The organism is Providencia sp. SP181 (assembly GCF_050446505.1).
Classification (GTDB): Bacteria; Pseudomonadota; Gammaproteobacteria; order Enterobacterales; family Enterobacteriaceae; genus Providencia; species Providencia vermicola.
The window spans coordinates 227,403-285,073 of the sequence record NZ_JBBPXM010000004.1 but is presented as its reverse complement, the minus strand read 5'-3'; the positions used below and the strand labels follow the sequence as shown (position 1 = coordinate 285,073).

Sequence of the window (57,671 nt, the reverse complement as noted above, 5' to 3'; positions counted from 1 at the left end):
GGTAAATCCAGTCTTCTTGATGCGCTCGATTTGCTTCTCTCACCAGAACATCAAGATTACCAATTTAATCTGCACGATTTTCATCACCCCACAGGGGACAACGCTTCCCGTTATCGGTCATTGCAAATTGTTTTAAAATTTTGTGAAAGGCATAAAGGCCGCCACCAATCTTATCGTTTTCATAATCTTAGCTCAGTTTGGGTTGATAATGGTGATGATCTAAAACATATTTTTTATCGAGTGAGTGCTGAGCTGCGAGATGACAATACGATTGCGGTGGATAAAAGCTTTTTAAATTCAGGGGGAAATAAGCTTTCTCTGGACAATGTGGGTAAGTATATCAAAGAGATTATTCGATTATACCCTGTTATTCGCCTGCGTGATGCGCGTTTTTTACAAACCCTCAACCCTGAAACCATCGTCGTTGGTGAAAAAGAGTTTCGTGATGCATTTAATATACGTATCAAAGAATTAACCAGTGCTCTAGTGAATAATCCAGAACGTTTAAGTGATGATGAATTAAGTGACGGTGTAGACGCCATGCAGCAGTTATTAAGTCACTATTTTTCAGGGCAAAGTGCCCATATGATCAAGCTTAATGACAATATGGTGAATATTGAGCCGCGCAAGCAAGGCTGGAAAGCGTTGGATAACATCAGCCGTTTGATTGCAAAACCTAATCAACGAAATATTCGTTTGATTATCTTGGGGATGTTTTCTTCTTTATTACAATCCAAAGGCAATATTCATTTAGATAAACACGCCCGCCCGCTCATTATTGTTGAAGACCCCGAAACTCGCCTGCATCCGATTATGCTGTCGATTGCATGGGGATTACTAAGCTTGTTTGCGCTGCAACGGATTACCACGACAAATTCAGGGGAGTTACTTTCTCAAGCTCCTCTTGAAGACTTATGTCGTTTAGTACGTGATACTAATAAAGTTTCTGCTTATCGTTTAACGCCAAATGATCTCAGTACAGAAGAATTGCGAAAAATTTCGTTTCATATTCGTTTTAATCGACCATCATCATTATTTGCACGTTGTTGGTTATTAGTTGAAGGCGAAACAGAGATTTGGCTAATGAGTGAATTTGCTCGCCAATGTCACTACTATTTTGAAACCGAAGGAATTAAAGTTATTGCGTTTGCACAAAGTGGCTTGAAACCACTATTAAAATTTGCCAATAAAATGGGAATTGAATGGCATGTTTTAACCGATGGCGACGAGGCAGGGCGTAAATATGCTGCAACTGCGACCCACTATGCGAATAAGATCAATTCACCCGATAGGGATCGCTTAACCATGCTCACTGCGCCAGATATGGAACATTTCCTATATCGTGAGGGGTTTAAAAGCCTTTATCATGAAATTGCTGACATACCAGAAAATGCACGGGTGTCGACACGCCGTGTGATTATTAAAGCGATTTCCCGAACGTCAAAGCCTGACTTAGCGTTGGCTACGGTGAACCGTTCTGCAGAACTGGGCCCTGATAGCATTCCATTACAGCTAAAAAGTATGTTTTCTCGGGTAGCATGGTTAGCGAGGGGGAAAGCGTATTGATAACGAAAGTGAATATATTGTTGATTGAATATTTATAGATAGCGGGTGTTTATCTATAGTATGTTTAATTAAACGATAACTTAAGTGATATAGCATAGTATTTAGAAGGGGGCGTCGCCCTCTTTTTAATGATAGGAAGTGAAGAGTGATGAAGGTAAAACCGAAAAAAAAGTGGCCGATTTATTTGGTGATCCTGATTGTTGTCGTTGGCGCTGCTGCCTTTCTCTTTAAAGGTGAGAAAGAAGAGGTTTTCCAAACCGTTGACGTGACGCGTGGTGACTTAGATAAACAAGTTCTCGCGACGGGCAAGTTAGATGCTGTACGTAAAGTTGATGTGGGTGCTCAGGTTAGCGGGCAGTTACAAACCTTATATGTTAAAGAGGGTGACTACGTTAAAAAAGGCGATTTACTGGCGGTTATCGACCCGAAAAAAGCACAAAATGATGTCACTGAGTCTGAAGCGACCACACGTGAACTTGAGGCTAATTTATCGTTAGCACAAGCAGAATTGAAACTGGCGCAACTGACTTACCAACGCCACTTGAGCTTAGCCAAATTGCAGGCTGTCGCGCAACAAGAACTGGACAAAGCCAGAACTGATGTGGATGTGAAAAAAGCACAGGTAGCGACTTATCAAGCTCAAATTAAACGCAACCAGGCCACACTAGATACGGCAAAAACTAACTTAAAATACACGCAAATCACCGCGCCGATGGACGGCATTGTCACGTTTATCAAAACGTTACAAGGGCAAACCGTGATTGCAGCGCAAGAAGCACCAACGATTTTAACATTAGCAGATTTAGACACTATGTTGGTTAAAGCGGAAGTGTCTGAAGCGGATGTGATTTATTTAGAACCAGGCCAAGAGGCTTCATTTACGGTACTCGGTGCGCCAGACAAAAAATTCTCAGGTCAATTGAAAGATATCTTGCCAACCCCTGAGAAAATCAATGATGCTATTTTCTATTATGCGCGCTTTGAAGTCCCTAATCCTCAGCATCTCCTAAAATTACAGATGACTGCACAGGTCAAAATCGATCTCGATTCACGTAAAGATGTGCTGATATTACCCCTTTCTGCGTTAGGGGATGAAGTTTCACCGCAGGTTTATGATGTGGAAGTGCTAGAAGGGCAAAAAGCAGAGAAAAAACAGATTGAAATTGGTAGTCGCAATGATGTGTCAGTCGAAGTGGTTAAAGGACTGAATGAAGGTGATAAAGTGATTATTGGGCACAGTGGTTCGGAGAGTTAAGATGGCCACACTCATTGAGCTCCAGGGGATCACTCGCCGTTATGGTGAAGGTGAAAATGAGGTTACTGTCTTAAAAAACGTTTCTTTGCAAATAAATGCAGGTGAAATGGTTGCGATTATCGGTGCTTCAGGTTCAGGTAAATCCACCCTGATGAATATCATTGGTTGCCTCGATAAGCCATCATCTGGAGAGTACCATATTGATGGGCAAAATATGGCGTTGCTAGACAACGACCAACTCGCAGAGCTTCGCCGTGAACACTTTGGTTTTATTTTCCAACGCTACCACTTATTAAACCACCTTAGTGCTGAGCAAAACGTTGAAATACCTGCAGTATATGCAGGTTCTGGAAAAGCGGAGCGGCGCGAACGTGCGACGCAATTACTTCAGCGCCTAGGGCTTGGCGAGCGGGTTAATTACCGGCCGAGCCAATTGTCTGGTGGGCAACAGCAACGAGTCAGTATTGCGCGTGCATTAATGAATGGAGGGCAAGTTATTCTTGCCGATGAGCCTACGGGGGCCTTAGATAGCCATTCAGGTGAAGAGGTGATGAAGATCCTCAAAGACCTTTGTGCTCAAGGCCATACGGTGATTATCGTTACTCACGATCCATCCGTTGCACAACAAGCTGAACGTATTGTCGAAATCAAAGATGGCGAAATTATTCGAGATTCAGGTTCAAAAAACAGTAAATTAGCCAAACCGTTATCAAAAGCCCCTACAAGGAAACTATCCCTTGGGCAGATTTATGGTCGATTTAGCGAAGCATTGTTGATGGCTTGGCGTGCCATGGTGGTCAATAAAATGCGTACCTTGTTGACCATGCTAGGGATTATTATCGGGATTGCTTCAGTGGTTTCTATTATGGTCATCGGCGATGCTGCCCAAGGTATGGTACTTAATGATATCAAGTCGATTGGTACCAATACGATTTCAATTTATCCTGGCACTGATTTTGGAAGTGATGATGCACAAAATCGACAATCTTTAAAAGCCTCGGATATTGATGCTCTTGCTAAGCAGCCTTATGTTCACGCGATTTCAGGCCAGCTAAATGGTTCCGCACGTTTAAGGAAAGGGAATTTAGATGCATCTGCACAGTTAACAGGAATTGGCCGCGATTATTTTAATGTATATGCTTCAAAATTTTCAGAGGGCATGAATTTTACGCAAGACATGGCGAATAGGCGTGCTCAAGTGGTCATTATTGATGAGAACACGAAACGGCGTTTTTTCCCAAAACAAGCTAATGTAGTAGGGGAAACCTTGCTCATCGGTAATATGCCAGCGACAGTAATTGGGGTGTTGGAAGACCAGAAATCAGTATTTGGCTCCAGTAAATCGTTGTCTGTTTGGCTCCCTGATACCACGATGAACAGCAAGATTTTAAATCGACCTTATTATGACAGCATTACGGTGCGCGTTAAGGATGGGTATGACGCCAAAAACGTCGAGCAGCAACTGACGCGTTTATTAACGTTACGCCACGGTAAAAAAGATGTTTTCACCTATAACCTTGATACTTTTGTAAAAACAGCGGAAAAAACCACCCAAACCATGCAACTGTTTTTAACCTTAGTGGCGGTGATTTCGCTGGTGGTCGGGGGGATTGGTGTGATGAATATCATGTTGGTGTCGGTGACAGAAAGAACTCGCGAAATTGGTATTCGTATGGCAGTTGGTGCGAGAACCAGTGATGTAATGCAGCAGTTCCTCATTGAGGCGGTATTGGTGTGTTTAATGGGGGGCTTGATGGGAATTGCACTTTCTTATGGGATCAGCTTACTGGCACAAATGGCGCTACCTGGTTGGACGTTCGCATTTGACCCTGTCGCGCTTATTAGTGCGTTTGTCTGCTCAACCGCGATTGGAGTTATTTTCGGCTTCTTGCCCGCACGCAGCGCCGCACGTTTAAACCCAATTGATGCATTAGCAAGAGAGTGATTTGTTAATATGTATTTTCCTTTGTAGCTCAGTGACTACAAAGGAGAATAAAGTAAGGTTAACGAAGCCGATAAAATATTTTCCCTAAAGAATTTATACAAATTTTTGCTGATGTTAATAAAGGAACTTTATTTATCGAGTTAGTGATTAACGCTATAGTTGAATGAATGTCACACAAGGTCGAATAAATGGTAAAAGTATCCCCCTCCTTTTTTAGTTTCATTGTCAGTTTATTATTACCTTGAGAATACTCATCGAAAGTGAGTTTGGTACTTTTATCTAATTCGATACTTACTTTACTCTCAGTAAGCTGTTTTTTGATTTCAGATTGTAGCTCTGCATTGTTGATTTTCGGTAATTTCATTTTTTTTGAGTGTGTTCGTGTTTTTTGTAGTTTCCGTATATAACCAATAGTTACATCAGTTTTTGTTTTTTGTGTAGAAGCAATAGGAAGTGTAAATTTGAGGCTTATAATTTGTTTTAAAAAATCAATAAATTCTTTTATATTAGATGATTGTATTAACCCACAATTTGGCTCAAAAAAGCTAAAAAGGTATCTTTGTTTTTGTGGGTAATATTTCCCGCAAATTGCCATTGCATGATTATTTGAATTGTAAATTATAGCAATATCTTGTTTTTTAATGCTTTTTTCAGTAATTAGTTTCTCTAATTGTTTAAAGGAGACACTCTCCCAACTAGGTTCTACATTAATAGAGGACAAAGGAGAACAACGATTATCAATTGTCAATCCTGAATTTAAGTTAAATAGTGCTGTCTCACTTGCATAATGTAACATGCAATATGCATATATCTCTTTAATAAAGGACTGCATTTCATTTAGAGTGATATCTTTATCTTTTTTAATCTTATCATATAGGCTTTGTTCTGCTTTATATTTCCTTGGAGTAGGTGTTTCATTACCAAACCTTATTTTGTTATATAGGTCATAGGTGATGTCTTTTTCTATTTTAATATTAGGATTAAAACAGGGTTCTATATTCTTAGAATATATATTTTTGTTATTTTCTTCTAAGCATTGAATGATATATTCAATGTTTGTTATTCCTTTAGGTTTTGGTACTGTGTTAATGGTATAATAATTATTATATAGGTCATTATAGCCGTTATATTGGTATTGATTTATCTGTACATCAAAAATATCAGTACAACGTTCAGCTAACAAATTTGAAATGCATTTTAAGTAAGCTTCTTCTACACATTTGTTGACTTCTTTATAAGCGGATGTTGATGGTATAAAGGGATTTAAGCAATTTTTGAGCTGGTGTAGAGATTCAGCCCCCAGTCCGTCCATCTCATAAGCCGCGAATATGTGTGATAAACCTTGGCAAGCACCATTTTTACATGCATATGTAATATTGGAGATGCTTTTGAGTTGTTGGGCAAGTTTGCTTATTAGGGGGTCATTCTTAAATACATAGTTCAATAGGTCATTCTGACAAAATTTAATAGGGTAGTTTATTTCAGCTGGCATGTTATGTTTCCGATGTTAACTATTTATAGCAGCCTACCAACTCAACTATCCCCATTTCTTTCATAAATCATTTATTCCTACTAAAGCTAAATTTTTTTTCTAATCGTATAACTTCGGACTAGGACACTCCAAATTGGAGTGATTGCTGCTAGCTAGAGGGAAATTACTGCTAAAGAATAGTCCTATTTTATGGAACTGAGTTCCTCACTCCAATTCTGCTAATTAAACACGTAATTTTTAACCTATTCATTTATCGATAAAATTTTTTATTAGTGTGGTATTTCCTCGCTCCGTGAAATATTCCATAATAAAAAAGTTATCTGAAAAGATAAATTCTGCTTGCGATTCGATATCGATCATGGATATTATTTGCATGTAGAATAAATGAAACCTAGTTCCATATAATGGAACAAACAATTAAAGCCAGTAAAAACTAAGCAAAGACAACCACACAGCAGGTGCAAAATGGCGAATAAAGCAGGTGAAGATTATTCTTTGGCTCGAGTACCCCAAAGTGCTCGTAGACCGTTCTATGAAGTGTTAATTCTACGAATTGGCGCACTCGCTTGTGTTTCACAAGTGATGTTAGGTGCAGCCCTCGGTTACGGGTTAACTTTTTGGCAGGCGTTTTGGGCGACCATCCTTGGCTCTGTAATTTTACAGGTAGTCAGTTGGGGGCTTGGAGCAGCTGCATGCCGCGAAGGAATGTCAATCAGTCTACTGTCAAGGTGGTCTGGTTTTGGAAAGTTAGGTTCAGCTCTTATTGGTGGCGCGATTGCCATCTCCTTGATGGGCTGGTTTGGCGTCCAAAATGGTTTCTTTGCGGATGGAATGTATAAAGCGACTAATGTGCTAACACCAGGGACTTGGTCACTTATTACAGGTATTGCGGTGACGATTATTACGGTATATGGGTATCGGTTTTTATCTATTACCGCCAATATTTCAACGCCGCTCTTTTTATTCGCGTTAGGCTGGGCAACGTATAATTTATTATCAGGTCAGGATCTTGGTGCGCTTATCAATGATACTGCCCCTGCTGGGCCTTTAATGACAATGCCTGCGGCAATTACTATGGTTGCAGGTGGTTTTATTATCTCAGCGGTTACCACACCAGATATTAGCCGCTTTATGATAAAACCGAAGGATGTATTTTGGATGACGTTAATCGGTACATTTTTTGGTGAACTTTTAGTTAATATGATAGCGGTGCTGATGGCTCTGGCATTACGTACCAGCCAAGTATTTGACTTGATGATGGCATTAACGGGCTTATTAGGTGCATCGATTGTTATCTTTGCCACTATAAAAATGAATGACATCAACCTGTATTCATCATCACTCGGGTTTTCAACGCTGCTTAACGCTATCTTTAATAAGCGTTTTGACCGTCGCTATTTAACATGGGTAATTGGTGTTTTCGGTACGATTGCCTCCATGTTAGGTATTTTAGACAATTTTATTAGTTTCTTGATTTACTTAGGTATTGCTATCCCACCAGTCGCTGGGATCATGGTTGTTGACTATTACATCTTAAAACGCGATCGCAAAGAGCTTGATATCACCCGCGAACAAGGTGTGCTGCCATCTAGCTGTGAAGCTTATAACCCTGTGACACTCGTTGTGTGGTTGTTAGCTGTTATTGTGGGGTGGGGAACGTCAGAATTAGGTCCATTCCATGCCGATTATGGCATTCCTGCACTTAACTCTTTAATTACAGGTGCGCTGGCTTATTGGATTGGCATGCGCTGGCAAGCGAAAGCAAAAGGTGTCGATACGGTGCATTTTCGCAAAGTGGCTCACTTAGATTAAGGAAAGTGCGATGTCAGGTAGCAAGGTCAAAGTTGCCCTTGCTCAGTTTGATTCTGAACTGGGGAATAAACAGGGTAACTTGCAGCGTATGGCGCTGTTATGTGAACAAGCGGCAGAGTCTGGGGCGAAACTGATTTGTTTTCCAGAGCTTGCCACAACAGGTTATCGCGGTGATTTGCTAAATACGAAGCTGTGGGATCTCAGCGATTCTACTGGAAGCGAAACATATCGTTTATTTAGCGAGCTTGCGACACGCTTGAATATCACTATCGTGAGTGGTTTTGTGGAACGAGGTGACTACCTTGGGGATATCTATAACGCGGTTGGCGTGTGGAACCCAGGGTGTGAAGGTATCAGCGGTGTGTTTCGTAAAGTACATGCTTTTGGTATTGAGAAACAATGGTTTAGTCGTGGTGATAGCTTCCCTGTATTTGATACGCTAATTGGCAAAATTGGCATCATGATTTGCTATGACATGGGGTTTCCTGAGGTTGCGCGTATTTTGACCCTTCATGGCGCAGAGCTGCTAATCGCACCTTCTGCTTGGTGTGTACAAGATAAAGACATGTGGGACATTAATACGGCATCCCGTTCTTTGGAAAATGGTGCACATTTACTGGCCGTTAACCGTTGGGGTCATGAAGGGGATTTACACTTATTTGGTGGTAGCAAAGTGTTAGGCCCTCGTGGGCAAGTGCTTTGTGAAGCCACATGTGATGGTGAAGCGTTGTTAATTGGCGAAATTGATTTTGTTTTACAAGCCCATACACGTTTAACCATTCCATATTTACGTGATAGAAAGCCTCAAGATTATGGCATTCTTACTCAAGGTTTTGATTCATGAGCATTTTAAATAGCGTCGTTGATGTTTATCAATTATTTCTACGCTCAGGTAATGAGCTTACCGTTACGACGTTAGTCAATGAATTAGGCATGCCGAAAAGTTCTGCTTCTCGCTTACTAAAGCAAATGTCAGAACTGGGGCTGTTAGAAAAGAAGAATAATGCTCCCATTTATCGGCCAGGGTTATTAATCATGGAGTTGGCTCACCGTGCGCGTGGGATGAACCCATTGATAGATATGACGTTAGAAGCCCTTGATGAGTTGACGAAAGATACTGGGTTTACCAGCTATGTTTCGGCGCTCGATGATGAAATGGTAAGGGTTGTCCATGCACGCTTTGGTAATAGCATGTTGCAGGTGATCACACAGCCTGGTACACGCTTGCCAATTCTTGGAACTTCAACGGGGCGGGCTCTGTTAGCGCGCTTACCGTTGCAGGAAAGAGCAAACATTATCGGCCGAGAAGATAAAGAATTACAAGTGAAGTTAACAGAACAGATGAATCTGATCAATGAACGTGGTTGGGAATTTTCAATTAACGAGTCTGTTGCAGGTGTTGCCTCGGTTTCGAGTACCGTGTTTGATCCATCGCTGAACACGTTATATGCATTATGTCTAAGTTTGCCAGAAACCCAAATGAATGAACAGGTTATGGCGCAACTTTCAACTAACCTATGTCGTAAGACCTCTTACCTTGGTTGTATGGTTGGAGATCCTTATTGGTTACAAAGAAGTACCAGCAAATAGCGTTATGTCATGTAGTAAAAGTAAGTAGTAAAGGTAAGTAGTAAAGGTAAGTAGTAAAAGTAAGTAGCACACCATAAGTAGTTTATATTATTAGTATTTTATTTTAAGTGCGTGAATACGCCTTCATCAGGAAAAATAAGGCTTTTTTAACAGTTAAGCCTTAACTTGGGTGAAATGAAATTAAGTCATATTTTGTGTGAGTTAATTTCAAAGTAGCCCTACAATCAAATAAAAATTATTAAAATTCAAGGAAGTACAATGAGTCTAAAGCAAACCCTTTGTGCGTATGAGCTAATCGATTGCGCGAACGTTAAGGGGGAAGATGTTGTTGCATTGTTCAAGACTTTCCCAGCAATTGAAGTTTCTTCTAAAACGGTCAAAGACCTGAAAGGTCAAAGTGATTTTGTCCGTATTCTTATTCCAGGCACCCAAGGTAAATCTCAAGGTCATCAAGCACCTACATTAGGCATTATTGGCCGTTTAGGGGGGATTGGTGCAAGGCCGTCACGTATTGGGGTAGTTTCAGATGCCGATGGGGCGATTGCGGCCATTGCAACAGCATTGAAATTAGCAAAAATGCATGAAAAAGGCGATAAATTGGTAGGTGATGTGGTGATTACAACTCATATTTGCCCTAATGCGCCGACTCGCCCTCATACCCCAGTTGATTTTATGGACTCTCCTTTAGAAGATGTCACGATGAACCAACATGAAGCGATCCCTGAAGCGGATGCTATTTTGTCGGTAGATACCACCAAAGGTAATAACCTGTTGAATCATAAAGGTTATGCATTATCACCAACGGTTAAAAATGGGTACATTTTACCTGTTTCTAATGATTTACTCCGCTTAATGGAGTGGAGCAGTGGGCAGCGTGCGGTGACATTTCCTTTATCCATTCAGGATATTACACCGTATGGTAATGGCCTTCATCATATCAATAGTATTATGCAACCCGCGGTATCTACCTCAGCCCCTGTTGTTGGTGTGGCGATCTGTTCTGAAACCGTGGTACCTGGTTGCTCTACGGGAGCAAGTCATGAGATTGATATTGCTGCTGCGGTGAAATTTATGATTGAGGTGGCGAAAGCCTTTACGCAAAAACAGTGTGATTTTTATGATGCAGAACAGTATGCATTATTGATGTCGCTGTATGGTGATATGTCACATTTACAAACTTCGGGCCGTTGAGCTTATAAAATAGTCACAGTTAATTATTAACAGCATCAATAATATAATTGAAATAATTAACTGTGCTCTATATGCGTCAGGGCAAAATTGATTCTGATGTGCCTTCTGTGGTTTCTTCTATTTCAATGGGGATGATAACATCCGCATGATTACCTTTTGGTCCAATTGTCACGCTAAATTGCACTTTTTGACCTGCTTTTAGTGTCCTGTAACCGTCCATTCTGATGCAGGAATAATGAGCAAAAATATCCTCTCCGCCATCAGCCGGGCAAATAAAACCAAAGCCTTTTGCGTTATTGAACCACTTAACGATACCCGTCTCCATATTTTATCCTTTCGGTTTGCTAGTTGTGTTTTGCAGATATGTATAAAATACACACAGAAACTAAGTAAATATACGCTAAAAACTGTTCGTAAAACATACTGTAGTGGATTGCATTCTAAGGTCAAGAGGGGAGTTTCAGGAATTATGGTAAAGTGGTAAAAATTCGATAAGCGCCAAATGTTATTTTCTGTGATATTTGATATAGCTCACAGATTGCTAAAGATAAGCGATGAGGTTAGTGGCATGATACACTGCAAATGAAAGGCTTGTTTAAGAAAAGCCATGAAAGAATGTAATGGTATAGTTTTATAACGCTATCATGTGGATTGATAGAAATCGTTGATAATAAAGACTATGCTTAATTTGAAGTTAAACACTGAGCAAGAAAGTAATGAGCGATTTTCTGGGCACATTTAAAACAGACGTCATATTCAAAGACGAAGTGGAACAAACCCTACAGCCACCGTCGATGTATAAGGTATTATTAAATAATGATGATTACACTCCGATGGATTTTGTTGTCGAAGTGTTACAAAAATACTTTTCTTTTGATGAAGAACGCGCTACACAGATAATGTTAGATGTGCATATTCAGGGAAAGGGAATTTGTGGGGTTTTTACCGCAGAGGTTGCAGAAACAAAAGCGGCGCAGGTCAATACATTTGCCCGTGAACATGAGTATCCTTTGCTTTGTACTATAGAGAAAGTCTGATCTGGTTTAATATCAATTTTGGGAGGTGCTTATGCTCAATCAAGAACTGGAGCTTAGTTTAAACGTAGCTTTTACGAAAGCGAAAGACAGTCGCCACGAATTTATGACTGTTGAGCACCTATTGCTGGCGTTACTGAGTAATATCTCGGCACGCGAAGCTTTAGAAGCTTGTAAGGTTGATCTTGTCGCTTTACGTCAAGAACTGGAACACTTCATCGCGCAAACTACACCCTTGTTACCCGAAAATGATAACAGAGACACCCAACCGACGCTCAGTTTTCAGCGTGTGTTACAAAGGGCGGTATTTCATGTGCAGTCATCGGGTCGTAGCGAAGTTAGCGGGGCAAATGTGCTTGTCGCGATTTTCAGTGAGCAAGAATCTCAAGCTGCGTACTTATTGCGTAAGCACGATGTTAGCCGCTTAGATGTGGTCAACTATATTTCTCATGGTACGGTAAAAGGTGAAGAATCGTCATCGTCAGATAACGATATGTCCAATAACAGTGCACCGAATGAAGAGCCACCGGTCTCAGAAGACCACATGGACAACTTTACGACCAATCTGAACCAACAGGCCAAAAAAGGGAATATCGACCCGCTGGTGGGCCGTCAGGCTGAATTAGAGAGAACGATCCAAGTCTTGTGTCGCCGCCGCAAAAACAACCCGTTGTTAGTGGGGGAGTCTGGTGTTGGGAAAACGGCGATAGCGGAAGGCCTTGCATGGCGTATCGAACAGGACGATGTGCCTGATGTCATGAAAGGTTGCACGATTTACTCCTTAGATATCGGTTCATTGTTAGCGGGAACGAAATACCGTGGGGATTTTGAAAAACGCTTCAAAGCCTTGCTCAAAATGTTGGAAAAAGACCCCAAAAGCATACTGTTTATCGATGAGATCCACACTATTATTGGTGCTGGGGCTGCATCAGGTGGGCAAGTGGATGCTGCTAACTTAATTAAGCCACTACTTTCGGGTGGGCGTATTCGCGTGATTGGTTCAACCACCTATCAAGAATTTGGTAGTGTGTTTGAAAAAGACAGGGCGCTAGCTCGTCGTTTCCAAAAAATTGATATTGTTGAACCGACACCAGAAGAAACCATTCGTATTATTAATGGGTTAAAACCGAAATACGAAGCACATCACGATGTGCGTTACACTGCGAAAGCCATCCAGGCAGCGGTAGATTTATCGATTAAATATATCACCGACAGGCATTTACCAGATAAAGCCATAGACGTGATTGATGAAGCTGGCGCGCGTACACGTTTAGTTGTACCAAGCAAACGCAAAAAAACGATTGGTGTTCCTGAGATCGAAACTGTCGTTGCACGTATTGCGCGAATTCCAGAAAAAACAGTTTCATCGAGCGATAAAGACAAACTCAAAACCCTTGATTCACGCTTGAAGATGTTAGTATTTGGGCAAGATAAAGCGATTGAGGCGTTGTCTGAAGCGATCAAAATGAATCGCGCAGGGTTAGGGTTAGAAAATAAACCTGTCGGCTCCTTCTTGTTTGCAGGGCCTACAGGGGTAGGTAAAACGGAAGTCACGGTTCAATTAGCCAAAGCGCTGGATATTAAATTATTGCGTTTTGATATGTCTGAATACATGGAACGTCATACCGTCAGCCGTTTAATTGGTGCGCCTCCAGGCTATGTAGGCTTTGATCAAGGTGGCTTACTGACTGATGCGGTGATCAAGCATCCACACTCTGTGGTGTTATTGGATGAGATTGAAAAAGCGCATCCAGATGTATTCAACATTTTATTGCAAGTGATGGACCACGGCACACTTACCGATAACAACGGCCGTAAAGCGGATTTCCGTAACGTGATTGTCGTCATGACCACAAACGCAGGGGTTCAAGAAACGCAGCGCCGCTCGATTGGTTTCGCAGAGCAGGATAACAGCACGGATGCGATGTCGGAAATCAAGCGTGCTTTCTCGCCTGAGTTCCGTAACCGTCTTGATGGTATTATCTGGTTCAATTCACTGACGCCAGAAATTATCACCCTGGTTGTTGATAAATTCATTGTTGAGTTACAAGCGCAGTTGGATGAGAAAGGCGTGTCAATTGAGGTGAGTGCGGCAGCACGTCATTGGTTATGTGAAAAAGGCTATGATAAAGCAATGGGTGCCCGACCTATGGCGCGCGCAATTCAGGAGAACCTGAAGAAACCATTAGCAAATGAATTGCTATTTGGTTCACTAACCAACGGCGGCTCTGTGAGTATCGGGCTTGATGAAAAAAGTAACACACTGACATACAGCTTCAGTAGCGTGCACAAGGCCTCTCCGGAGGATGCGGTATTCTGACATAATTAACCACAGGTGTCTCATGCACCTGTGGTAATGTCAGGCCTTGCCTGAAGAGGTAATCAACGGCTACGGAAAATGATTCGGCCTTTGCTCAGGTCATAAGGGGTTAACTCTACAGTTACCTTGTCGCCTGTCAGGATGCGGATATAGTTTTTACGCATTTTACCAGAAATATGAGCAGTCACCACGTGACCGTTTTCCAGTTCAACACGGAACATTGTATTTGGCAGGGTATCTAAAACTGTGCCCTGCATTTCAATATTGTCTTCTTTGGCCATCTAATCCTCTAAGTTTAATAACCGTGATTTTTAACGGGCAAGATAATGCCCAAAAACCCGCACTAAGTAAAGAAGTGTCGCATTTTAATGCGATCTTTATGCTTATGTGAAGGAATAAAATTAATAATAAACCAACGTTCACTAATTGAAAATTGGCGGTAATTCAATCGATTGCGGTATCCAGCAGGCGGGGTCTATCCCTTTGTCACGCCACCGATAAAGAATATGTAAAAAATCCCTACGGGATATTTCTTTTGCGCCAAGTGAGGCGGTGTGGTGGTTAAGTACCTGACAATCAAAAAGCTGCCCATTATAGCGCAAAAAATGAAAATAGAATGTAATAAAAGCAAATTTGGATGCATCATTCATTCTACTGAACATGGATTCCCCACAAAATAGATGGCCCATATTCACACCGTATAGGCCGCCAACCAGTTTGTCGTCATACCAAGCTTCAATAGAATGAGCCATCCCTTCGTGGTGTAACTCAAGGTAACCTGCTTGCACTTCAGGTAAGATCCACGTTCCTTCTTCACGCACAGAACACGCTTCAATAACATCCTTGAAAGCGTGGTTAACCGTAATACGATAAATCTGCTTTTTTAACACTTTTTTCATTGAGCGGCTGATGTGTAAATCGCCCATCAATAATACCGCTCTTGGGTCTGGTGACCACCATAAAGGCATCTCACTTGGATTGAACCATGGGAAGATACCATCATAATACGCTGCTTGCAGCCTTTTTGATGAAAGATCGCCTCCAATAGCTAATAAACCATTGGGTTCCCGCATCGCTTCCGAGACGGGAGGGAACAAATATGAGTCATCATCGAGTTGGTACATATTGCGCCTCAGTGTGTTTTCTGAGCCCAATGGCGCTGGCGGAATTGGTAGTATTGACCTTGCCTATCTAACAACGCTTGATGGGTGCCTTGCTCGACAATTTTACCACTATCCATTACGCAGATGTTATCCATTTCTTCTAAGCCTTGCATGCGGTGGGTGATCACAATCAAGGTTTTGTCAGCACATTTTTCTTTTAGTAACGCTAAGATTTGCTGTTCAGTTTGTGCGTCTAAGCCTTCTGTTGGTTCATCCATCAACACTAGCGGTGTGTTGTGCAACAATGCACGGGCAATGCCTAAGCGGCGCTGTTCACCACCAGATAATTGGCGACCACCTTCCCCCATCCACGCATTGAGTTTCAACTCATTTTCGAGCAAATTGCCTAAGCCGACTTGTTGTAAAACTGCATTCAATTCAGCATCGGTAGCTTGCTCATTCGCTAATAATAAATTATTACGCAGAGTATCACTAAACACATGCACACGTTGCGGTACAACCGACATGATGCTACGGAGTGATTTTTCACTAAATGCATTAATTGGCTGACCATTTAATGTAATTGTACCGCTATCGACATCCCATGCACGGGTTAATAATTGTAAGAGTGTTGATTTACCACAGCCTGTTTTCCCAAGTAGGGCGAGGTGTTGGCCTTTAGCTAAGCGCAATGACACGTTATCGAGGACGGCAAATGGCTGTTCAGGGTAGGTGAACGAGATATTATCGACAGTCAGGCTTTCTAGTGTTGTGATTGAAGGGCTTTCGCTTGGGAACGTCACTTCAGGTTTTGCTGTCATTAATTGGGAAACCCGTGTTGCAGAAGCAATTACTTGCCCCATATGCTGAAAGGCGACGGCGACAGGCCCTAAGGCTTCGAAGGCGGCTAACGCACAGAACACAAATAGCGCAATCAATGCACCAGGTTTAGTATCTCCACCGACGTGCTCAGCGGCCATCCACAGCAGTAAGGTAGCAGTGATCCCCGATGCGAATAAAATAATAGCTTGGGATAACCCTGTTAGTGCAGCTTGTTGCTGCTGGCGAGCTTGCCAGCAGTTTTCAATTGCCCAAAGGTTTTGGCGAAAACGTGTGGTTGCACCAAATAAGGTTAACTCCGCTTGCCCTTGCAGGGCTGAAGTTAAGATAGTGCGATAGTCACCGCGTAGCTCTGTGAGTTCGCGACCAATAGGCTTACCTGCATGGTAAAAAACAAATGGCATTGTGAACAATAAGAACAACATGACGCCACCTAGTGTCCAAGCAAGGCGTGGGTCAAGGTAGCTTAAACCGAAAATCAAGACAAATGTGACAAAAAATGCCGTGATAATCGGCGATAATACACGTAAATAGAGGTGATCAAGGGTTTCGACATCAGCCACTAAGCGGTTTAATAGCTCCCCTTGGCGAAAACGGCTAATGCCCCCCGGAGAAAGGGGTAACACTTTACTAAAGGCAAAAACACGTAAGTGAGCAAGGACTTTGAATGTTGCATCATGGCTGACTAAGCGCTCGCCATAGCGTCCTGCAGTACGGAATATTGCCGCACCACGTACGCCAGCTGCGGGCAGCATATAGTTGAAATAATATAAGCCAGGGAAGCCCGCAATCGCGGTGCCAGCTAAGAACCAACCTGAGAGGGTTAATAGCCCAATACTGGCAAGCAATGTCACGATGGCGAGTATGATCCCAAGCGTTATTAAAAACCAATGGCGGCGGTAGAGGGCTAAGAAAGGATATAAAATTTTCATTATCAGAGCTCCTCACTGCGATGGGCTAATAACTGGGCAAAAGCGCCTTCAGACTGACTAAGTTGAGAGTAATTCCCTTGCTGAATGATTTGGCCGTTTGCCATCACCCAAATTTGGTCGTAATCCAAGGTTTCTTCCAGTAAATGAGTGACAAGCAAAGTGGTTTGCTGCTCAGATAGCTGGTTCAGTGTGTGCATGACACGTTGCTCACTGTGCGAATCAAGGCTTGCTGCAGGTTCATCAAGCAGTAGTAATCGTGAGGGTTTTAATAAAATCCGAGCGACAGCAACACGTTGTGCTTGGCCCACTGAAAGCCGCGCGGCGTAATCACCAAGGCGAGTATTTAAGCCATTGGGTAAGTGAGGTAAAAACTCGGAAACATATGCTTTATCAATAGCGTGTTGAATTTCTGCCTCAGATGCATTTGGTTTACCTAAACAAATATTTTCAATGAGTGTTTGTTCGGGTAAATGTGGGTTTTGCCCAACCCAGCCGAGCAATTCACGCCATTTTTCAGGGCACAACTCACGCAGTTCAATATCATTAACTGTCACTGAACCGTGGTAAGGCAAAAAGCCAAGTAATAAGTTGAGTAATGAGCTTTTACCTGCACCACTTTGCCCAACCAGTGCGATACGCTGTTGTGGCTCGATGGTGAAATTTAACGGGCCAGCAAGGCGTACACCGTCGTGGGATAAAATTTCGAGCTGGCTGGCTTGAATGCGAATAGGGCCATCAGATAACGTTTTTATACCTTGTTGCGGCTTTTCTTCCCCTTCACTATTTAGCAGTGTCTCTAAGGTTTCAGCAGCACCTACTGCTTGAGCTTTAGCATGGTAATAAGTGCCTAAGTCACGCAGTGGTTGGAAAAATTCGGGGGAAAGGATCAGAGCAAGGAAGCCTGCAAACAACGTGACAGGTAAGCCATAGCTACCAAAGTTCATTTCACCCAAATACGAAAAACCGAAGTACACGGCAACCACAGCAATAGAAATTGAGGCGAAAAACTCTAATACGCCAGAAGATAAAAATGCCATACGCAACACTTCCATCGTTCTGGAACGGAAATCTTCAGTGGATTCACGAATTTGCTGAACTTCTGCTTTTTCACGGAAGAACAGGCGAAGGGTATCGAGCCCTCGGAGTCTGTCTAAGAAGCTGCCACTTAAACGGCCAAGTGCGATAAAATTGCGGCGGTTCGCATCAGCGGCGCCTAAGCCAACTAACGCCATAAAAATAGGGATTAAGGGGGCAGTGACAAACAGGATCATCGCGGCTGCCCAATTGAATGGGAAAATGGCGATAAGGATCATGATGGGCACAATCCCTGCTAAATACATTTGAGGAAGATAGCGTGAATAGTAATCTTGCATATCTTCAATTTGCTCAAGGATAATGGTTGCCCAGCTTCCTGCGGGTTTACCTTTAACCCAAACAGGGCCGAGTTCTTGGAGTTTATCTAATACGCGAGTGCGAATTTCTTGGCGCACAACTTGGCCACAACGAAAACCAACCCGTTCTCGAATGTAAGTCACAATGGCACGTAAAACAAATACGCCAATCAGAAGGCAAAATGGGGTCAATAGCTGTTCTCGCGGGGTGCCATCCATAATCAGTGCTTGTAGGATGACGGCTAAGAACCAAGCTTGAGCTATGATCAACAATCCACTGACCATGCCTAACAGCATGGAGATCCGCAACCAGCGCTTAGCAGGTGCACTGTGTTGTTTTAACCAACGTACCAATTCAGTCTGTCTTGATTTATCCATAATGATTTAGTTAGCAGGTGTCGTTTTAATGTCATTGAGTATAGTTAGGTTATGAAAACCTAACAGCGTTTTGTCGTTCACTGTGAGTCAAATAACATCAGGGCGGAAAATAATGATCAAACAACGCATTTAATAAAAATAGTGAGAGCGGTGTTTTTGATCTCGACCTGTAATTCGATTATTTACGCTACATCATAACAGCTTAAGTGGCAGATGTTGCATAATAAAAGTCGGTTATTTAATGTGGAAAGTGCTTTGTTATCAAATTGTTCTGTAAAGGTAAACTGAATATTTCAACTTAAAAAAGCATAAAAGTGATGGAATGCTACTGTATTTTTACGTAATGAGAAGACGGCTTAACACAAAATTGTTAAGCCGTTGGCATTTTTATGGAAATTTAAGGTGTGGGAGTTATATTTAGCCACTCTTTCGGTTTTAAGGTAAATTGTCCGTTAAGCAAATTATCCCAAGCTTTATCTTTTTTCTGCACGGTATTGAATGAATGGCTTTGTGTATCGACAACTTCCCAGCTTTGTTCTATTTCCTGCCAAATATTGCAATCAATAGTTGAGCTAGTCGGGTAGGAATAACACATAACCACATCATCTTTCCCATCTTGATTCACATCTGCCATAAAACCTAAGCATGAATAAGGTTCATGTTTTGATGTGCAATACCACGCACTGCTGAGGTTATCACCCAAATCAAACCAGTTATCTGGCAACGTAGGGCTGTTTTTCGCTTGTATGAGTACCTCTTTGAGTGGTTTTTGTTGCTCTTCAGCATAAGGGCTGGTTTGGAATTGTTTTTGATACTCAGGATTGCTATTTAGTTGTTCAAACGCGAGCTTACCTTCAGCACCTAATTGCTTTAAGTCATAAGCGAGCGAGCTATTCACTTTGATTTTGCCGTTATTCACGCCCGCTACAATGCTATTGATGGTTATGGTTTTGAAATTGGCGATAGGGCTATTGATCACGAAAATAATGGCGATAAGGGAGAGAATACCGACTTTATTAATCGTGCCGAGTGAGGTCATCCACAATGTTTTTTTGCGAATGATTGCAAGGCTATAGGCTAAAACAACCAAAGCTAAAAATAGCGCGACGGTAAAAGCATATAACCGCTCGATGCTCCAACTGTATTGATTCACCCGCACAAGAATGCCGTACAGTGAAAGCCCAGAAAAAGCATTGAGCAAGATAATATTTATTAAAACAAAGGCATTCAGCCCTTTACGGAATTGGTATTGTGTACTGCCATCCCCATAGACAAAATTAATAAAAATGAGATTAAGGATCACAAACCACAGCATTACGGCAGAGCCTAAGCCTGCGGAGTCCAACCCAGAAAAATAGGAAATAACAAAGCCACCTAAGAAAATGACCGCAACGACGTTTAATAATGGCAGGAAGAAACGGGCAATAAAGCTCACGAAGTTACTGAGTTGAATATCAACAGTTGCACGTAAAAATGTTAAGCCAATATTAAAACCAAGGGTAAAACAGACCCAATAAATGACTTCATTATCAAGAATGTCACTTAAAAAGTGCAAATTAACTATGCCAAACAAAAAGCTGGCTAATTTCACAATTAAGGTCAAGAGCCCACCAATTGCCGAGGCTAATACACCTAAGAAGGTATTTTTAATATATAGCCCCATTAAGCAACCGTAATTGATTTTCCATGACTGTGTTGCTTGCAGTAATTGCATCCACGGGAGCATGAAAAATAACAGAACAGTCAGCGTAAGGAATGCAATAAAGGGGTTGGCATCAGAAGGGGTTTCAAAGTCTTGACTATGCCAAAAGTTAACCCAACAAGTTAAAGCAATAGTTAAAGCGATACTAAGATAGAAAACCACAGATTTGGCGTTAGTGATTAAGTAGCTAACCACTGATGGCACGAATATCGCCAGTAACATGGGTAGGAATACCGTAGTTGCATCTAACTGGCTGTCAGAGCGAATAGAGTAATCCGTTGTTGCGGCAATGACGATGCCCTGAATGATGGCGAGTATGATAACAATAAAATACGAATAGCCACGAACGATATCACGCCCTGATGGTTGCTCCATATCAATACCTATAAAGTTAAGATCATGTAAAAACAGTATAGGCAGTGCAGGAGAAGGGCAATATAAACTTGCTCTTAAAAATAGATGTAAAAAACAACCATTAAGATGAGTAGGAGTAATGCATAAAAAAGGCTTCAACCAAGTTAAGGTAGAAGCCTAAACTATAAATAAGTTGCTAATTATTTAGATGCTAAGCCATCGAGGTAACGTTCCGCATCTAATGCTGCCATACAGCCTGTACCTGCCGAGGTAATGGCTTGGCGATATATGTGGTCCATGACATCACCTGCGGCGAATACGCCTTCTACAGAGGTTTGTGTGGCATTACCTTGGGTACCTGATTGTACTTTGATATAGCCATTATCTAAATCGAGCTGACCATCAAAAATAGCGGTATTTGGGCTATGGCCAATCGCGATAAAGGCGCCCATTACTGGGATATCTTCAGTGGTATGCGTTTTCGTACATTCAAGGCGCACACCTGTCACACCCATATCATCACCTAACACTTCATTTAAGGTGCGATCCGTATGCAGTACGATATTGCCGTTTTCGACTTTATCCATTAAACGGTTGATCAGAATTTTTTCTGCGCGAAAGCTATCACGGCGGTGAATTAAATGTACCTCGGAGGCGATATTGGATAAATACAGGGCTTCTTCAACCGCTGTATTACCACCCCCAACGACAGCAACTTTTTGATTGCGATAGAAAAAACCATCACATGTTGCACATGCAGAAACACCGCGACCTTTAAACGCTTCTTCAGAAGGTAAACCAATATAACGTGCAGATGCCCCCGTTGCGATGATTAGCGCATCACAGGTATATTCGTTTTCATCACCAAATAAGCGGAATGGACGTTGTTTTAAATCCACTTTATTGATGTGATCAGAGATAATTTCGGTTTCAAATTTAGCAGCGTGTTCATGCATACGGTCCATGAGGCCTGGACCCGTTAGGCCTTCAGGGTCACCAGGCCAGTTTTCGACTTCCGTTGTGGTCGTCAATTGACCGCCTTTTTCCACCCCAGTAATCAGTGCAGGACTTAAATTTGCGCGAGCTGCATATACAGCTGCTGTATAACCTGCGGGGCCTGAACCTAAAATGATTAACTTGCGATGTGTGGTTGTGCTCATGAATTCCTCTTTTAATCTCAAAAAAAGCATGCTTAGGATTGTAGGAGAAATAGGAAGGTAACAAAAGTGATTTAAGTGCGACTTAGTTTTATGCCACTTATTTCTCTGATAGGCAAGACTCGCCAAATGTAAAAAAATGTGACAAAAAGGTAGGGGAGTCACGCTTCATGATTTTTAGGAATTATCTTGAATTAGCGCTGCGAAACGTTTTACTGGAAAAAAAAGCGAAATCTTGTACTGATTTTTATTCATTTGCTTTGACAATCGGCTGCGCATTTGCGAAAACATCTATGTAAGAGTTAATTATCTAGCAGGTCAATGGAAATGGCGCATTTTTGTTCTTGCTGGAAAATTAGCTTTACACTACTTACAAACTTAAAAAATGAGTCACGATTGTGAATGATCATTACATTCACACGAACTTCAGCACTATAAATAGAATTTGCCCTGAACACGAATTCCTAATAAAAAAGGTAGTTGGCAAGGGGCTCATTTTATAGATGTAGAAAATAACAATTAGAGAAAGAGAGATAAAGAGATGATTGACAATAAAAAGCGTCCTGGCAAAGACCTTGACCGTATCGACAGGAATATATTAAACGAACTACAAAAAGACGGGCGTATTTCTAACGTAGAATTATCCAAGCGTGTTGGTTTATCCCCAACACCTTGTTTAGAGCGTGTACGCCGTCTTGAAAGACAAGGTTTTATTTCAGGCTATACAGCCTTGTTGAACCCGCATTACTTAGATGCATCCCTATTAGTGTTTGTTGAAATTACATTAAACCGTGGTGCGCCAGACGTGTTCGAACAGTTTAATACTGCAGTTCAAAAGCTTGAAGAAATTCAAGAATGTCACTTAGTTTCAGGTGACTTTGACTACTTGTTGAAAACGCGTGTGCCTGATATGTCCGCATATCGTAAGCTACTAGGGGAAACGCTGTTACGTTTACCAGGTGTAAACGACACACGTACCTACGTAGTGATGGAAGAAGTTAAACAAAGCAACCGTTTAGTGATTAAAACTCGCTAATCAAGGCTTTTTTGACCTCACTTCAGCACAGCATTATTGGCTTTGTTGTCGCACTGCAGTTTCAACGCTGAGTTTACTCAGCGTTGTTCCGTTTTAGCACCCTAATAATTTCTTCAATTTTTCTTTTTAAATCGGTAAGTTAACAGCTACTAGTGCCTTTCTTACGTTCTTTTACGAAACTCCCTTGTTTATCGATAAGTTTTATTATCAATTTATTGATTTTAAAGCTATAAATAATTAGGAGTTTTGACGATAAATAGAAATTGAATCCAAATACATTAGATGAAATACTGAGTTACTATATATTAATCGGGCATTTATTTGTCTTAGAGCCAGCAAAACAGGCATTTTAGGGCGATTAATGTTAGAATAATCAGAGTCAGTGAAGAACATCAGTCAGTAAAGAAACAATAATGAGCCAAGAATACACAGAAGATAAATACATCAAATTTAAAAAACTCAGTAGCGGAAGACGGCTATTAGAGGTGATTTTGCTCGCGATTTGCTTAAGTGCCGTTTTTCTTATGGTCGCGTTATTAAGTTTTAGTCCTTCAGACCCGAGTTGGTCACAAACAACGTGGAACGCCCCTGTGAAAAACTTGGGGGGAAGTGTGGGGTCGTGGAGCGCTGATATTTTGTTTTCTGCTTTTGGCATTTTGGCTTTTGCTATTCCACCACTGTTGTTATTGGGTTGTTGGGCTATCTATCATTATGAAAGCCAGCGTCGCTACATAGATTTTTTCTCGCTTTCTTTACGCCTTATCGGTGGTCTTGCATTGATCCTTTCTTCCTGTGGATTAGCCGCCTTGAATTTTGATGATTTACCCAACTTTGCTTCTGGTGGCGTGATTGGTAGTGTATTTAGCAGTGCCATTATGCCTTGGTTTAATTCATTAGGTGCCACATTGGCACTGTTGTTCTTATGGGCGATTAGCTTCACGTTGTTTACAGGTTGGTCATGGTTGACAATTGCAGAAAAAATTGGAGCGGCTGTCCTGCTTCCAATTACGTTATTAACCAACCGTGCGAGAGGCGATGACCTGGATGATTATGAAGTAGAGGAAACTGAAGATGCGCTACAACGAGCGCAAGAGGCTGAGCACTTAGCGAATGATAATGAACAATTACTCGATTCCGATGATGTGCTGTTTTCAGCGCCAACTGTTGCTGAGTTAGTTACTGAAAATACGCCGCAGCCAGAGTCCATTGAGGTGCAAAGTCATATTGAGGCTCAGCCAGAAACCTCTACGGTAGTTGAGTCAGATGCTTTACCCTCTTTCTCAGCGGTAGATGAACCGAATACATACCACTTTGAGGTTCCTGATGATTACCAGCCACAAGCCAGTGGGCGTTTTGATAACTTAGCGGAGCCTGTTATTTCTCAATCAGATCATGTTCCTGCAGCGCCATCTGCATTTAGTTCTGTCAATGATCATGAGTTAAAATATCAAGAAAAACAAATAGTTGATAATGAATTTAACACGTCAGCGATGCCTGTAGAACCCGCATCACAAAATACATTCGCCGCTCAAGTCCCCTCAGAATTATTTACACCTGCGCCAGTTGTTACCGATGTCCCTGTTAGTTCTTCCGTTACTGAGCGGGTTGCTGATGCGAGTGCTTTAGCTGCAGTGGGTATTTCTATTGCTGCGCTTGAGCGCCACGCACAAGTTAAGCAAAATATGGAGCCTGAACTGCCAAGGCCTAATCCTGTTCGTTTGCCGACACGCCGCGAGTTATATGGAATTCGGATCCCATCCCAGCGTGATGCAGAGTTACAACGTCGCCAAGAAGAAGCCTCTAAACGCGAAGAAATTTATCAGCAGTGGTCAACAAATGACGTTGAAGATGCGCAAAATAGTGACGATTCGCAACAAGATGAATTACTACGCGCTCAATTCTTAGAGCAGCAACGTGAGCGCTATGGTGAAGTGGATAGCACGGACTATGAGCCGCCTGTTACGCAAACCGCGCCAACAGAGTTCCCCGACGTACAGCATGTGGAGCAAGCAGAACAATCGCCAGCCAACACATGGACGCAGCCAACCATTGAGCATCGTTGGCCATCTTCATCTGATTTATCCGCCAATACGCATAAATTTGCTGAACCTGAAGTGGCATCTATTATTCCTAGTGATGCTTTTGAAAGCCAATTTGATGATGAGCAAAAAGACGTCGAACCGAAGATTGATTTACGAAGAGAATTCTCGGTATTGGATAGCTTTTCTCCTGTAGATGATTTAGTGGATGACGAGCCTGCTGATCCACTCTTTATGCCAACATTTACCGCTGTTGAATCGCCAATAGTTCCACCAAATAATTCGCATTCAGGGCTTGGCAATAGCCAACCTGCAACACACACTTTTGCACAGCCACAGCAGCCACAGCAGCCACAGCAGCCACAGCAGCCACAGCAGCCACAGCAGCCACAGCAGCCACAACAGCCACAGCAAGATAGCTTATTCCACCCGTTCTTGGTGCGTAATGATCAACCACTACCAAAACCAACAACGCCGATGCCTTCTCTTGATTTATTGGCAAGTCCACCAGAGCAAGAAGAGCCAGTGGATATGTTTAAATTAGAGCAAACGGCAAGGCTGATTGAAGCACGGTTAAATGATTACCGAGTGAAAGCGGAGGTTGTCGGTTTTTCTCCTGGGCCAGTTATCACCCGCTTTGAGCTTGATTTAGCGCCTGGTGTTAAAGCTGCGCGTATTTCGACACTATCCCGTGACCTTGCGCGTTCATTGTCAACGGTTGCTGTACGAGTTGTTGAAGTGATACCAGGGAAACCGTATGTTGGGCTTGAACTACCAAATGAAAAGCGCCAAACCGTTTATTTAAGTGAAGTATTAGATTGCGATGATTTTAGAAAAAATCCATCGCCACTGACGATTGTTCTTGGTAAAGATATTGAGGGTGATCCTGTTGTCGCGGATTTAGCTAAAATGCCACACTTATTAGTGGCGGGTACGACAGGTTCAGGTAAATCGGTTGGGGTCAATGCGATGATCCTCAGTATCTTGTATAAAGCGAAACCTGAAGATGTGCGCTTTATTATGATCGACCCAAAAATGTTGGAACTTTCTATTTATGAAGGTATTCCTCATTTATTGACAGAGGTTGTCACAGACATGAAAGACGCTGCGAATGCACTGCGTTGGTGTGTCAATGAGATGGAACGCCGTTATAAACTGATGTCTGCGCTGGGGGTTCGTAATTTAGCAGGTTACAACGAAAAAATTAAAGCTGCGGCGGATATGCAGCGTCCGATCCCTGATCCATTCTGGAAACCAGGGGACAGCATGGAAACGGAACATCCAATGCTGAAAAAAGAACCTTACATCGTCGTTATGGTGGATGAGTTCGCAGACTTGATGATGACTGCAGGGAAAAAAGTGGAAGAGCTGATCGCAAGGCTGGCTCAAAAAGCCCGTGCCGCAGGTATCCACTTGGTTCTCGCGACTCAGCGTCCTTCAGTTGATATCATTACTGGGTTAATTAAAGCCAACATTCCAACACGTATTGCCTTTACAGTATCGAGCAAAATTGACTCGCGTACCATCCTCGATCAAGGTGGTGCAGAGTCGTTATTGGGGATGGGTGATATGCTTTATTTACCACCTAACTCATCAATCCCAATGCGTGTACACGGTGCTTTTGTTCGTGACCAAGAAGTCCATGCAGTGGTAAATGATTGGAAAGCGCGTGGTAAGCCGCAATATATTGATAGCATCACAACGTGCAGTGATGATAGTGAAGGTGGTGGTTATGATGGTGGTGGTGAAGAACTTGACCCACTATTTGACCAAGCTGTTGAATTTGTTGTTGACAAACAACGTGTCTCCATTTCAGGCGTTCAACGTCAATTCCGTATTGGTTATAACCGTGCCGCGCGAATTGTTGAACAAATGGAGCTCCAAGGCATTGTCAGTGAACAGGGGCATAACGGAAACCGAGAAGTGCTTGCGCCGCCATCAATGGGGCATTAAAAGTGGGTAGCAAATTAATAATTTAAGGTGCTAATTGCGGGTTTAATTTGAGGGGTGTATAACGTCATCACGCCTCTTAAGGTAATCATATTAAGGTCTTTGTTCGATGAAAAAAATGATGTTGTTAGGTGCATTAGCCTTCAGTTTACATATCGGCCAAGTGCTGGCCGATGCGAGTCAAGACCTTCAGGCACGACTGAATAAGGTCAATAGTTTCCAAGCCAGTTTTTCACAAAAGGTCACTAGCCCTGAGGGCGATCTTGTTCAAGAAGGCGTCGGCGATTTATGGTTAGAGCGCCCTAACTTATTTAACTGGAACATGACTTCTCCCGACGAAAGCGTGTTAGTTTCTGATGGCAAGAATTTATGGTTTTATAACCCATTTGTTGAGCAAGTGACTGTGACGAACTTAGCGGATGCAACGCAGGATACCCCATTTTTATTGATCACACGTAATGACCCGAAAGATTGGAAACAATACTCAATCATTCAGCAAGGTAATACTTTTGATCTTAAACCTAAGCAAACCAACGGCACGTTGAAAAAATTCTCAATTACGGTTTCCCCAGAAGGGACTATTGAGAAATTTTCTGCGGTTGAGCAAGATGGGCAAACCAGTGCTTATCAGCTAAAACAGCAAAAAAATGGCCGTGTTGATGCCAGTAAGTTTAAGTTTACAGTGCCGAAAGGCGTAACGTTAGACGATCAACGTTCAAGTGCTAAATAAGCCTTAAACTTGTTATTATCGTTAACCATTAGTATTTTCTGCTGGTGGTTAGCGAGTCAGTTATTTGCTTTTAAGCGGCAATAAAGAGGATATTGTGGGTAACCTGTCTCTCGATTTTTCGCAGAATGAATTTCAACCTTTAGCGGCGCGTATGCGGCCCGAAACCCTTGAGCAATACATTGGTCAACGGCATCTGCTGGCGGAAGGAAAACCATTGCCGCGAGCAATCAAGGCTGGGCATCTGCATTCTATGATTTTATGGGGGCCACCAGGAACAGGCAAAACGACACTGGCAGAAATTATCGGTCACTATGCTCAAGCGGATATTGAACGTATATCTGCGGTGACTTCAGGTATTAAAGAAATCCGTGAGTCCATCGAAAAAGCGCGCCAAAACCGCAGTGCTGGGCGTAGAACGATTCTGTTTGTGGATGAAGTTCATCGTTTTAATAAAAGTCAACAAGATGCCTTTTTACCGCATATTGAAGATGGCACGATCACCTTTATTGGTGCGACGACTGAAAACCCTTCATTTGAATTAAATTCAGCATTGTTATCCCGTGCAAGAGTCTATTTGCTCAAGTCCTTAGAAGAGGACGATATTGAGCAAGTGTTATTACAAGCGCTAGCAGATACATCCCGTGGGCTTGGTGGGCAAAATATTGTGTTACCCGATAGTACACGCAAGATGATAGCTCAGCTCGTTAATGGGGATGCAAGGCGCTCGCTAAATTTACTTGAAATGATGGCGGATATGGCTGAAGCCGATAGCCAAGGCCAGCGAATTTTAACGGCAGAGTTACTCAAAGAAGTGAGTGGTGAACGTACCGCGCGGTTTGATAACAAAGGTGACCGTTTTTATGATCTGATCTCTGCATTGCATAAGTCAGTTCGTGGATCAGCACCAGATGCGGCATTGTATTGGTATGCAAGGATCATTACGGCAGGGGGCGACCCGCTGTATGTGGCTCGTCGTTTGTTAGCGATTGCTTCCGAAGATGTCGGGAATGCAGATCCCCGCGCGATGCAAGTGGCAGTTTCTGCTTGGGACTGCTTTACACGAGTCGGGCCAGCAGAAGGTGAACGTGCTATTGCTCAAGCAATTGTATATTTAGCCTGTGCTCCTAAAAGTAATGCGGTTTATACGGCATATAAGGCTGCAATTAAAGACGCACAAATGCAGCCTGATTATGATGTGCCTAATCACTTACGCAATGCACCAACAAAGCTCTTAAAAGAGATGGGAGCAGGCCAAGAATACCGTTATGCCCATGATGAGCCAAATGCCTACGCTGCGGGTGAGAATTATTTCCCTGAACCAATGCAAGCAAGCCGTTATTACTACCCAACAAAACGTGGCTTGGAAAGCAAGTTTGCTGAAAAATTAGACTGGTTAGCCCAACAGGATCAAATTAGTACCACAAAACGCTACCGCTAAACTGGGCAATGCGGTAAGGTTATATAGCGAAATACTTTACTTTATTGATGGTGCTAGAATGCATCATCAAAAGTATTATCTATTACTCACAATACTCACAGGATAAGCATGCTCGATCCCAATTTACTGCGTACGGAGCTAGACGCGGTTGCTGAAAAACTGGCTCGCAGGGGTTTTACCCTTGATGTGGAAAAGCTGCGTGAATTAGAAGAACGCCGCAAAGTTTTACAAGTTGAAACTGAAACCCTGCAAGCAGACCGTAACTCGCGATCGAAAACTATCGGTGCGGCTAAAGCTCGTGGTGAAGATATTGAGCCATTACGTCTGGAAGTTAACCAATTAGGCGAAAAATTGGATGCTGCGAAAGCAGAGTTAGACAAGCTGCAACAAGAAATCCGTGATATTGCTTTAAGTATCCCGAATATTCCAGATGACCAAGTACCAGATGGCAGAGATGACTCTGATAATGTCGAAGTTGCACGTTGGGGCGAGCCTCGCCAGTATGATTTTGACGTTCGCGATCACGTTAGCCTTGGTGAATTAACAGGGGGGTTAGATTTCCCTGCAGCGGTTAAGCTAACAGGTGCGCGTTTTGTTGTGATGAAAGGGCAAATTGCCCGCATGCACCGTGCGTTAGCACAGTTTATGTTGGATTTACATACTGAGCAACATGGCTATCAAGAACTGTATGTTCCGTATTTGGTTAACCATGATACGCTGTATGGTACAGGTCAATTGCCAAAATTTGGTGAGGACTTATTCCACACTAAACCACTGGAAGAAGAAGCAGATAGCAGCACTTATGCGTTGATCCCAACTGCTGAAGTACCTGTGACTAACTTGGTTCGTGATGAAATTTTAGATGAGGATAAACTTCCTCTGAAAATGACTGCTCACACACCATGCTTCCGTTCAGAAGCGGGCTCTTATGGCCGTGATACCCGTGGTCTTATCCGTATGCACCAGTTTGACAAAGTTGAGTTAGTGCAAATTGTTCATCCTGAAAAATCGATGGATGCACTGGAAGAATTAACAGGTCACGCTGAAAAAGTGCTGCAATTACTGAACCTACCTTACCGTAAAGTGATTTTATGTACTGGTGATATCGGTTTTGGTTCACGTAAAACTTACGATTTAGAAGTATGGTTGCCAGCGCAAAATACTTACCGTGAAATCTCTTCTTGTTCAAACATGTGGGATTTCCAAGCGCGTCGTATGCAAGCACGCTTCCGTGGTAAGAGCGATAAGAAAACTCAACTCGTTCATACATTGAATGGCTCAGGTTTAGCAGTGGGTCGTACATTGGTCGCAATTTTAGAAAACTACCAATTAGCAGATGGCCGTATTGAAGTGCCTGAAGTATTACGTCCATATATGAAAGGGCTAGAGTATATCGGTTAATTTCGGTTACGCCTTTTATAAATAAACCGCGGCTGGTAACAGTGGCGGTTTTTTTTATGACTCAGTTTCGCGATTTCTAATGAAAACCCCTCTCAGACTTTACCTGATCCCGCCTCAGTATTTTCCAAATAGCGCTCTTCGGCGAAGGTCGTTAGTCTAACGGTAAATTGAGTTTATTGGAGTCGAATAGGTGGAAATAGTCATTGGTGTTTTTCTATTGGCAGGGGTTATAAAAGGCGTGATCGGCTTAGGGCTACCAACGATTGCAATGGGATTATTAAGTACCGTAATGGAGCCCGCAGTGGCAGCTAGTTTGCTGATTATTCCTTCTTTGGTCACCAATATATGGCAATTATTGATTGGGCCACAGTTTATGGCGTTAGCGAAACGACTCAGTGGTTTTGTGATTGGGGTGTTGCTTGGAACATGGTTGAGTTTTTTACCTTCATTAACATCATCATCCACTTGGACATTACCTGCATTGGGTGTTGTACTGATTATCTATGGGGGATGGGGAATAATGGCTAAAAAAATGCCATCGTTCGAGAAACATGAAATATGGCTTTCCCCAACGATTGGTTACTTTACTGGGGTGATCACGGCAGCAACGGGGGTATTTGTTATCCCTGCGGTACCTTATTTGCAAACACTGAAATTAAATAAAGATGAACTTATTCAGGCGCTAGGGCTAGCGTTTACAGCATCAACAGTGGCACTGGCAATCAAATTATCCATAGACCACCAGCAAAATGATATTGATTGGGGGCTATCTTTCTTTGCCTTAATACCCGCTATTGTGGGGATGTATCTTGGACAATATTTTCGGCGGGTTATTAGTGAAAAGCTATTTCGGCGTTGTTTTTTTATCGGTTTAATTGGGCTGGGGATTTATATGGCAAAACAATGGGTGATCATGGTTGCCAGTTAATTAGAAAATCAATAAATTCATTGGTGTAATCAGGTAATAGGCTGAAGTCGCGTGCACAAATCACTAATTTTCGCTGCGCCCAATTCTCAGCCAGTTGCAATATTTGGGTGTCGGAGGGGCCATAGCGCAGTGCGGCTTGTCGCGGAATGATAGCAATACCAATACCTTGGTTAACCCCTTGCATTACAGCGTCTAAAGTAGGCATATGTACACGGTAATGAAGCCGTTGGCCTTGCTGTTTAGCATTATCATCAATATGGGTTTGTAACGGGTTATCTTCTGTTAAGCCAATAAACTCAGCACCAATAATGTCCGCAAATGAAACACGCTTTTGGTTAGCCCATAAGCTATCTTTATGAACAAATACCACTAATTCATCTGAGCTACATGGACGAGTATCAAGCCCTGCCAAGTCGACAGAATCAGCAATAATACCGACATCTGCAACTTTATTTTTAATTGAAGTTACAATATTCGCACTTGGCATGTCTTTTACTGAAACAGACATATTTGGTTGTTGGCGTAAATAAGCATGAAGACGAGACGGCAAAAATTCCATCTGTGCTGAAGTATTGCATAGGATATTGATATGCCCGCGTAAGCCACGGCTGTATTGCTGCATTTTATCTTGCATCAATTCAATTTGCTGTAAGATGATTTTTGCATGTTCAATAAATGCATAACCGGCATCGGATAATGCAACACCTTTCGCTGAGCGGGTAAATAGATTAACGCCTAATTCATTTTCTAAGCCGCGTATCCGTTCACTGGCGGATTGCAACGTAATATAGGTCAACTTTGCCCCATGAGTAATACTTCCTGCATTGGCGACATTTACGCACAGTTTTAAATCGGTAATATCAAAATGCACGGGGTAGCACTCCAATTTATAAAGGGAAGTTATTCGTTTAATTCAAGGAATATAAGTGAATTAGAGGCTGATAGCAAAGAGGGAAAGCAAGTGCTTCCCCTCTAAAAATGATGACTTTAAATCATCATGTTTATTGGCTTATTTAACTTGTGAGAAAAACAGGCTACGGTAGCTGCTGTAATAGCAAACATACATAATTGGCATAGAAACTAATAAACCTAAGCCTAATGGGATCACAGAAATAATCATTAAGATAGACAGAACGATAAAGAATAGGATGCCTGGCAGGATATTTTTCTTAACTGCTTGTAGGCTAGCTGAAATTGCAGCACCAACAGTGAAATCGTGGTTCATAACCAAAGCAGGGGCAAACCAAGTTAATGCGGTACCCACTAAACCAGCGACAGCCATCACGATAATAGCAAAGAAGAATGAACCTGAGGACGCTAAAATAGCCGCATCAGATGGTGATCCGTATTGGTTGCTTTCCATTAATAAACCAAACATCGCAGAACCGCCAATGATGAAAGCGATGATCATACCGACTAAGTTTGCTGCAAAGTTAATGGCGCCAACCGCAAACAGTGCACCGAATTTGTTTTGGAAACCCGCAAACAGTAAACCGATTTCTGCTTGTCCAGTTTTACGCTGATTTTCACTGATAGCAATAATACCGCCAACAAAGATTGGAGTAATAAAGGTGATCAGTAAGTTTAAGAATGGGATCATGGAGATAATCAGAATCAATGCAAACAATACGATATTGATTAAGATCCACATACCCAATTTTTCTTTAACCAGAGACCATGATTGGCTGATCCAGTTAACACCTTCACCCGCATCAACAGCGCGAGGTTCAGCGTGAAAAACAAAAGTATCAACTTGAGTTTGAGCGTTAGTGTTAGGTGCAGGGTTGTTATCTGCACTGAAGTTTTCATTGTTCATGATAAAAAAGGAACCTATTTGTCGTAGTGAATTAGCAATAATTATTATAAAAAGTTTGTGAGTTTATATGCACTCTTTTACTTTATCGGCAGTAGTATGCAGATAAGTGAATACATTATAAAGCAGACTATTCTGGTAAGGTATTTTTGATTAACTTTTTCTTAATACAACATTTTTTAGGGTAATAAGGTCATTACTCATTTGATATTGAATTTATAGACTGTTTAGTTTGGTGTTTTTTGGTTAAATATAGGGTTATTTTAACTTTAACTAGGATGGTTTTTTATGAAAAATGGTTATTGTGTGGAATAAAATATAACTAATAACCATTATGAAGAATAAGGTAAGCGTCGGTAAGTTATTCAAAAATAGATATAGGGTATGCATCGAGTGGCTTGATTTCTTTTAATACAAACATACTTTGCATTTCTTTAATGCCTGGCAATCTGCGAATAACTGACATGGCAAAATCAGCGTAAGAATCTAAATCATGAGAAACCACTTGCAGTAAAAAGTCAGTATCACCACCAATGCTATAACAGGCGACAACGTTCTCAAGCTCGCTGACTTCCTGTTCAAATTTTTGTGCTTCTGCCTCGCTGTCACTATCAATAATCACACGTACAAACACCATAACACCAAGGCCAATTTTTTTGCGGTTTAGAATAGCGCGATAACCTTGAATAATATTATCTTCTTCAAGTTTTTTAACTCTCCGCCAGCAGGGTGAGGCGGACATGCCTACTTTTTCAGCCAGTTCATGGTTGGTGATCCGTGCATCCTCTTGCAGTAGTGAAAGAATTTTTGTTTCTGTCTTATCAATTGCCATAAATGAATATTCCTACCTATTATTGACTAAATAGAGAAAAAAATTACCGAATAATAAGCTTGCCATAGCTGAGTTAGAAAGCCTATTTCTTTCTTTAAATGCCATAATTATCGGGAAATTGAACACAATTAAAAACAGTAGGGGACATAAATGATATTTAATCCAGCTGAGCATCGCTGCGCTATCGTGGTTAATCAGGATTTATCTAACGGGCTTGCAATGAATGCCGCCAGTGTGATTGGTGTGAGCTTAGGAAATAAAGTAAACAATATGGTGGGGCAAGATTTAAACAGTGCAGATAATATTCATTATCCAGGGGTGATTTATGCCCCTTTACCGATTTTAAAATCACCAGAGCAGTATATTAAAGACATAGAAGAAGCTGCATTAAAAGAAAGTGAAATTTATATCATTCCTTTTAGTCTATTGGCGCAATCGTGTCGCACTTATGGTGAGTACCAGCAAAAGTTGTCAGAGCATGAATATAAAAATATTCAGTTAGCGGGTATTGGGCTGGTGGGAAATAAAAAGGCGGTGACTCAGCTTATTGGCCATTTGCCTTTATTTAAATAGGAATAATGGCAAATAAATAAAGAAGAGGCTCAATGTTGAGCCTCAACTTATTTAGTACATGACTTTGTGCCCATAGCTTTCAAGAATGCTTTTGACACGTTCCATCACTTCTTTTGATGGTGGTTTAACTCCATCAAGCTTGTATTCTTCACCCATGGTTTCCCATTTGTGTTTACCAAGTTCATGGTAAGGTAATAATTCGATTTTTTCGATATTACCCATGTTTTTAGTAAATTCGCCGAGCAGATGTACTGAATGATCATCATCACTCCAGCCTGGTACAACAACATAACGCACCCACGTTTTTTGATTACGTTTAGCTAAATATTGTGCGAATTCTAACGTTCGGTGATTGGAGACACCGACTAACTTTTGGTGAATATCATCGTTGATTTGTTTTAAATCTAACATCACCAAGTCAGTGACATCCATCAGTTCATCAATAACAGGATCATAGCGACGAACAAAACCGTTAGTGTCCAAACAAGTATGAATATTCTCTTTCTTACAGGCGCGGAACCAATCACGGACAAACTCTGCTTGTAAAATAGCCTCACCACCTGAAGCGGTGACACCGCCGCCCGTTGCATTCATAAAGTGACGATAGGTGACCGCCTCTTTCATTAATTCATCGACGGTGACAATGTTGCCGCCGTGGGTATCCCAAGTATCGCGGTTGTGGCAATACAAGCAGCGCATTAAGCAGCCTTGGAAAAAGACAATAAAACGAATGCCAGGGCCATCAACAGTGCCGCAAGATTCAAATGAATGAATACGGCCTAACGTTGCTGGCGATTCTGTTTTAGTGATATCGGTTGTTGTAATAATTTCGGCAGACATAGCAGGTACTCCAAAATATCCGTCATACTTCTAAGACTTTATGCATGAAATAGTGATTTGTAGTCTTTAACTGACAGTATAGATAAAAAGACCCCATAAAGCGGGGTCTTTAATTTACTTTATTTTAATGAGCTAATTATTACATTGAACTTGTAAAAGTACGAGTAATAACGTCTTGCTGTTGTTCTTTAGTCAGTGAGTTAAAACGCACTGCATAACCTGATACACGGATAGTCAGCTGCGGATATTTCTCTGGGTTTTCCATTGCGTCTAACAGCATTTCACGGTTCATGACGTTAACGTTCAAGTGCTGACCGCCTTCAATAGACGCTTCGTGGTGGAAGTAACCATCCATCAGACCCGCTAAGTTCGTTTTACGCACATCGTCATCTTTACCTAACGCATTTGGTACGATAGAGAAGGTATAAGAAATACCATCTTTCGCGTAAGCAAATGGTAGTTTAGCAACAGAAGTCAGTGAAGCTACTGCACCTTTTTGGTCACGACCGTGCATTGGGTTTGCACCTGGTCCAAATGGCGCACCAGCACGACGGCCATCTGGTGTATTACCTGTTTTCTTACCATACACAACGTTAGAGGTGATGGTCAGGATTGACTGAGTTGGTACCGCATTACGGTAGGTAGGCAGTTTCTGAATTTTCTTCATGAAACGTTCAACTAAGTCACACGCGATGTCATCAACACGTGAATCGTTGTTACCAAATTGTGGGTATTCACCTTCGATTTCGAAGTCGATAGCAATACCGTCTTCGTCACGAATTGGTTTAACTTTCGCATATTTGATAGCGGACAGTGAGTCAGCAGCAACAGACAGCCCCGCGATACCACATGCCATGGTGCGATAAACATCACGGTCATGTAACGCCATCAGCGAAGCTTCATAGCTGTATTTGTCGTGCATGAAGTGGATGCAGTTCAGTGCAGTGACGTACTGAGTTGCCAACCAGTCCATGAAGTGGTCCATTTGGTTCATCACAGTATCGAAATCAAGGACTTCGTCCATGATTGGTGCATGTTTAGGACCCACTTGCATTTTCAGTTTTTCATCAACACCACCGTTGATGGTATACAGCATGGTTTTCGCTAAGTTTGCACGCGCACCAAAGAACTGCATTTGTTTACCAACAATCATTGGGCTCACGCAACATGCGATTGCATAGTCGTCGTTGTCGAAGTCTGGACGCATCAGGTCATCATTTTCATACTGAACTGATGAGGTATCGATAGACACTTTTGCTGCGAATTTTTTGAAATTCATTGGCAGTTTTTCTGACCACAGGATAGTCATGTTTGGCTCAGGAGATGGGCCCATGGTATACAGTGTGTTCAAGAAACGGAAAGTACTTTTCGTTACCAGTGTACGGCCGTCAAGACCCATACCTGCTAATGATTCAGTTGCCCAGATTGGGTCGCCAGAGAACAGCTCATCGTATTCAGGAGTACGTAAGAAACGTACCATACGCAGTTTCATGACTAAATGGTCAATTAATTCTTGCGCTTGTTGTTCGGTGATTTTACCAGCTTCTAAGTCACGTTGGATATACACGTCTAAGAAGGTAGAAACACGACCAAATGACATTGCAGCACCATTTTGTGATTTAACTGCGGCTAAGTAACCGAAGTAAGTCCACTGTACTGCTTCTTGCGCGTTTGTTGCTGGTGCAGAAATATCGTAACCGTATTTTGCAGCCATTTCTTTCATTTGACCCAATGCACGGTGCTGTTCAGCAATTTCTTCGCGCAGTTGGATAGTCATCTGTAGGTCTTCACCTTTTTCTAATCTTTCTTGCAAAGAGGTGAATTGGTTAAATTTGTCTTTCATCAGGAAATCAATACCGTACAGCGCAACACGACGGTAGTCACCGATGATACGACCACGACCATATGCATCAGGTAGACCAGTTAAGATACCTGATTTACGGCATTTTAAGATGTCTGGCGTGTAAACGTCGAAAACACCTTGGTTGTGAGTTTTACGGTATTCAGTGAAGATTTTTTTGATTTCTGGATCTAAAGTACGGTCGTAAGCTTTGCATGAGCCTTCAACCATTTTGATACCACCGAACGGGATAAGACCACGTTTCAGAGGAGCATCAGTTTGTAAACCAACGACTTTTTCTAATTCTTTAGTAATGTAACCTGCATCATGGGAAGTGATGGTTGAAGCAACATCTGTATCAAAATCAACAGGCGCATGCGTGCGGTTTTCGATTTTGATCCCTTCCATAACTTTATCCCACAGCGAGTCAGTTGCTGGGGTAGAGCCTGCTAAGAAAGATTCATCACCTTCATATGGAGTGTAGTTTTTCTGGATGAAGTCACGTACGTTGACGTTTTTCTGCCAGTCACCTTGGTTAAAACCTTGCCATGCTAAAGCGAATTTTTCATTTAATTCGGACATGATACTTTTACCTTTTAACAGTGGATCTTTTAGGGATCTTAATAAATCTTTTCGTGTGTGTCAGTGGCGATTAATGTTTCTGGCCACCACGTAAATGCATAAACCAATAAATGAGGCCGACTAAAAGTGCGCCGCCAATAATATTTCCGATAGTGACTGGAATTAAGTTATCTGTAATAAAATTTCCAATCGTTAAGTGTGAAAACTGCTCTGGTGCCATATTGATTTGTGTCCAATATTCAGCAGGAGCGAATTCTTTAATCATGATGCCCAATGGGATCATAAACATGTTGGCGATGCTATGCTCAAACCCACTGGCGACGAACATCGCAACAGGGAGAACTAATACCACCAGTTTATCGGTTAAACTGCGACCTGCATAACTCATCCAAACCGCCAGACAAACCATTAAGTTTGCTAAAATGCCGAGTGCAACAGCCTCAATAAAGGTGTGGTGCAATTTATGGCTACTGGTTTGTAAGACATTTAATCCCCATTGGCCATTAGCCGCAGTGTATTGCCCCGCAAACCAAATGATAGCCACAAAGAACAGCGCGCCAATTAAGTTGCCAATGTATACATTGAACCAATTGCGGAACATTTGTCCCCAGGTAATTTTACCTGTGGCTTTAGAAACGATAGTTAAGACAGTGGAAGTGAAAAGGTCGGCACCACAAACAACGACTAACATTAAACCGAGTGAGAAACAAATCCCACCAATCAGTTTGGTAAAGCCGTATGGTGCATCGGCAGCCCCAGTTGTTGCAGTAATATAGAAAACAAAAGCAATAGAAATAAAAATACCGGCAGTGAATGCTGACAAGTAAGTAATTGCAGGATGTTTGTTCGCTTTATAAAAGCCAGCATCATCCGCGACTTGCGCCATTACAGCAGGTGGCAATAAATTAAAAGGGTTGTCAGCTTTCATACCAACACTCTCTTACAAAGTTGATTAATTATAGCACGCAATAATAGTAACAAAGGGGATAAGTGATAAATTTGATATGGATCATGAACACTCGCAAGAATACCGTCTAAATGGTTAATTTTTTGTTAAAAACAAGATTAACTAATTGAAATTTAAGTAATAAATATTTTTTAAATTTTATTAAAAATTTTTATAAAGAGCATTTTTAGCGACACGGAAAGTGAAAATATGCATATAAATGTTAATTATTTAAGTGCAATATGATCCCTTTGCTAAGGTATTTAACTTATGTCTAAATTTAGCGCTAAATTTATTGATATAAACCTCAAAAACCATCTGTTAAATTTCCGCCAAATTGTCATATTTTGCTAACAATCAACAAAATGATACGGCATACAAAAATTGTTGTTCCAGATCATTTTAGACTATATATGCCAATATTGAATTTTTATTATTTATAAAATTCAATATTATCTAGCGTGTTAAGTTCTTGTTCGATGCGTTCGCGGCTGGTTAACAGCGTTTCGATGACTTGGGCTGTTTTTTCATCGTTACTGCGGAAGGTGGGGATAGACACACTGATAGCGGCAATAATTTTGTTTCGTTGGCGCAATGCGACAGCATAACAAATGGTTTCTTCATTAATTTCTTTATTATCAATGGCATATCCATTTTCTTTTACTGCGTTTAGTTGCGTACGTAATTGTGGCAAAGTATGAACACTGTATTGTGTCAGCGGGGTGAAACCTGCAGGGTAAAGTTGGGAAATTTGTTCGTCACTGTAGTTAACAATCATTGCCTTACCTAGCGCAGAATAGATAGCTGGTAAGCGAGTGCCAATACTGGAGACTAACTGAACTTTTTGTGCAGATTGTACTTTATCAATATACAGGACATCAGCACCATCTAAGATACCCATTTGGCAAACTTCATTACATTGTTCGACAATAAGCCCCATCTCGCGATGGATCATTTTCAGCCAATACGATTTTTCGAAGAAAACGCGAGAAAGAATGGAACAAGCGATACCAAGATAATAAAGCTGGCTGTTATCATCGTAATTAATATAACGGTGCTCAACCAATGTTTTTAGAATGGGGTAAATAGTCCCTTTCAGAATTCCAGTCTTATCAGAAAGTTGCGTTAAAGATAGCCCCGTATTTTCTGCAGCCAATACTTGAAGCACCTCTAAAACACGAATTGTCGGCATGTGTCCTGTAGACATTAAATCACCTCCCTGATTAATTGTGCCGCTATTCTAGGTTCAAAACTGAGCTATGTAAATCACTAGCAAAAACCCATTTCTTTTCTAAATCTACCGAATGACATTGCGCTGTTGACAGCAAAAGTCGTGATCCTGTTCAAAATTTACCAATAAAAAATGACCTTCTTGTTTTTAATATAATCAGTAACTTCTTATTTATTTCTTTTTAATCAACTGATTAAGGTGTTTTCATTTTAACTTTGTTCAAATTTGACTCAATCCATTTTTCGTGGTTATTTAATGTTGTTTTTATTTATGAATAAGGTTTGTATATATGAACAGCAGCCAAATGGAGCTATCACGTATGGAAAGTCGCTATATCACCCCTGTTGTCACTATTTTTGATGACAAAGGCCGCGTTGATATTGAACAAAATCGACAAGTTTATGATTCGCTTAGCACAAAAGTCTCGGGTTTTGTCACGATGGGCAGTACGGGGGAGTTTTTTGCACTCGATATGAACAGTTCGAAAACCTTGATTGACCTTTGTGGCAATTACCCCAAAAGGGATATGAAGGTCTATGCAGGAGCAAGTCGGTTAGATGTCAATGAATCGATTGAACTTGCCAATTATGCGAATGAGCAAGGGGTCGATGGGGTAATGATAATCAGCCCCTATTATTTTCCGTTAGATGACGAGGGTGTATTTCGCTTTTACAGCACAATAGCAGAAAAAACCTCAGCAAAAATATTTATTTATAACTTTCCTGAGCGTACGGGATACTCTGTATCACCTGAAGTGTGTTTACGCTTAGCAGATAAATACCCTCATATTATTGGCCTGAAAGATACCATTCCCGACACTAATCATACAGCGCAAGTCATTGACGTTGTGAAATCCCGTATTCCACACTTTGAAGTCTATGCAGGTTACGACAACAACTTTGCTCATGTCGTGTTATCAGGTGGAAACGGTTGTATTGGTGGCCTTTCAAATATTATTCCGCAGTTTTTTGCTTCATGGATGAACGCCTTTGCAAAAAGCGATTTAGCGCTCGTCGCTAAACATCAACAACGTGTTGACCAACTGATGGCGATTTACGGGGTGAATGCTCCCTTTATTCCAACTTTTAAAAAAGCGTTGCAACTGAAAGGAGTGATTAACTCAGACCGTTGTAGCTCACCATTTATTGGATTGAACAGTGTACAGACAGAGCAACTTCAGCAATTATTAGCACTGGCTGATTCACCGCTCTGATCTTTCCTATAACAACACAATAGAACATCTTACCGACAGGGAAAAATATCATGGCGACAACACAAGCTTATAACAATCCTGTTTTAAACTCTGCGATTAAAAAATCGTGGAAACGTTTAGTACCCCTGATGTTTATTTTGTATTTCGTTGCATTTATTGATCGGGTGAATGTTGGTTTTGCTAAAGATGCTATGCAGTTAGATATCGGGTTATCGGACTCTGCATTTGCGTTTGGGGCAGGGATTTTCTTTGCGGCCTATGCATTATTTGGTATCCCCGCAAACTTAATTTTAAATAAAATAGGCGCCCAAAAATGGTTGAGTATCACCACAATCATTTGGGGCGTACTCTCCGCGATGACAGGCTTTGTCACCAATGAAACCCAATTTATTATTTTGCGCTTCTTATTAGGGCTAGGGGAAGCAGGTTTCTATCCAGGAATTCTATTATTAGCATCAATCTATTTTCCTAATAATGTCCGCGGATCAGTGATTGGTATATTTGTTTTAGGGGTGCCATTAGCCTTGACGCTAGGTTCTCCACTTTCTGGTGCATTATTAGAGTTGCATGGCTGGTTAGGCCGTCCAGGTTGGTTCTGGATGTTTGTTATCGAAGGCTTGCCTGCGGTTGTTATTGGTATTTTTGCCTTCTTTTATCTGGATGATAGCCCTGAAAAAGCGCGTTTTTTAACCGACGAAGAGAAAAAGGCATTAACGGAGCAACTTGCCAAAGAAAATGCAAAAACAGAAACTACCTCTGTGCTTTCGGCGCTCAAAAATGCCAAGGTGTGGCACCTTGCATTGATTTACGGCACCATCCAAATATCCGTGTATGGCCTGATGTTCTTTTTGCCTTCCCAAGTGGCTTCATTAATGGGGGAAAGCTTAGGATTCAAACAATCGTTAGTGGCAGCTATTCCATGGGCTTGCTCAGCCTTTGGTGTCTATTATATTCCGCGCTTTGCCGACCGCCATCCAACAAAGCGTGTGGAAATATCTGTTTTGTGCATGTTAGCTGCGGCAGTGGGCTTAGCGTTATCTGCATTTGCCAGCCCAGTTTTTGCTATTGCAGCACTATGTTTAAGCGCGGTGGGCTTCTTATCGGTTCAACCTGTCTTCTGGACGTTTCCGCCTCAGTTACTCAGTGGTCCTGCATTAGCAGCGGGGATTGGTTTTTGTACCACTATGGGGGCATTTTGTTCATTCCTTGCACCTATCATCCGCGTTGAAGTGGATAAAGTAATGAACAGCAATACAGCGGGGATCATGACATTGTCAGTGATAACTGTGGGTTGTGCTGTGTTAATTGCGCTCCTTAAAAAGAACTCTCATAAAAATGGCCATAAAGTTTTGTCATCGAATTAATGGCAACAATTGGAAGGTGTGACATGCAAAAGATTTTACGAATTGATGAAAGCGACAACCTGATTGTTGCCTTAAAAGACTTGCACGCTGGGGAAGTTTACCATTGGGGCAATGAAGAAATTACCTTAGTCACTGACGTGAAGGCTAAACACAAATTTGCCTTAGAAGCGTTACCCATCGATGGTGTGGTATCGATGTATGGCACCGCAGTAGGTAAAGCGACGCAACCCATTGCAAAAGGCGAAGCCATTACGGTGAACAATATTCGCCATTATGCAGCTCCTGTTTCCTTAGAAAATGATTCACTGTACGAATGGAAAGCACCTGATGTTTCCGCTTATAAAAAACGAACTTTTCAAGGATATGTACGAGGAGATGGGCGTGTAGGAACAGCAAATTACTGGCTAATTTTCCCGTTAGTTTTTTGCGAAAACCGCAATGTGACGAAATTAACCGATGCTTTAAATGATGCATTAGGCTACACCAATAATAGCTTAAAAAGCTTTGCACTAGACTTAACTGCAGGAACGCAAACGCCGACAGCAAAACCAAAGCTGTTCCCGCATATTGAAGGCGTTCGGTGCATTACTGTCACCAGTGGCTGCGGCGGTGCAACCTCGGACAGTAAAACCATGTGTGATGTGTTAGCAGCTTATGCAGACCACCCTAATGTGATTGGTATTACGGTATTTAGCTTAGGATGTGAAAAAGCGCAGCGCAAAATGTTTAAAGAATCACTGGCTGCACGTAACCCAAACTTTGATAAGCCTGCACTGTATTTTCGTCAACAAGAGTGGGATAGCGAAGAAGAAATGATGCAAACTGCGCTCAAACAAACTTATGAGTGCATGAAAGCCGTTAAGCCACAATCGAGGGTTGATGTGCCATTATCCCACCTAAAATTGGGCGTAAAATGTGGTGCTTCTGATGGTTTTTCAGGGATTTCAGGTAATCCTGCAATGGGGCTTGTTTCAGATTGGTTAGTCACGTTAGGTGGCGCATCTGGTTTGGCGGAGTTTCCCGAATTATGTGGTGCAGAAGGGGATATGGTGAAACGCTGCGTATCTTTCGATGACAAAAAGAAATTTCTCGAATTGATGGAACGCTATGAAAAAACGGCGAATTTCTTTAACACCACCATCGCGGATAACCCAAGCCCTGGAAATATTGCGGATGGCTTAATTACCGATGCGATTAAATCTACAGGTGCGGCAAAAAAAGGCGGCACTTCACCCATAAGTGCAGTGTGTGATTACGCAGAACCCATGCCAGAGAGCGGATTGTCACTGGTTTGTACGCCAGGTAATGATGTGGATGCGGTGACTGGGCTTGTTGCCGCAGGCTGTAATGTGGTGATTTTCTCAACAGGGTTAGGTACACCGACAGGGAACCCGATCGTGCCCGTACTAAAAATTTCGACTAATAGCGCAATAGCAGAACGTTTGTCCGACATGATCGACTATGACTGCGGTCCAATCATTGATGGGGTTCCATTGCCGACGATCAGTAAAGGGCTATTTGAACGGGTCATCGAAACGGCGAGTGGAGAATATCAGGTGAAAGCGGATCGCTTAGAACAATTTGATTTCTTATTGTGGAAGCGTTCGTTGGATTTATGATTTATCTACATCAATAACATGACAACAGGTTGATGGGGAAGGCTCCCCGCCAACCTGTGACTTAATTATGCGTTAGCGCGTTTGGCTTTTTGCAGTTTTTCATAAGCCGCAAGTAGTGCTTGATGAGCTGGCAGTGCTTTTAGCTCATCATCGATTGACCACAAGCCATAGAAGCAAGACTCTCCTGCAATTGCAGCAGAGGCTGCATCGACCGCTTCTTGCCCATACATACGGACAAATGCATTGTAGTATTGCGCAGGGTTTCTTTCTTCTTCTTGCGATAATAACAATAGCGTTTGCAAGCAACGATAATAGTTCGCACGTTCTGGCGTGAACACTGAACTGTTAAAGTCTTGTGTCCACTCAACCCATGCTAAAGCTTGTTCAAGGTCACCACCCGCAAGGGCTAACATTGATTTTAATTCACCGATACGCAGGTTGCTCCAACCATTATCTTTACCGACCGCTAAACCAAGCAATTCACGTACACGGGTGAAATCGTCTAAACCGTCATCATCCAACTGCTCAATCAGGGCAAGGTAGTCTTGCTTTTCCCATTGGCTATCAGGCAGGTTGATAATCGTATTGCGTAAATAAGCGCCCATTGCATTATTCGCAATATGTAAATCTTCAACAGGGTAAATATCTGACATACCTGGCACTAAAATACGGCACGCATAAACGCCTAAATGGTTATAATCTGCGATGTAAACCTCGGCATCTAACGTATTGAAAATACGGATAAGCGTCGCAAATTCTTCCTGCGTCGTACCTTTGAAGCTCCAATCTGCAAATTCATAATCCGCATCGTCTTTAAACAGATCCCAGCTAATTAAGCCACTTGAATCAATAAAGTGTGTTTCAAGGTTGGTGTGCTCAGCCACTTCTTCATCATCAAAGGTTGGTGCGTTAAACACATCTAAGTCTTTTAAGCCGCGGCCTTGTAATAATTCAGTAACGGTACGCTCAAGGGCAACACCAAAGTCAGGGTGTGCGCCAAATGAGGCGAAGCAAGTGCCGTTTTGTGGGTTAAACAACACCACGCAAATGACGGGGTATTTTCCACCTAATGAAGCGTCGTAGCAGAAAATGGGGAAGCCTTCTTTTTCAAGGGTATCAATTGCTTCCACCACGCTTGGGTAACGAGCCATCACTTCTGTTGGAATAGTTGGCAAGCTGATGCTTTCTGCAATAATTTTATTTTTTACGAAGCGTTCAAACACTTCTGAAAGCCCTTGAACACGCGCTTCGTTAGCTGTATTACCCGCAGACATACCGTTAGAAACGTATAAGTTCCCAACGATATTCATTGGAATATAGACAGTTTTGTCATCAGATTGGCGTGTAAAAGGTAGCGCACAAATACCGCGTTCTTCGTTGCCAGATTGTAGGTCAATGAGTTGGCTTGCGGCTAATGCCTCATCAGGGTCATAGAATTTAATCAAACGATTGTCTAAAAGCCCTTCTGGTAGGCTGTCATCTTCTGTTAGTGGGAACCATTTTTCATTTGGGTAGTGAACAAAATCACCTTCTGAAATGGATTTACCTAAGTAGAAGTCAGCGAAGAAGTAGTTAGTCGATAAACGCTCGAAATACTCGCCAAGGGCAGAAGCTAAAGCGGCTTTTTTGCTCGCACCTTTACCATTGGTAAAGCAAAGAGGGCACTCTTTATCGCGAATATGTACTGACCAAACGTTTGGTACAGGGTTTAACCATGACGCTTCTTCAATATCAAACCCCAATTTTTTTAATTTGGTCTGGAATGCATCAATGGAGTCTTCAAGAGCGGCGTCTTTGCCGGGAATAAATGTTTGGCTCATTGTCAGTCACTTGTGAATAGAGTGTGTCAAACGGGCTATGATACGGATTTTTGTCGCAACCTCACGCTTTTTATTCATTAATAGACAAATCATCTTAATATTTATTATTTCTCCTAAAATAATTATATATACCCGAAATCCTTCAACTTACAGCGGTGTTGACTACGCTTAGCTAGCCGAGTCACATAGTTTATCTATGCTCCCCGTCTATCTTCGCTTGTCGCCTACCTGCAACTCGAATTATTTGGGGTATAGATCACAATAAATTTAGCATAAACCCACATAATAACTGAAGTTTATTAATGAAAGGAAAATAGGATGAAAAACAGAAATAAAGCGCTGCTCGCAACACTGGTTTCACTGTTTACCGTATCTGCCGTCGCTTTACCGAATATTACGGTATTAGCAACGGGGGGAACCATTGCTGGGGGTGGGGATTCAGCAACTTCTTCTAGTTATCAAGCGGGTAAAGTGGGGATTGATGCGTTAATTAATGCAGTTCCAGAAACCAAGAAAATTGCTAATTTAAGCGGCGAACAATTGGTGAATATCGGTTCGCAAGATATGAATGACCAAGTTTGGTTGACATTGGCGAAAAAAATCAACCAAGACTGCGATAAAACCGATGGCTTTGTGATCACTCACGGAACGGACACACTAGAAGAAACGGCCTTTTTTCTTGATTTAACAACCTATTGTAAGAAACCAATTGTGTTGGTCGGTGCAATGCGCCCATCAACAGCACTGGGAGCTGATGGGCCGCTAAATTTGTATAACGCGGTGGTGCTTGCAACGGATAAGTCAGCTGGTGACCGTGGCGTGCTAATGGCAATGAATGACAAGGTGGTTCAAGGCCGAAATGTGATGAAGATGAGCACCACAGAAGTCCAGGCATTTGATGCGGTTAACGCAGGTGCCGAAGGGTTTATCCACGATGGCAAAGTGACGTATTTCCAAGCTCCTCAGCCACGGGAAAATAACGCTGCGTTTGATGTGAGTAAACTCGATAAATTACCTGCAGTTGGTATTGTTTATAACTATGCGAATGCTTCCGCAGCACCTGTTAAAGCTCTAAGAGAAGAAGGGGCCGAAGGTATTGTTAGTGCAGGGGTTGGTAACGGCAACATGTACAAAACGGTATTTGATGCACTAGCAAAAGCGGCAAAAGAGGATGTGGTTGTAGTACGTGCTAGCCGTGTTCCAACAGGCTATACCACACGTAATGCAGAGGTCGATGATAATCTATATGGCTTCGTGGCATCTGAAAGGTTAAATCCACAAAAAGCACGCGTATTATTGCAGCTAGCGTTGACTGAAACTAAAGACCCACAAAAAATTCAAATGTTATTTGAAAAATATTAAGTGTGAAAGTTAAGGTAGCGGGGTGCAGGTTTTTGCCCCCCGTTAATTGTCTTGCTACTCGATAATCAATACATTAGGTAATAAGCTTACCGATGATTAAATAATATCGTCAATGACTCCGCCATCAACGCGTAATGCCGCTCCAGAGGTTGCAGAGGCTTGTTTCGAACATGTATAAACCACCATATTTGCCACTTCTTCCACAGACGATACACGTCGAATAACTGAACTTGGTCTGTGCGCAACGACAAATTCGTTAGCGAGTGCTTCGATTGACTTACCTGTTTTCGCTGCTTCGTCTTCCATCAAATTGGCAAAACCATCAGAAAGGGTCGGGCCAGGGAGAACACTATTGACTGTCACACCAGTACCAGCAACATATTTAGCGAGTCCACGAGAAAGGGAGAGCATTGCTGTTTTTGTGACACCATAGTGGATCATATCCGCAGGAATATTGCGTGCAGATTCAGATGAAATAAAGACAACTCGCCCCCAGCCTTTTTCAACCATTGCAGGCAATAGGGCTCGAGATAAACGTACTGCAGACATCACATTGGTTTGCCAGTAATTATCCCAAGTGGCATCGTCGGTTGTGTAAAAGTCCTCAGCACCATAAATGCCAGCATTGTTGACTAAAATATCGATCTCTTTGATTTCACTGAGTAGCAGGTTGAGCCCCTCAGGGTGGCTCACATCAGCGACGGCTGGGGATACTTTAGCGCTAGGAAGCTCTTTTTGTAGGAGGGATACCGCATCATCAACACTTTTCTTATTACGACCGTTAATCAATACTTCTGCACCGCTACTTGCAAGCCCTTTTGCTATCGCAAAGCCGATACCCGCGGTTGATGCACTAATTAAGGCGCGTTTTCCTGTTAAATCAATATTCATTTTTGTACGCTTCTTGTTGAAATGGAAATTTCATAGTAGCAGATGAAAACAGGGGAATTATTCTCAATAATGCTATCGTATTATTGAGAATATTAATGCAGAAAAATCGAAAAATGATAAAGAATAATTACTATCAATTTATTCAAATGATTAAGTTAAAACAATAAAACGAATTTAAAAGACCTTATTTCATTTACCTTTCTCACAAAATTAAGTCAATGTGGTGATAGATGGTGTGCAATAGCACTTAATTTGGCGTGTTTACATCGTATCAAGGTAATCTATTTACATGTTTTTAAGTTTTACTATGTCATCAATTTCCATTTGTTTTTTGATATTCATCAAACAGTTACGGTTGGTTAATTTATGGGTCATCATCTGTGATAATGACTGTTAATTAAAATTAATGTGCCGTTGATCATATTTTGGCAACAAAGCCAGTATCAGTGTTGATAATTCGCGTCGCAAAAAATAGGCTAATTACATCACAAGCAACATAAGTTGTTGTGAATATTTGGATTTAAATGGAAAGTTAAATCGTATTTCGGCCGAATAATAAAACATAAAAAATATTAGAGGAATACAAGAATGGTTAATAAACATGTCAATACTGGCAGGAAGTTGCTCGTCTTAAAAATCGCAATCGCGATGTTACCTATCGCGTATCAACCTATCACTCACGCTGAACAGTTTTTCGAAGATTCAAAACTCACTGGTGGGCTTTATTACTGGCAAAGGGATCGTTCCCGTAAGGATTTAGACCCAAATAGCGATAAATATAAAAAATATGCAGATAATCTGAAGCACTCTACATTTAATGCTAGCCTAGACTTTTCATCGGGCTATTTTCAAGATGTTATTGGTTTGGATTTAGCGGGTTTTACTGCCATCGAGTTATCTAACAGTGGGCCTGCTGCCCCCAATGAAATCGGTTTTAGTGACGCTAAATCACGCTGGGATGAAAAATGGACAGGCGATCGCAGTGGGGTGACATTTTATAAAGCTGCTGCAAAATTAAAATATGGCCCTTTCTGGGGGAGAGGGGGATATATTCAGCCAACGGGTCAGACCTTATTAGCTTCGCACTGGAGTTATATGCCTGGGACTTATCGTGGTTTAGAAGTTGGTGGTGTGTTTGATTTTGAACAAAACGGTGAGTTGAGCATGTCTTATATGTGGGCAGACCGTTATAAAGCACCGTGGTACCGTTCAATGTATGATTTCCGTGAAGCGGATGGTAAAACAGGGATCAGTTATTTGCACTCAATTGGGTTTAAATATGATTTTAAAAACAATTTAGTGTTAGAAGGGGCTTATGGCCAGGCAAAAGATTATATGGATCAGTATTTTGCTAAAGTTTCATATGCCGTGCCTGTGGCTGAACGCGATTTACGTCTCTCATATCAATTCTATGGTTCAAAAGACAAGGTTTCTGATGGCGGTGTTAATGATGTTTATGATGGATTAGCATGGTTGCAAGCGATGACATTAGGGTATACCTATGAGGAGTTTGATTTTAAAGTTGAAGGAACCTATGTTAAAGCAGAAGGTAATCAAGGCTACTTTTTGCAACGTATGACTCCTGGTTGGGCGACATCGAATGGACGTATGGATATTTGGTGGGATGGTCGTTCAGATTGGAACGCCAACAATGAAAAAGCGTTATATGCTGGTGTGATGTATGATCTTAAAAACTGGGATCTTGCGGGTTGGAAAGTGGGGACATCCTATATTTATGGTTGGGACGCAAAACCAAGTACTAACTCCCAATATGCCCAAGATGTGCGTTTAAAAGAAAGTGCGTGGAATTTTGATATATTATATACCGTTCAAACAGGCCGAGCAAAAGACACTCTCTTTAAGTTACACTTCACCAAATATGATAATCATACCGATATCCCTAGTTATGGTGGTGGTTATGGAAATATCTTCCAAGATGAAAAAGATATTAAATTTATGGTAATGATGCCATTTACGGTTTTTTAATGAGTTAAGTAAATAGCGGTTACCATTGTAATATCTATAATGGTAACCAACTAAAAATACACATAGCATATATATGCAATATCAAACTATTAAATAGAATAAGAAAATATACTTATATTTAAAGTTTGAAATTTAAAAATAAGGTGGGGATAGATCCACCTTATTTTTAATATGTAGTCATTATCCTAGTACAGAAAAACAAATGATTATAACGAAGCAATTCCTTTATCATCTTCATTATTAGTGATAGGCGTATCATGTTTTATTTTATCTTTTAATTTTGTGACTTTATCCATATGAGAAATACTATTTTTGACTTTAGCTTGTCCTGAAAGGATGCCGCCTTTTTTAATCGATAAACTGCTGTAGTGAATTGTTCCATGGACTTCGCCATTATTTTCGATACTAATGGACTCAGAGACGCACTCACCCTCAACTTGGCCATTAATAATCAATTCTTTACAAGTAATATTACCCGTCACTTGGCCGTTGAGCATAACTTTTACAGTATTATCTTTCCCTGTAATATTGCCAACCACCTTGCCGTAAATATGCACTTGCTCGTTAGATGTTATGTTGCCTTCAAACATAACATCCCTTGAGATAATTGTATTCGATTTTTCTTCACTAAGCGTTGGGGTTGATATCGTAACTTGTTCTTCTATCTTAGAAATAATATCAGGTTCACGAATTGTAGTTGTTTCTTCTAGAGCTTGTTTGTTTTGTCTTTTGGTGAACATTTTACTTACCTTTTTTTGATTGAAGTATAAGATCAAGAACAGAATTGATAATACAAATGAAAATAAGGTGATGGCAGTATGACGAAAAAACCATCCTATTAAAGTAAGAAACCAGAAGAAAAAACTAGTGTTAATAAAAAGATATGTTTTTTTCATCAGTTAATCTCTTACGAAGTACGAGAGTAATCCAAATAAGTCTAGCTAAAAATATATGAATTACATCATATAATTGTAATTTAACTTTTTTATTACACTAATCTTGCTTATTAAATTAAAAGCAAGCCAAAATTTTGGTCGTAATATGTTGAACTTATTTTAGACATTAATTAGATAAATCATATGACAGTGATATAAAAAACAGATGCAATGTATGTTTTAAATGACGTTATGCATCACTATGATACCATTGTAAATATTTTAAAATAGAGAGATGAATTTATCCGACAAACAATATAAAGGATTTGAAGTGAATTGCAACTTATTATAGAACACTTCAATATTTCACCTTAATGACATATTTTAGTGATAAATATAAAGTGAATAAGATAAATTATGGGTATTCTAACTGGAAAAGGTTAATTTATCGGTGAATTGATGCAATAAAAAAGCCTGATAACGATAGCATCAGGCTTTTGAAGAATGGGTCACCATCAAGTTACGATGGCGATTAATTTATTACTCTTTTGCTTCGTGTGCGTCAGCGTTATCGCGGCAATCACCATCAGCACAGTGGCCATATAAGTATAAGCTGTGGTTAGACAGTTTAATACCATGGCGAGCAGCGATATTTTTTTGGCGGGTTTCAATCGACTCGTCAGTAAACTCAATCACTTTACCACAATCTAAACAAATTAGGTGGTCATGGTGATGTTGCTGAGTTAATTCGAATACAGATTTTCCACCCTCGAAATTATGGCGTGTAACGATACCTGCATCATCAAATTGGTTCAATACACGGTATACAGTCGCTAGCCCGATCTCTTCGCCCATGTCGATCAGCTTTTTATAGAGATCTTCCGCACTGACGTGGTGGCACTCAGGCTCCTGAAGTACTTCCAAAATCTTAAGTCTTGGAAGAGTGACTTTGAGTCCAGCATTTTTCAATGCTTTATTGTTGTCTGTCATGCGGGTTTGTCCTGTATCTTAAATCATAAATTTAACAATAATGAGACATTTTTAACATAAAACCAGTTGTCTTCTAAACTGATTTACAATTATAGGCATGGAAAATAAAAATAGAAACCATGCATTGTCTCATTATTTTGATAATCTCTTATAAGTCTATCCAATAAGGATATTTAATCGATTATTTTAGACTGAATGATGCTCTGAGGTGGTACATTTTGAGCGGAAAATGATTCAATCTATCAGCAACACATATTTTTAATCGACTAGCCGAGAATTTCAGCTAATGACATTTCTTCAGAGATTTGTTTGACCCATGCATCCACTCGTTCATCTGTTAATTCAGGTTGTCGATCTTCGTCAATCGCTAAGCCGATAAAGTGGTTGTCATCCGCCATACCTTTAGAAACTTCGAAGTGGTAACCTTCAGTAGGCCAGTGTCCAACAATCACCGCACCTCGTGGCTCGATGATATCGCGAATGGTGCCCATCGCATCACAAAAATATTCTGCGTAGTCTTCTTGATCTCCACAACCAAAGAGCGCGACAAGCTTACCGTCAAAATCAATTTCTTCTAATGTTGGGAAAAAGTCATCCCAATCACATTGTGCTTCGCCGTAATACCAAGTTGGAATACCAAGAAGTAGAATGTCAAAAGCCTCAATGTCTTCTTTGCTGCACTTAGCAATATCATGAACTTCTGCTACATCTTTGCCTAATCTTTCTTGGATCATTTTGGCAATATTTTCTGTGTTACCTGTATCACTTCCGAAGAAAATACCGATGACTGCCATAAACTGATTAACCTCTTGTTTTTCTAAGAGAGAAAGAAGGAATTTCTCAACTTCTAGAACTCATTTAGAACGAAAATAAATAGAATTTTATGCCTTATTCTGGCGAAAAAACTTTTATAAGTCTGTCAAATTTGTGTGATTTACTAAGAGAGCGTTACTTGAGTATTGTCTCATCAACGTGCTGAAGTTGTGACATCAAGATTTCTTCTATTAATTCACTGCGGCTTATATTTTTTTCTTCAGCTAACTGATTGAGCACAGTAACAGCTTCTTCATTTAGTTTAAGTTCAACTCGACGCAACCCCTTCACTTTATCGCGTTTTAGTTGGTTGCGTTTGTTTATCCTTAGTTGTTCATCCCGTGATAGCGGGCTTGTCTTAGGTCGCCCAGGCCTTCGTTCCTCAGCGAACAAATCCAGAGTTGTACGATCAGTTTGTTCTTTTGCCATGTCTATAATTGCTAAAAGGGTGTGCCAATAATTCAGCGCGCCATGATACCCTAGCTCATCACGCAGTGCTATAGCTTGGAAGTAAGCGAGTGAGCCTGATAGGTTAAAAAAAGTACGCTTTTAGGAAAAAAGCACCACTTGCTATCTAAGTGATGCTTTTTTAGGCATTTTATTGTGTTTGCTGTTGCCATAAACGCGCATAAAGCCCATTCGATGCAAGGAGGTTTTTATGCGTATCCATTTCAATAACTTTCCCTTGTTGAATAACACAAATTTTATCAGCATGCATAATTGTGTTTAGCCGATGTGCGATGCTAATAACTGTTCTGCCTTGGGCAATTAAATGCATATTTGCCATAATTGCAGCTTCTGACTCATAATCTAAAGTTGAGGTGATTTGGAATTTTGGATGTGTAAAATTAACCGTTGTACATCAGCCAGTTAAAAGTGTTAGATGTGGCTTTTGACTGGCTTCATTCTTCGACTGTGTCGAAATTGTGACGTGCTCACTATATTTGGTTAAATGTTGACCGCTAAAGTGTGCGTATTTCTGAACCATTTCTAGTGTCTCCCATCCGCCCATTTCTTTTAACACCATAAGTGGGGTTCCGTTTTGTGCATGCCAACTTGCCCATGTGTGTCTAAGGTCGTGAAAAGTGAAATCAGTTATGCCAGAATCAGCTAAAGCTTGATAGTAGCACTCGCGATAATGACAGCTTCTTCGCTTTCCATCGTTGGAAAAAACATAGTCACCATTCTTTTCAATTCCATTTAGGATTTCAATGGCCACATCATTAAGTGGCACTGGCCTAGCGCGTCCTGACTTTGCATTATCAGCCGTTACATGTGCAACTCTTCTGGCCAGATCAACACTCTTCCACTTAAGCGATAATATCTCACTTTTGCGCATTCCAGTGAGAATGGCGATTGACACAAAATCTTTCATCCACTTAACTTTAATATTAGATAAGAGAAGTTCGGCTTCCCATTTTTCTAGCCACCGAACCCTGACTGTAGGCTCTTTCATCCTTGGTATATAAAATGGCTTAGTTATCCAGCCCATTTTGTGTGCCAGTGAAAAGGCCCTAAGAATGAAGGAACGGTATCTATTCTTTGTCGCGCTTGTTAGCTTACTCTTTTTCATTGGGCTATAGTCTGGGATTGAATTTGCAATATCATCACTAGTGATTGATGAGAGTTTTCTTCCGCCGAGAACCTCAATAAAATACTTAGAGTAAACTTGCTTAGTCTTGAAGCTTGATTGCCCCCTGGCATCCTTAAGAGCCAAAACAATTGCATCTTCAAATATCCGATCTGGTTGCTTCTCAAGCTTATCCTGCTGCCACAGGTCATGCTTTAGTTTGTCGTGATATTCTTGTGCTTTTATTTTGTCTGAGGTGCCAGTAGAGCGTCTAATTCTCTCGCCAGTTGGGGTGGATACATCGACCCAATACTTGCTGCCTCTTTTGTATATTGGCATTTGGTTTTCCTCTTACTACCGACCAAAGCCAGCCGATAGACATTATTGTCGTTAAACTGTGCCTGTTCAAACTTTTTTAGGCTTTCCTTGTTTGCTCTCCATGAGCTACCGACCCTAAACATGTAATATCTTGCAGGGTTTCGGTATACCGTTGAAGATGACAGTCGGATCATCGATGCGTATTCTTTTATTGTATAAAGAGAGTCATCCACTATTAATCTCCTTATCGATAGAGTTGACGTACCAAGTCAACCACATAATTAGTGGAAATTTCTTGTGTTTTTCGCTGAGTGTTAATTGAAACTTCGGAAGGTAATCTTTGAGTATTGCTGTACTTTGTTTATCGCTGAGTTTTTTGAGTTGCTTTAATTTATCTCTGCATTCCCTTGCTATCTTTCTGCGTCCGTTCTCTAATATCTGCTCATTCATATCCTCTGCCTTTTATTTCTCATTGTTACCATATAAGACTTTTGACAGTTTTGAATTTCGACAGGGTAGATATTCTTTCCTATCTTTATTCTGTGATTAACGATTATTCCTGTTCGGTTGTGATTCTTTTTGTGGGCTTCCAATGCCGCATTAATAGCAATCCTTTCAGTAGGCGTGACTTCGCCGCGAATGATGAGTTTCATTATCCGCTCCGTTTAATATGATATTTAATTATTTTCGATAACCTTTGACTGATATATTCCCGTTTTTCTTTCTAACTATCCACGCTTGCATATTTCCAACCATATATGCATATTCTTTTTCATCCCGCATTAAGAAATCAGATAGGCAATTGCCAGTGAATCGAATTAACTCATTGTCATCTTTATTTTTAACTGTTGTTGTTATTCTCATTCTCCGCATCCTTCATTAATAGAAATAATCACTATCAATGCAATTTTTTTCATAATTTCTTCTCGCAGTAATCGCCATTTCTTTATTTTTAAACGAACCTAAATATTTAAGTTTTCCATTATCTCGTATTGATGCAATCCACGTTCTTTTGTCTTTTTTATAATAAACCCCTGAGCATCCACTGGTGTTATTTTTGTTTAATCCTTTATTTTTTGAATTTTGTGACTGCGTTACATCTCTGAGGTTGTGTATTCTGTTGTCTCCTTTACTTCTATTTATGTGGTCTATTTGACCTTTAGGCCGCCTTTCATACATATATAGCCATGCAAGCCTGTGAGCCATGTAGCTGACATTATCTATGCTTATTTTTATGTATCCATGTGATGAAGTAGTTCCAGCAATATCACCAACTGACACATTTGGCGATAAAGGAGTTATCCATGTAAACACCCCTGTTTTATCATTATATGATAATACTTCCTTTAGTCTGCTAACTGACATTTCAGGCAGAGGCGTCTTTCTTCTTCTACCTTCTATCCTCACGCATCCACAAGATGTACTGTTTCCATTTAATAAATGACCACTTGAAACTGTTCTTATATTTCCGCATTCACATAAACAATCCCAAGCAGCGCATTTGCTTTTAGTTCCATTTCTTTTTAATACAGTCCACAATCCAAATTCTCTATTTGTTAAATCAATTAATTTCCCCATTATGTAAATCCTTATTCATCTCTCATCACCTCAACCAATTCATCTAAATCCATTGATATTCTCATGAATGTTTTATCGCATAGTGGGTGTAGTTCATCTTCAAACCTTTGTAGGTCGAACGTTACCTTTCCTTTAATATGCTCGATGCTACTGTGGTGATAATAACAATAACGCACTCGAACGCTGATACCAGCTATAATCATGCAGTCGTTCGGCTTTACATTCTCAGTCTTTACTGTGTATTTATTCATTGATTAACTCCAGATTGTTTTATCTTATAATGTCTTGAGGTGTTGCAAATTCAACATTTTTTCTAATAAAATTTTTAACTTCCCACATTATCTCAGCTCTTAATTTTCGGAGGTCTCTCTTATTTGGTTTTACTGCATACTCGATATCGCAATAATCTATTAACGATTTACCTGTATTCATGTCAATTACTCTTGCTGCAACTTTCCATTTGCATTTAAGATGCCCAAGTTGTGGATATTTTACGAACGAAATATATCCAATGTAATACACTTCATATCCTATATTGTATTTATTCACGAATCACCTCACCACAAACTATCTCAACATCCCGCACCTGCATTATCTGCAAGCACGGCTCTCGCATTCTTGCTGTGTGTATATTTGCTCTGTAACAGGCACAGGAGTGCCCTGTATTAGCATGAGTAATACATATCCGATTATTTGCATGGTTATTTATCTAGGTTATTTGATTTTGTTTATTTAGCCCAATCAGGTTTTCCATTTCCAATATATGCATCGTAAACAGTTCCTTGGCATTTTACACAAGGCTTAGTTATTACATCACCTTTGCCACTGGTAATATTTCCGCACTTACAGCAGCGTTGCCAATATTGAATTTCATGCTTACGTTGCCCTTGAATTTCAAAACCAGCTAATTCAAGAGCACTTTTTATAACTTTAATTACCATTTTTTATTTTCACTCCGTTGCTGATTAATGCTTTTTTGCATTCATCTATTGCTAAATTAAAACCGAAATCGAAATCTGAATGGCTACTGC

Annotated in this window: 50 protein-coding genes and 1 pseudogene (2 of these 51 cut by a window edge); 21 read left to right on the top strand and 30 right to left on the bottom strand. The window is 41.1% G+C overall.

The genetic code is table 11. From position 1 onward, the window contains the following. The 3 genes from AABS66_RS09230 to macB form a co-directional block, all read left to right on the top strand. Positions 1 to 1,566 carry the 3' portion of an ATP-dependent nuclease gene (locus AABS66_RS09230; RefSeq protein WP_206085430.1) on the top strand. 99 nt of this gene lie to the left of the window's left edge, so the window shows 1,566 of its 1,665 coding nt (coding positions 100–1,665); its start codon lies off the left edge, out of view; the stop codon is at positions 1,564 to 1,566. Positions 1,567 to 1,714: 148 nt separating this feature from the next. Beyond that, positions 1,715 to 2,821 carry a macrolide transporter subunit MacA gene (gene macA / locus AABS66_RS09225; protein ID WP_206085480.1) on the top strand — a complete coding sequence of 369 codons (1,107 nt, stop codon included), beginning with the start codon at positions 1,715 to 1,717 and terminating at the stop codon, positions 2,819 to 2,821. 1 nt (position 2,822) lies between these two features. Further along, positions 2,823 to 4,766, top strand: coding sequence for a macrolide ABC transporter ATP-binding protein/permease MacB (gene macB, locus AABS66_RS09220; RefSeq protein WP_272538780.1), 1,944 nt, complete (start codon positions 2,823 to 2,825; stop codon positions 4,764 to 4,766). Positions 4,767 to 4,824: 58 nt separating this feature from the next. Here the strand turns inward: macB and AABS66_RS09215 are convergent, their stop codons facing one another. Next, a complete protein-coding gene (locus AABS66_RS09215; protein WP_430224841.1) occupies positions 4,825 to 6,258 on the bottom strand; it encodes a hypothetical protein in 1,434 nt (477 codons plus the stop codon). A gap of 465 nt (positions 6,259 to 6,723) precedes the next feature. On the opposite strand from AABS66_RS09215, the gene AABS66_RS09210 reads away from it, so the two are divergent. From AABS66_RS09210 to AABS66_RS09195, 4 genes are all read left to right on the top strand, one after another. Beyond that, on the top strand, positions 6,724 to 8,070 hold the full coding sequence (locus tag AABS66_RS09210) for a purine-cytosine permease family protein (protein ID WP_430224840.1): 1,347 nt from the start codon (positions 6,724 to 6,726) through the stop codon (positions 8,068 to 8,070). A 10-nt stretch (positions 8,071 to 8,080) separates the two neighbouring features. Next, positions 8,081 to 8,914: a nitrilase-related carbon-nitrogen hydrolase gene (locus AABS66_RS09205; protein WP_430224839.1), complete on the top strand. Its 834-nt coding sequence runs from the start codon at positions 8,081 to 8,083 to the stop codon at positions 8,912 to 8,914. Further along, the gene (locus AABS66_RS09200; protein WP_430224838.1) at positions 8,911 to 9,660 is read left to right on the top strand and encodes an IclR family transcriptional regulator; all 750 of its coding nucleotides are present in this window, start codon (positions 8,911 to 8,913) and stop codon (positions 9,658 to 9,660) included. Before AABS66_RS09205 ends, AABS66_RS09200 begins: the two co-directional genes overlap by 4 nt. A gap of 258 nt (positions 9,661 to 9,918) precedes the next feature. After that, a complete protein-coding gene (locus AABS66_RS09195) occupies positions 9,919 to 10,851 on the top strand; it encodes a DUF1177 domain-containing protein (protein WP_206085437.1) in 933 nt (310 codons plus the stop codon). A gap of 76 nt (positions 10,852 to 10,927) precedes the next feature. Here AABS66_RS09195 and cspD read toward each other — a convergent pair whose 3' ends face one another. Next, positions 10,928 to 11,176, bottom strand: a complete 249-nt coding sequence (gene cspD, locus AABS66_RS09190) for a cold shock domain-containing protein CspD (RefSeq protein WP_206085438.1) — start codon at positions 11,174 to 11,176, stop codon at positions 10,928 to 10,930. Between the two features lie 391 nt (positions 11,177 to 11,567). Between cspD and clpS the strand changes: the two genes are divergently transcribed. Both clpS and clpA read left to right on the top strand, forming a co-directional pair. Then, a complete protein-coding gene (gene clpS / locus AABS66_RS09185; protein ID WP_206085439.1) occupies positions 11,568 to 11,888 on the top strand; it encodes an ATP-dependent Clp protease adapter ClpS in 321 nt (106 codons plus the stop codon). Positions 11,889 to 11,919: 31 nt separating this feature from the next. Continuing rightward, complete coding sequence (gene clpA, locus AABS66_RS09180; protein ID WP_430224837.1) at positions 11,920 to 14,205, top strand: ATP-dependent Clp protease ATP-binding subunit ClpA; 2,286 nt, start codon at positions 11,920 to 11,922, stop codon at positions 14,203 to 14,205. A 62-nt stretch (positions 14,206 to 14,267) separates the two neighbouring features. Here clpA and infA read toward each other — a convergent pair whose 3' ends face one another. The 6 genes from infA to trxB form a co-directional block, all read right to left on the bottom strand. Beyond that, positions 14,268 to 14,486, bottom strand: coding sequence for a translation initiation factor IF-1 (gene infA / locus AABS66_RS09175; RefSeq protein WP_004244560.1), 219 nt, complete (start codon positions 14,484 to 14,486; stop codon positions 14,268 to 14,270). A 141-nt stretch (positions 14,487 to 14,627) separates the two neighbouring features. Further along, the gene (gene aat, locus AABS66_RS09170; RefSeq protein WP_206085441.1) at positions 14,628 to 15,329 is read right to left on the bottom strand and encodes a leucyl/phenylalanyl-tRNA--protein transferase; all 702 of its coding nucleotides are present in this window, start codon (positions 15,327 to 15,329) and stop codon (positions 14,628 to 14,630) included. An 8-nt stretch (positions 15,330 to 15,337) separates the two neighbouring features. Continuing rightward, complete coding sequence (cydC, locus tag AABS66_RS09165; protein WP_206085442.1) at positions 15,338 to 17,080, bottom strand: heme ABC transporter ATP-binding protein/permease CydC; 1,743 nt, start codon at positions 17,078 to 17,080, stop codon at positions 15,338 to 15,340. Positions 17,081 to 17,082: 2 nt separating this feature from the next. Then, complete coding sequence (cydD, locus tag AABS66_RS09160) at positions 17,083 to 18,849, bottom strand: heme ABC transporter permease/ATP-binding protein CydD (protein ID WP_272538773.1); 1,767 nt, start codon at positions 18,847 to 18,849, stop codon at positions 17,083 to 17,085. Positions 18,850 to 19,246: 397 nt separating this feature from the next. Beyond that, positions 19,247 to 20,926, bottom strand: coding sequence for a DUF7057 domain-containing protein (locus tag AABS66_RS09155; protein WP_206085444.1), 1,680 nt, complete (start codon positions 20,924 to 20,926; stop codon positions 19,247 to 19,249). Between the two features lie 179 nt (positions 20,927 to 21,105). Continuing rightward, on the bottom strand, positions 21,106 to 22,065 hold the full coding sequence (trxB, locus tag AABS66_RS09150; RefSeq protein WP_206085445.1) for a thioredoxin-disulfide reductase: 960 nt from the start codon (positions 22,063 to 22,065) through the stop codon (positions 21,106 to 21,108). Positions 22,066 to 22,603: 538 nt separating this feature from the next. On the opposite strand from trxB, the gene lrp reads away from it, so the two are divergent. From lrp to AABS66_RS09120, 6 genes are all read left to right on the top strand, one after another. Next, a complete protein-coding gene (lrp, locus tag AABS66_RS09145; RefSeq protein ID WP_004918089.1) occupies positions 22,604 to 23,098 on the top strand; it encodes a leucine-responsive transcriptional regulator Lrp in 495 nt (164 codons plus the stop codon). Between the two features lie 413 nt (positions 23,099 to 23,511). Then, positions 23,512 to 27,090, top strand: coding sequence for a DNA translocase FtsK 4TM domain-containing protein (locus AABS66_RS09140; RefSeq protein WP_430224836.1), 3,579 nt, complete (start codon positions 23,512 to 23,514; stop codon positions 27,088 to 27,090). Positions 27,091 to 27,196: 106 nt separating this feature from the next. Continuing rightward, positions 27,197 to 27,817 carry an outer membrane lipoprotein chaperone LolA gene (lolA, locus tag AABS66_RS09135; protein ID WP_206085447.1) on the top strand — a complete coding sequence of 207 codons (621 nt, stop codon included), beginning with the start codon at positions 27,197 to 27,199 and terminating at the stop codon, positions 27,815 to 27,817. A gap of 94 nt (positions 27,818 to 27,911) precedes the next feature. Beyond that, positions 27,912 to 29,255, top strand: coding sequence for a replication-associated recombination protein A (locus AABS66_RS09130; RefSeq protein WP_206085448.1), 1,344 nt, complete (start codon positions 27,912 to 27,914; stop codon positions 29,253 to 29,255). A 108-nt stretch (positions 29,256 to 29,363) separates the two neighbouring features. Beyond that, a complete protein-coding gene (serS, locus tag AABS66_RS09125; protein ID WP_206085449.1) occupies positions 29,364 to 30,656 on the top strand; it encodes a serine--tRNA ligase in 1,293 nt (430 codons plus the stop codon). A gap of 190 nt (positions 30,657 to 30,846) precedes the next feature. After that, positions 30,847 to 31,584 carry a sulfite exporter TauE/SafE family protein gene (locus AABS66_RS09120; RefSeq protein ID WP_206085450.1) on the top strand — a complete coding sequence of 246 codons (738 nt, stop codon included), beginning with the start codon at positions 30,847 to 30,849 and terminating at the stop codon, positions 31,582 to 31,584. Here the strand turns inward: AABS66_RS09120 and AABS66_RS09115 are convergent. From AABS66_RS09115 to AABS66_RS09105, 3 genes are all read right to left on the bottom strand, one after another. Continuing rightward, complete coding sequence (locus tag AABS66_RS09115; protein WP_272538768.1) at positions 31,568 to 32,455, bottom strand: LysR substrate-binding domain-containing protein; 888 nt, start codon at positions 32,453 to 32,455, stop codon at positions 31,568 to 31,570. The two genes, AABS66_RS09120 and AABS66_RS09115, sit on opposite strands and share 17 nt — an antisense overlap. A 138-nt stretch (positions 32,456 to 32,593) precedes the next feature. After that, the gene (locus AABS66_RS09110) at positions 32,594 to 33,400 is read right to left on the bottom strand and encodes a BPSS1780 family membrane protein (RefSeq protein WP_206085452.1); all 807 of its coding nucleotides are present in this window, start codon (positions 33,398 to 33,400) and stop codon (positions 32,594 to 32,596) included. 358 nt (positions 33,401 to 33,758) lie between these two features. Continuing rightward, positions 33,759 to 34,229, bottom strand: a complete 471-nt coding sequence (locus tag AABS66_RS09105; protein ID WP_206085453.1) for an Lrp/AsnC family transcriptional regulator — start codon at positions 34,227 to 34,229, stop codon at positions 33,759 to 33,761. Positions 34,230 to 34,379: 150 nt separating this feature from the next. Here AABS66_RS09105 and AABS66_RS09100 point away from each other — a divergent pair, with 150 nt between their 5' ends. Next, a complete protein-coding gene (locus AABS66_RS09100; RefSeq protein WP_206085454.1) occupies positions 34,380 to 34,802 on the top strand; it encodes a DUF2000 domain-containing protein in 423 nt (140 codons plus the stop codon). Positions 34,803 to 34,853: 51 nt separating this feature from the next. On the opposite strand, the gene pflA is transcribed toward AABS66_RS09100, so the two are convergent. From pflA to AABS66_RS09080, 4 genes are all read right to left on the bottom strand, one after another. Then, positions 34,854 to 35,642 carry a pyruvate formate lyase 1-activating protein gene (pflA, locus tag AABS66_RS09095; protein WP_206085455.1) on the bottom strand — a complete coding sequence of 263 codons (789 nt, stop codon included), beginning with the start codon at positions 35,640 to 35,642 and terminating at the stop codon, positions 34,854 to 34,856. Between the two features lie 139 nt (positions 35,643 to 35,781). Beyond that, positions 35,782 to 38,064 carry a formate C-acetyltransferase gene (gene pflB, locus AABS66_RS09090; RefSeq protein WP_206085456.1) on the bottom strand — a complete coding sequence of 761 codons (2,283 nt, stop codon included), beginning with the start codon at positions 38,062 to 38,064 and terminating at the stop codon, positions 35,782 to 35,784. Between the two features lie 70 nt (positions 38,065 to 38,134). Then, complete coding sequence (focA, locus tag AABS66_RS09085; RefSeq protein ID WP_206085457.1) at positions 38,135 to 38,992, bottom strand: formate transporter FocA; 858 nt, start codon at positions 38,990 to 38,992, stop codon at positions 38,135 to 38,137. Positions 38,993 to 39,443: 451 nt separating this feature from the next. Beyond that, positions 39,444 to 40,217: an IclR family transcriptional regulator gene (locus AABS66_RS09080; RefSeq protein ID WP_206085458.1), complete on the bottom strand. Its 774-nt coding sequence runs from the start codon at positions 40,215 to 40,217 to the stop codon at positions 39,444 to 39,446. Between the two features lie 343 nt (positions 40,218 to 40,560). On the opposite strand from AABS66_RS09080, the gene AABS66_RS09075 reads away from it, so the two are divergent. From AABS66_RS09075 to AABS66_RS09065, 3 genes are read left to right on the top strand one after another with little or no spacing between them, the layout of a single operon-like run. After that, positions 40,561 to 41,454 carry a dihydrodipicolinate synthase family protein gene (locus tag AABS66_RS09075; RefSeq protein WP_206085481.1) on the top strand — a complete coding sequence of 298 codons (894 nt, stop codon included), beginning with the start codon at positions 40,561 to 40,563 and terminating at the stop codon, positions 41,452 to 41,454. Between the two features lie 50 nt (positions 41,455 to 41,504). After that, entirely contained in the window at positions 41,505 to 42,818 is a 1,314-nt protein-coding gene (locus AABS66_RS09070; RefSeq protein ID WP_206085459.1) for an MFS transporter, read from the top strand. Positions 42,819 to 42,841: 23 nt separating this feature from the next. Continuing rightward, positions 42,842 to 44,437 carry a UxaA family hydrolase gene (locus AABS66_RS09065; RefSeq protein WP_272538766.1) on the top strand — a complete coding sequence of 532 codons (1,596 nt, stop codon included), beginning with the start codon at positions 42,842 to 42,844 and terminating at the stop codon, positions 44,435 to 44,437. Positions 44,438 to 44,502: 65 nt separating this feature from the next. Here AABS66_RS09065 and ycaO read toward each other — a convergent pair whose 3' ends face one another. Continuing rightward, entirely contained in the window at positions 44,503 to 46,257 is a 1,755-nt protein-coding gene (gene ycaO, locus AABS66_RS09060) for a 30S ribosomal protein S12 methylthiotransferase accessory factor YcaO (RefSeq protein ID WP_206085461.1), read from the bottom strand. Between the two features lie 318 nt (positions 46,258 to 46,575). Here ycaO and ansB point away from each other — a divergent pair, with 318 nt between their 5' ends. Next, positions 46,576 to 47,619 (top strand): L-asparaginase 2, encoded by a 1,044-nt coding sequence (gene ansB, locus AABS66_RS09055; RefSeq protein ID WP_206088380.1) that lies wholly within the window; start codon positions 46,576 to 46,578, stop codon positions 47,617 to 47,619. Positions 47,620 to 47,715: 96 nt separating this feature from the next. Here ansB and AABS66_RS09050 read toward each other — a convergent pair whose 3' ends face one another. Further along, on the bottom strand, positions 47,716 to 48,510 hold the full coding sequence (locus tag AABS66_RS09050; RefSeq protein WP_430224835.1) for an SDR family NAD(P)-dependent oxidoreductase: 795 nt from the start codon (positions 48,508 to 48,510) through the stop codon (positions 47,716 to 47,718). A 588-nt stretch (positions 48,511 to 49,098) separates the two neighbouring features. Here AABS66_RS09050 and chiP point away from each other — a divergent pair. Next, on the top strand, positions 49,099 to 50,496 hold the full coding sequence (chiP, locus tag AABS66_RS09045) for a chitoporin ChiP (RefSeq protein WP_206085464.1): 1,398 nt from the start codon (positions 49,099 to 49,101) through the stop codon (positions 50,494 to 50,496). 206 nt (positions 50,497 to 50,702) lie between these two features. Here chiP and AABS66_RS09040 read toward each other — a convergent pair whose 3' ends face one another. The 13 genes and pseudogenes from AABS66_RS09040 to AABS66_RS08980 form a co-directional block, all read right to left on the bottom strand. Then, complete coding sequence (locus tag AABS66_RS09040) at positions 50,703 to 51,236, bottom strand: bactofilin family protein (protein WP_430224834.1); 534 nt, start codon at positions 51,234 to 51,236, stop codon at positions 50,703 to 50,705. A 675-nt stretch (positions 51,237 to 51,911) separates the two neighbouring features. Then, the gene (fur, locus tag AABS66_RS09035) at positions 51,912 to 52,361 is read right to left on the bottom strand and encodes a ferric iron uptake transcriptional regulator (protein ID WP_004256285.1); all 450 of its coding nucleotides are present in this window, start codon (positions 52,359 to 52,361) and stop codon (positions 51,912 to 51,914) included. A gap of 266 nt (positions 52,362 to 52,627) precedes the next feature. Beyond that, positions 52,628 to 53,155, bottom strand: coding sequence for a flavodoxin FldA (gene fldA, locus AABS66_RS09030; RefSeq protein ID WP_206085466.1), 528 nt, complete (start codon positions 53,153 to 53,155; stop codon positions 52,628 to 52,630). A 154-nt stretch (positions 53,156 to 53,309) separates the two neighbouring features. Then, on the bottom strand, positions 53,310 to 53,603 hold the full coding sequence (gene ybfE / locus AABS66_RS09025) for a LexA regulated protein (RefSeq protein WP_206085467.1): 294 nt from the start codon (positions 53,601 to 53,603) through the stop codon (positions 53,310 to 53,312). Positions 53,604 to 53,772: 169 nt separating this feature from the next. Beyond that, positions 53,773 to 54,003: pseudogene (locus AABS66_RS09020) on the bottom strand (type I secretion system permease/ATPase); the annotation flags it as partial. A gap of 33 nt (positions 54,004 to 54,036) precedes the next feature. After that, positions 54,037 to 55,083: a tyrosine-type recombinase/integrase gene (locus AABS66_RS09015; protein WP_430224833.1), complete on the bottom strand. Its 1,047-nt coding sequence runs from the start codon at positions 55,081 to 55,083 to the stop codon at positions 54,037 to 54,039. Positions 55,084 to 55,287: 204 nt separating this feature from the next. Beyond that, positions 55,288 to 55,512, bottom strand: coding sequence for a hypothetical protein (locus AABS66_RS09010; RefSeq protein WP_430224832.1), 225 nt, complete (start codon positions 55,510 to 55,512; stop codon positions 55,288 to 55,290). Next, a complete protein-coding gene (locus tag AABS66_RS09005; RefSeq protein WP_430224830.1) occupies positions 55,509 to 55,715 on the bottom strand; it encodes a DUF4060 family protein in 207 nt (68 codons plus the stop codon). The genes AABS66_RS09010 and AABS66_RS09005 overlap by 4 nt, the downstream gene beginning before the upstream one ends. A gap of 28 nt (positions 55,716 to 55,743) precedes the next feature. Beyond that, a complete protein-coding gene (locus AABS66_RS09000; RefSeq protein ID WP_430224829.1) occupies positions 55,744 to 55,926 on the bottom strand; it encodes a hypothetical protein in 183 nt (60 codons plus the stop codon). A gap of 15 nt (positions 55,927 to 55,941) precedes the next feature. Next, positions 55,942 to 56,640, bottom strand: coding sequence for an HNH endonuclease signature motif containing protein (locus tag AABS66_RS08995; protein WP_430224828.1), 699 nt, complete (start codon positions 56,638 to 56,640; stop codon positions 55,942 to 55,944). Between the two features lie 270 nt (positions 56,641 to 56,910). Then, positions 56,911 to 57,189, bottom strand: a complete 279-nt coding sequence (locus AABS66_RS08990; protein ID WP_430224827.1) for a hypothetical protein — start codon at positions 57,187 to 57,189, stop codon at positions 56,911 to 56,913. A 179-nt stretch (positions 57,190 to 57,368) separates the two neighbouring features. Next, the gene (locus AABS66_RS08985; RefSeq protein ID WP_430224826.1) at positions 57,369 to 57,581 is read right to left on the bottom strand and encodes a hypothetical protein; all 213 of its coding nucleotides are present in this window, start codon (positions 57,579 to 57,581) and stop codon (positions 57,369 to 57,371) included. After that, positions 57,571 to 57,671: the 3' end of a hypothetical protein gene (locus AABS66_RS08980; RefSeq protein WP_430224825.1), read on the bottom strand. It continues 127 nt past the right edge of the window; the window shows 101 of its 228 coding nt (coding positions 128–228); the start codon falls outside the window, past its right edge; it ends in the stop codon at positions 57,571 to 57,573. Before AABS66_RS08980 ends, AABS66_RS08985 begins: the two co-directional genes overlap by 11 nt.

Coding starts and splice junctions, on each gene's coding strand:
- macA (WP_206085480.1), top strand. CDS start 1,715: ATGAAGGTAAAACCGAAAAAAAAGTGGCCGATTTATTTGGTGATCCTG.
- macB (WP_272538780.1), top strand. CDS start 2,823: ATGGCCACACTCATTGAGCTCCAGGGGATCACTCGCCGTTATGGTGAA.
- AABS66_RS09215 (WP_430224841.1), bottom strand. CDS start 6,258: ATGCCAGCTGAAATAAACTACCCTATTAAATTTTGTCAGAATGACCTA.
- AABS66_RS09210 (WP_430224840.1), top strand. CDS start 6,724: ATGGCGAATAAAGCAGGTGAAGATTATTCTTTGGCTCGAGTACCCCAA.
- AABS66_RS09205 (WP_430224839.1), top strand. CDS start 8,081: ATGTCAGGTAGCAAGGTCAAAGTTGCCCTTGCTCAGTTTGATTCTGAA.
- AABS66_RS09200 (WP_430224838.1), top strand. CDS start 8,911: ATGAGCATTTTAAATAGCGTCGTTGATGTTTATCAATTATTTCTACGC.
- AABS66_RS09195 (WP_206085437.1), top strand. CDS start 9,919: ATGAGTCTAAAGCAAACCCTTTGTGCGTATGAGCTAATCGATTGCGCG.
- cspD (WP_206085438.1), bottom strand. CDS start 11,176: ATGGAGACGGGTATCGTTAAGTGGTTCAATAACGCAAAAGGCTTTGGT.
- clpS (WP_206085439.1), top strand. CDS start 11,568: ATGAGCGATTTTCTGGGCACATTTAAAACAGACGTCATATTCAAAGAC.
- clpA (WP_430224837.1), top strand. CDS start 11,920: ATGCTCAATCAAGAACTGGAGCTTAGTTTAAACGTAGCTTTTACGAAA.
- infA (WP_004244560.1), bottom strand. CDS start 14,486: ATGGCCAAAGAAGACAATATTGAAATGCAGGGCACAGTTTTAGATACC.
- aat (WP_206085441.1), bottom strand. CDS start 15,329: ATGTACCAACTCGATGATGACTCATATTTGTTCCCTCCCGTCTCGGAA.
- cydC (WP_206085442.1), bottom strand. CDS start 17,080: ATGAAAATTTTATATCCTTTCTTAGCCCTCTACCGCCGCCATTGGTTT.
- cydD (WP_272538773.1), bottom strand. CDS start 18,849: ATGGATAAATCAAGACAGACTGAATTGGTACGTTGGTTAAAACAACAC.
- AABS66_RS09155 (WP_206085444.1), bottom strand. CDS start 20,926: ATGGAGCAACCATCAGGGCGTGATATCGTTCGTGGCTATTCGTATTTT.
- trxB (WP_206085445.1), bottom strand. CDS start 22,065: ATGAGCACAACCACACATCGCAAGTTAATCATTTTAGGTTCAGGCCCC.
- lrp (WP_004918089.1), top strand. CDS start 22,604: ATGATTGACAATAAAAAGCGTCCTGGCAAAGACCTTGACCGTATCGAC.
- AABS66_RS09140 (WP_430224836.1), top strand. CDS start 23,512: ATGAGCCAAGAATACACAGAAGATAAATACATCAAATTTAAAAAACTC.
- lolA (WP_206085447.1), top strand. CDS start 27,197: ATGAAAAAAATGATGTTGTTAGGTGCATTAGCCTTCAGTTTACATATC.
- serS (WP_206085449.1), top strand. CDS start 29,364: ATGCTCGATCCCAATTTACTGCGTACGGAGCTAGACGCGGTTGCTGAA.
- AABS66_RS09110 (WP_206085452.1), bottom strand. CDS start 33,400: ATGAACAATGAAAACTTCAGTGCAGATAACAACCCTGCACCTAACACT.
- AABS66_RS09105 (WP_206085453.1), bottom strand. CDS start 34,229: ATGGCAATTGATAAGACAGAAACAAAAATTCTTTCACTACTGCAAGAG.
- AABS66_RS09100 (WP_206085454.1), top strand. CDS start 34,380: ATGATATTTAATCCAGCTGAGCATCGCTGCGCTATCGTGGTTAATCAG.
- pflA (WP_206085455.1), bottom strand. CDS start 35,642: ATGTCTGCCGAAATTATTACAACAACCGATATCACTAAAACAGAATCG.
- pflB (WP_206085456.1), bottom strand. CDS start 38,064: ATGTCCGAATTAAATGAAAAATTCGCTTTAGCATGGCAAGGTTTTAAC.
- focA (WP_206085457.1), bottom strand. CDS start 38,992: ATGAAAGCTGACAACCCTTTTAATTTATTGCCACCTGCTGTAATGGCG.
- AABS66_RS09080 (WP_206085458.1), bottom strand. CDS start 40,217: ATGTCTACAGGACACATGCCGACAATTCGTGTTTTAGAGGTGCTTCAA.
- AABS66_RS09075 (WP_206085481.1), top strand. CDS start 40,561: ATGGAAAGTCGCTATATCACCCCTGTTGTCACTATTTTTGATGACAAA.
- AABS66_RS09070 (WP_206085459.1), top strand. CDS start 41,505: ATGGCGACAACACAAGCTTATAACAATCCTGTTTTAAACTCTGCGATT.
- AABS66_RS09065 (WP_272538766.1), top strand. CDS start 42,842: ATGCAAAAGATTTTACGAATTGATGAAAGCGACAACCTGATTGTTGCC.
- ycaO (WP_206085461.1), bottom strand. CDS start 46,257: ATGAGCCAAACATTTATTCCCGGCAAAGACGCCGCTCTTGAAGACTCC.
- ansB (WP_206088380.1), top strand. CDS start 46,576: ATGAAAAACAGAAATAAAGCGCTGCTCGCAACACTGGTTTCACTGTTT.
- AABS66_RS09050 (WP_430224835.1), bottom strand. CDS start 48,510: ATGAATATTGATTTAACAGGAAAACGCGCCTTAATTAGTGCATCAACC.
- chiP (WP_206085464.1), top strand. CDS start 49,099: ATGGTTAATAAACATGTCAATACTGGCAGGAAGTTGCTCGTCTTAAAA.
- AABS66_RS09040 (WP_430224834.1), bottom strand. CDS start 51,236: ATGTTCACCAAAAGACAAAACAAACAAGCTCTAGAAGAAACAACTACA.
- fur (WP_004256285.1), bottom strand. CDS start 52,361: ATGACAGACAACAATAAAGCATTGAAAAATGCTGGACTCAAAGTCACT.
- fldA (WP_206085466.1), bottom strand. CDS start 53,155: ATGGCAGTCATCGGTATTTTCTTCGGAAGTGATACAGGTAACACAGAA.
- ybfE (WP_206085467.1), bottom strand. CDS start 53,603: ATGGCAAAAGAACAAACTGATCGTACAACTCTGGATTTGTTCGCTGAG.
- AABS66_RS09015 (WP_430224833.1), bottom strand. CDS start 55,083: ATGCCAATATACAAAAGAGGCAGCAAGTATTGGGTCGATGTATCCACC.
- AABS66_RS09010 (WP_430224832.1), bottom strand. CDS start 55,512: ATGAATGAGCAGATATTAGAGAACGGACGCAGAAAGATAGCAAGGGAA.
- AABS66_RS09005 (WP_430224830.1), bottom strand. CDS start 55,715: ATGAAACTCATCATTCGCGGCGAAGTCACGCCTACTGAAAGGATTGCT.
- AABS66_RS09000 (WP_430224829.1), bottom strand. CDS start 55,926: ATGAGAATAACAACAACAGTTAAAAATAAAGATGACAATGAGTTAATT.
- AABS66_RS08995 (WP_430224828.1), bottom strand. CDS start 56,640: ATGGGGAAATTAATTGATTTAACAAATAGAGAATTTGGATTGTGGACT.
- AABS66_RS08985 (WP_430224826.1), bottom strand. CDS start 57,581: ATGGTAATTAAAGTTATAAAAAGTGCTCTTGAATTAGCTGGTTTTGAA.